The following is a 46062-nucleotide window of genomic DNA, read 5'->3' on the forward strand; positions in this document are numbered from 1 at the left end:
GTAGTCAGACGCTCTATCCAGTTGAGCTACGGGCGCAAATAAAAGCAAAACTCCGCCTTGGCGGCATAGTTTCCGCCGCGAAGAGGCCGGACATTACTCGAAGCCCCGGGCCCTTGCAAGCGCTTCGCCACGCCCCGTAAGGTCATGGATTCCGGCCCGGAATCGGGATTCCGGCACCAATCTGGCCAAGGAAATGGCTCTTGTACCCCCAGAATCCATACTCTACTATCTCGCGATCTTCCTAGGGGGGCTGGGATAGCAAGAATATGTAAAGACTTAGATGGTTAATCTGCAAGTCGTTACCTGGTTGTGCTGTCCCGTAAATCTGTACGGAAATCTCTATGTCGAATAGACACTCCTTGCCCTTTCGCCGCACTGCGGTGGTCATCGGCGCGCTTCTCCTCGTCACCGGCTGTGCCATGCCGCAAAAGGAGTCGAGCACTGCGAGCAGCAGCGCCGAAGCCCCGCCGGCTGAGACCGCCACAACCACCCAGAGTGCTGCGGTAGAGACCGCACCGGCACCGCCGCCGGCTGCCCCGTCGACACCGGTGCCCCAGATTCTGGGTACCACCGATTTCAAGCCGCCCACCGTCAGCAACATGCGGCCGACGGGAACCGTCGTCGGGCAAAAGATCGAAGGCCTGAGAAGCGATCTCCTGCGGCTTCAGGGCGAATTGTCGAGCGAAAACAATTCGCTTCAGGGTCTGCGGGTTTCAGCACGCCAGTTTGCCGGCAACTATCATTCCCTGAAGGCGGCGATGAATGCCCGCCTGCAGGTCGGCACCACGCCCGGCAACCCGGAGCTGGTGGCCCAGTGGAATCAGGCCCAGTCGGAGCTTCAGCAGGTCGGCGCATCGATCGCCGCGTTGAACACCCTGGCCAGCCAGGTGTCCGGCACCGCATCCCTGTCAGCCTTCCTGCTGGAATCCACCAGCACGACCTTTGAACTGCGCGGCGCGGTCGAAGAGGACCACCGCCAGTTGGCCGTGCTGGAAGACGAGGTCAACAAGACCGTGGTGATCATCGACCGGCTGCTCAACGAGCTGACCGACGACATCGCCCGTACCCAGAACTACTTTGCCAACGAGCGGCTCAATCTGACCGCCATGCAGGTGGCCATCGACAACGGTGAGTACATCGGCGGCAGCCTGGCCAATCGGTCTTATGGCGTGCCGGCGCCGGCACCGGCAGGCGGGGCCGCCAGTCAGGTGGGCCAGCGCCAGCCCCTGGCGGTGATCCGTTTCGACCGGCCCGATGTGCAGTACGAGCAGGCACTCTTCACCGTCGTCGGCTCGGCCCTCGAAAGGCGCCCCAACGCGGCCTTCGACATCGTCGCCGTATCGCCCAGCCAGGGCGATGCCGCCCAGGTCGCCCTGGACACCACACGCTCACGCCGCAATGCAGAAGGCGTGCTGCGGACCCTGACCTCCATGGGCCTGCCGGCGGACCGTATGACGCTGTCGGCAACCAGCAGCGCGCAGGCGCAGGTCACCGAGGTTCACGTCTACGTCCGATAGACAACCCGTGCCGCGAAAGCGGCAGCGGTACCATCTGCGGCTTCCAAGGGCCGTTCGATCAGCTGCTGATGTTTGCGGCTGACTGAACGGCCCTCAGTCTTTCCGGTACGCAGTTTTTGGAGACTGGGGCTTTTCGGGACCCCAGCTTTTCGGGACCGGGGGGCTGGTCCCAAGCCCGCTCTGATCTATTTGCTTAGAAAAGACAGGAGGGGGTTCTATGCTTTTTGCGTTCATTTCACGGTTTCACGCCAATCTGGGCTTCATCTTTACCGTTGTATTCATCAGCCTCGCGCTGGGTGGCGGCGCACCGCCCGTCTGGGCCCAGGCTTCCTCCCCCCAGGAGAGCGGCCAGCCGGTGCCGGCCGACCGCCAGGCGATCCTGCGCACCATTCAGTCCCAGCTCGATGCCTTTCAGGCCGATGACGGGGCGCGGGCCTTTTCCTTCGCCACACCGCGCTTGCGCGAAATGTTCGGCACGCCGGACAATTTCATGGCCATGGTACGCGGCGGCTATATGTCGGTTTATCGGCCACAGTCGGTCGAGTTTCTCGATGCGCGGGTGGTCTCCGGACGTACCGGTCAGGCCGTGCGCTTCGTCGGCCCGGACGGCAACGCCGTGATCGCGATCTACACCATGGAAATGCAGCCCGACGGCTCCTGGCGGATTGCCGCGGTTCAGTTGGTCCCAACCGGCGAAATTTCCAGCTAGACGCTTTTCGGTTTAGACGGCACCGGCCCGCTCCCCCTCCCGGCCACCCAACGCCAGTATCCTATGGGTGGCCGGGTGGGGGAGCGGGCCGGAACCGCTTCGACGTCAGTCGAAAAAGCTCTAGGGCATTTTCCAGATTTGACAGCCTGCCCCCGGCAGCGAATAAAGGCCTCTGCGAGCCTGCGTTTCGGCAGGTATCAACAGCCTTCCGCTGCTGCCCCGCGGTCATCCACCCGGCGCGGCCCGGAACAAGGGGGAAACAGACGTAAAATGGCGCAGGCAGAACAGAGAAGCTTTCCCGTATCCTGGGACCAACTTCACCGCGATTCACGCGCGCTGGCCTGGCGCCTGGTCGAAAAAGGGCCCTTCAAAGGCATCGCTGCGGTTACCCGCGGCGGCCTGGTGCCGGCAGCGGTGATCGCCCGTGAGCTGGACCTGCGCATGATCGATACCCTCTGCATCGTCAGCTATCGCGACGACAATACCCAGGGCGAGTTGGAGGTCCTGAAGAACGTCGACCACGACAGCGAGGGTTGGTTGATCATCGATGACCTGGTGGACACGGGAAAGACCGCCTCGGTGGTCCGTGAGTTGATGCCCAAGGCCCATTTCGCCACGGTCTATGCCAAGCCCGCAGGGCGGCCGCTGGTGGACTCCTTTGTGACCGAAGTCAGCCAGGACACCTGGATTCTGTTCCCCTGGGATGCCGAACTGCAGTCGGTACCGCCGATCATCCACAATTCACGCAAGGGCTGAGCCCGGCCGGACAGACAGTGGCAGGAAAATCGGCAGGCCGCTAGAAACCGCCGGCGATCTCTTCCAGATCTTCGCGCCCTGACAGCTCCACCTTGCTGTCGGGCAGCAGGCGAATCAGGTTGCTCTTCTTCAACTGGGTGAAGGTACGGCTCACGGTTTCGGTCGTGAGGCCCAGGAAATCGCCAATGTCCGTGCGGCTCATCGGCACGAAAACCGGGTTGTCATTCACGCCGCGCTGACGCGCGCGCCTGGCCAGCAGTATCAGGAAAGAAGCGATCTTCTCGCGCGCTGTCTTGCGCCCCAGCAGCAGCATCTGATCCTGTGCCGCCGCCAGCTCGTTGCTGGCGATGTTCAGCAGCCGCTGCTCGACCCTGGGAAAGCGCTCCATCAGGTTTTCCAGCTTACGCCGGGGAAAACGGCAGAGATTGCAGAGCGTCACCGCCTCGGCGCTGTAGGCATAGGTTTCCTGGTTGGCCAGCCCAAGAAAATCACCGGCGAAGAGAAAACCGGTTACCTGGCGCCGCCCATCCGGCAAAAGTTTGTAAACTTTCACGGTGCCGGCTGTGACGTTAAAGACATGATCAGCCGGCTCACCCTCATCGAACAAGGGGTTGCCGGACTGCAGTTCGACGGTGCTGACAATGGCTGCCATCTGCGTCTGCTCGATGTCGTTGAGCGGCGCGCAGATCGTGAGGCTGCGGATTTCGCAGGCGCTGCAGGGCGACGGCCCCGCGCCCTCCCGCGGAACCGCAGGGGAAAGACTGCCCACGTGCTTGACGTCAAATACAGCCATTTAGACTAGATCCTCCCACCTGACCTTCCCAAGCTCTCCGTCCCTGCATGACATGCAGGTAGGTAATAATTCCACGATTGACGCAGATCAAGGACGCGGCCTCGGCTTCACGCCCACCCTTTGCCTGTCTCTCTATCATTAGGATGCCCTTGATTTTGCGAAAACTCAACGTCAGTCTTTTATCCAACGAAGAGGTGGATCGCGCCTATCCCCTGGTGCAGACCGTTCTGCCGGACGCCTCGATCGAGGCTTGGCGGCGCTTTGCGGAGGCCCGCCTTGCGCGGGAGGCACGGGACAGAGCGGGCATCCTTTCGGTACGCAACGAACAAAGTTGTATCGTCGGCCTGGGGGCCTACCTCCTGGCTGAAGACCTGCTGCACGGCCCGATCCTCTTCGCCGATCATTTCTGCGCCCTGGATATCATGGACCCCACGAGCGTCGCCCGGGCGCTGGTGCGCGCGATCGAACGCGTGGCAGAACAACAGGGTTGCTCTGCCATCCATACCACATTGATGCAGACGGAGGCGCGGGGGGCGGACAGCTGGATATCCAATGTCCTGCATGAACGCGGCCACTGCGTAAAAGGCCTGCAGATGTGCAAGCTCATCGCCTCCGCGACCCGTCCGGTTTGCTGACAACACGCCCGGTCCCGCTGCCCCGATCTTCCCACTGTGCGCGTCTTCCCGCGCGCTGCAGTGTTGCCTCTTATTCTTCCCCTGGTAATGGCCGCCGGTCTGTCCGATGCTAGCGGATGGTCGTTTCTGGTTGAACAATCGAGACTGTGAATCAAGCCCCGGGACCGTCCCGCCCCGGGATTCCCACTGCGCCGCTGAAAGAGGACTGCGTCATGTTTCATATCTCCTGCCTCGCGCCAACACCGCTGCGCCGGGCCATCACCAGCCTCGCAGCAGCAACAGTGCTCATCGCCGGCTGCACGGCACCCGGCGAAACAACCACCACTGAAGGAGAATCGCCGCAGCACATGGTGGCCGCCGCCAATCCCCTGGCCGCCGAAGCGGGCATGCGCATGCTGCGCCAGGGCGGCTCGGCCGTCGACGCTGCCATCGCCACAGCCCTGGTGCTGGGTCTGGTGGAACCACAGTCTTCCGGCATCGGCGGTGGCGCCTTCCTGATGCACCATCAGGCCGACAACCGCAGCGTCACCGCCTATGATGGCCGCGAAAGCGCGCCCAGCGAGGCCGGTGAGGACCTGTTTTTGAAAGCCGACGGCGAGCCCATGGCTTTTTGGGATGCTGTGGTCGGCGGACGTTCGGTGGGCACACCGGGCCTTCTGCGGATGCTGGAATTGGCCCACCAGGACCATGGCCGCCTGCCCTGGGCCGACCTCTTCGCCCCGGCGATCGAACTGGCCGAACAAGGCTTCGCGGTCTCACCCAGGCTCCACGGCCTGATCGCCGGGGACAAGTATCTGAAGCGCTATGACGAGACCGCCGCCTACTTCCACGACGCCGCCGGGGAGGCGCTGGCGGTCGGAACCCTGCGCAAGAACCAGGCCTATGCCGACACCCTGCGCGCCGTCGCCGAGAACGGCGCCGATGCCTTCTATACGGGACAGATCGCGGTCAATATCGTGAACCAGGTGCGCGCCGCTTCCGGCAACCCCGGGCTGCTGAGCTACAGCGACATGACGGGTTATCAGGCCAAGCGGCGCAAGCCGGTCTGCGCGCCCTATCGTCAATGGCAGGTCTGCGGCATGCCGCCGCCGACCTCCGGCGGGGTGGCGGTGCTTCAGATCCTCAGCCTGCTGGAGCCCTTCGACCTGCCGGCGATGGGCGCCGCCTCGCCGGAAGCGATCCATCTGGTTGCCGAGGCCGGCCGCCTTGCCTTTGCCGACCGCAACCGCTTTCTGGCGGACAGCGATTTCGTCGAGGTTCCGGTGGAGGCGCTGCTCGACCCGCAGTACCTGGGCGAACGCGCAAAACAGATCTCCCCCGCCGGCAGCCTGGGCAAGGCCGAACCGGGTCTGCGGATGCAGCAGGCCCACAGCCCGCAGCAGCTCAACCCGCCCTCGACCTCGCACCTTTCAGTGGTCGACAAGGATGGCAACGCGGTTTCCATGACCGCCTCGATCGAGAGCGCTTTCGGGTCGCGGGTCATGGCGGAAGGCTTTCTGCTGAACAACGAGCTGACCGACTTCTCCTTCCGGCCTTCCGTCGACGGGCTGCCGGTCGCCAACCGCGTCCAGGCCGGCAAGCGGCCGCGCAGTTCCATGTCGCCGACGCTGGTGCTGGACCGCCAGGGCCGCTTCGTCATGGCCATCGGTTCGCCCGGCGGCAGCCGCATCATCGGCTACACCACCAAGGCGATCGTCGGCGCCCTGGACTGGAATCTCTCCATGCAGGACGCCATCGACCTGCCGAACTTCGTCAACCGCAACGGGGCGACCGACCTGGAGGAGGGCCGCGGCCTCGAAGCCGCCAAGACGGCGCTGGAAGCCCTGGGCCACGAGGTCAATCTGCGCGACCTGACCTCCGGCCTGCACGGCATCCGCCTGACCGGGGACGGGCTCGACGGCGGTGCCGACCCGCGCCGCGAGGGGGTGGTGCTCACCCAGTAACGGCGGAACAAGTGGGAACCTTGAAGCCGAGGCACGACAGCAGGCCTGAAACCGGGCCAGGCAGGGTTGCGCAAGGCGCGGATCGCGGCGCACAGCGGCGCAAACAGAAAACACGCGCCTGGGAAAATCAGCACGCGATAACGCACTATGCTTGCGGCGGCGTCGGCGGTGGCTAGACTGCGGGTAGATGACCAACCCCATACCTCCGCAAAGCGCCCCACCGCCTGCGCCGCAGGCCGACCCCGCGACTATGCCGTCTTCGCCCGCAAGCAGCGCAAGACTGCCGAGCATCACCCTGAAGCCCCAGGGCGTGAAGCGGCTGCGCCGCGGTCACCCCTGGGTTTACTCCAACGAAGTCGAAATGAACGCCGCCGCCAAGGCCGTGCCCCCGGGCGCCCTCGTCGCCCTGCGCGATCCGGACGGCAGCTATCAGGGAACCGCTTTTTTCAACCGGCATCCGCTGATCGCCGCCCGCCTTCTCTCGGAAAAGCGCGGCGCCACCATCGACCGCGACTTCATCGCGATGCGGCTCGGCCGGGCGCTGGAGATCCGCGAAAGGCTGATCAGCACGCCCTACTATCGCCTGATCCACGCCGAAGCCGACGGTTTGCCGGGCCTCATCGTCGACCGCTTCGGCGATGCCCTGGCGATCCAGGTCAATACCGCCGGGATGGAGCGCCTGACCGAAACGCTGATCGATGCCCTGGACCAGGTGATTGCTCCGGCCACCATCGTGCTGCGCAACGACGGCACTGTGCGCGCCTTGGAGCATCTGCCCGAAACCGTAGAGATCGTGAAAGGCCGGATCGACGGCCCCCTGGCGCTGGAAGAAAACGGTACCCGCTTCTTTGCCGACCTTCAGGGCGGCCAGAAGACCGGATGGTTCTATGACCAGCGGGACAACCGTGTCTGGGCCGCCGGGCTGTCGAAGAACGCCCGGGTGCTCGATTGCTACAGCTTTTCCGGCGGTTTTGCCGTGCTCTGCGCCCTGGCCGGGGCCAAGACCGTCACCGCCGTCGACCGCTCCCAGGGGGCACTCGACCTCGCTGCCATGGCGGCCGAAGCCAACGGCGTGAGCGAGCGCTGCCGTTTCGTCAAGGCAGAGGTCTTTCAGGAACTGCAGCGCCTGGCGGCCGCCGGCGAACGCTACGAGCTGGTCATCGTCGACCCCCCCGCCTTCGTCAAATCGAAAAAGGACCTGGCCCAGGGCCTGAAGGGGTATCGCAAGCTGGCACGCCTGGCGGCGACCCTGGTCGCCAAGGGCGGCTATCTTGTAACGGCTTCCTGCTCGCACCATGCCGATGTCGACAGCTTTGCCGGCCAGGTGCGCCGCGGCCTGCAGGACGCCGGGCGCAGCGGGCGCATCCTGCGTACTTCCGGGGCCGCCCCCGATCATCCGGTCCACCCGGCCCTGCCGGAGAGCGCCTATCTGAAGGCCCAGTTCCTGGCCCTCGACTGAGGCCGGGACATGCGCCTGACCGGCCTGGGTGGCGAACCTTTCGAGCGCCCCAGGACCGCACGGCCGCTTCGTGACCGACACCGAAACGGGAAGTCGTTTCGGTGTCCCGTCCGCCAACGGACAGAACGAGGTATCCCCTTCAAGTCCCGGCAACGTCCGATCTGGAATTGGAAGTCGGACTTCCCCGCGAAGCGCAGCCTAGAGCAGATTCCGGTCGGATGGAATCGCCGGAGGCGATCCATCGACCGGGTGAATCTGCTCTAACTGTTTGATGGCGATCGGATTCACATGTTTTGGCGCAACCACGAAGTGGTTCCGTCAAATCATGATCCGATCTAGCACCAATGCTATTCCGAAACCGTCATATCCACTGATTTGTTACTTCAACACTCGGCGTTAGTCTTGCTACATCGGTGACTACGTCCTGCGATAGGAAAGCAACGATAGATGGCCGAGCTTTTTTCTCCATTTACACTGCGTGATATCACATTCAAAAACCGCATCGCCGTTTCACCCATGAGCCAGTACCGGGCAAGGGACGGCCATGCCAATGGATGGCACGTGGTGCACCTTGGCCGCTTTGCCATGGGCGGTGCGGGATTGGTGTACGCTGAGGCTACAGCCGTCGAACCAAATGGACGAAGAACACACGGCGATCTTGGGCTCTGGCAGGACGCGCAGATAGACGATCTGATACCCATCACCGAGTTTATACGCCAAGAGGGTTCAATCCCTGGCATCCAGCTTGGCCATGCCGGCCGGAAGGCATCCGAGCGCCGGCCTTGGCACGGGGAAACGCCCGTTGACGATGAAGATGTCTCTCAACGAAATGAGGCGCCATGGAAGGCAATTGCACCTTCGCCAATTCCCTATGCGGACGGTTGGCCGGCACCTGCGGAGATGTCGGAGGTAGATATTGAGCAGGTAATCGCTTCATTTGGTGAGGCTGCAAAACGCTCACAAGAAGCAGGGTTTAAGATCATTGAGGTCTATGCGGCCCACGGGTTTCTGGTTCATCAATTCTTATCCCCCATTGCCAATCAGCGCATGGATAGGTGGGGTGGAAGTAACGAAAACCGCAGGCGGTTTGCCGTGGAAGTGGCAAAGTCCATTCGGGCGAACTGGCCGGAAGCATACCCACTCGCGTTCCGCCTTTCGGCAACCGATTGGCTTGAAGACGGGATAGAGGTGGAAGACGCGGTGGAGACTGCAAAAGCGCTCAAGGCGGCGGGTGTCGACATGATTGATTGCTCAACCGGCGGCATTGGCGGAAAGGAACGGCCGCGTCGGATGATCATTGAGCAGGGCTTTCAAGTACCTTTTGCCGAACGGATCCGAGAAGACACTGATGTTGCGACCATGGCGGTCGGCTTCCTGTGGGATGCGAAGGTTTGCGAAGACCTCCTCCACACCGGCAAGGCCGACATGATCGCTTTGGCCAGAGAATTTCTTGACGATCCGAACTGGCCACTGCATGCGGCAAAGGAACTCGGCTCAAATGAAAACTATGCAATGTGGCCGATTGAATCAGGCTGGTGGCTGATGAAGCGAGAACGTCTCTTGAACAAACTTGGTATCCGATGAACTCAAGCAGTTATTGTTTCCGCCCGATCTGTCTCAAAGTCGATTTTGTTGAAAAACTCGTTCGGATGCTGAGCGATTTGAGGATCTGCTGATTCGGTAAGCCGGGTTGCCGGTCAGGTTGCTGCGGCGAGCTGAGGCATTGGAATCAGCTTTGCCAGCTCCCTGAGTTTCCGGCCGGTCGCTGCAAGGAGGAACTCATCGTGAGCCCCTTAGGGTCCTCGTAATCGCAGACGACCGAGATGCAGGACGCGCTGGCCTGTCAGCCAAACGCCTTCTAGCTCGCCTTCTTGGCCGCCGGCTGGGCGCTGCTTTGCGCCACCGGCAGGACGAGGCGGAACAGCGTGCCCTCGCCGTTGGACTGTTCCATGCGCACGTCGCCGCCGTGGGCGCGCATGATGTCATGGGCGATCGACAGGCCCAGGCCGCTGCCCCCCTCGCGGGTCGACCCGGTGAAGGGCTTGAAGAGATGCGGCTTGGCCTCTTCGGGCATGCCGGGGCCGTTGTCCTCGACATCGATGACCAGATAGTCACGCACCGGGCGCGCGGCGATGCGGACTTCGGTGGCGCCGGCCTCCAGCGCATTGCGTCCGAGATTGGAGAACACGCGGTAGAGCTGCTCGCGGTCGGCCTCGATGGAAAAGCCGCGCTCGACCTCGTTCAGCCAGCCGGCGCGGCCGACGCCGACGCCGGCCAGACCTTCGCGCACCTCGGTCATCAGGTCGCGCAGATCAAAGCGGTTGAGATCCAGATGCGCCGGCCCCTCACGGGTGAACTGCAGGGTCTGGGCGCAGAGATGCAGGGCCCGGTCGATGGCACCCACCAGGGTGGGCGCCATGGAACGCACCGCCGGGTCGCCGCTGCGCGCCAGGCGGTCGGAAATCAGGCTGGCGGTCGCCAGAATGTTGCGCAGATCGTGATTGACCTTGGTGACCGCGGCGCCGAGGGCGGCCAGACGGGTCTTCTGCAGCAGCGCGGCGCGCAGCCCCTCCTGCATGGTCACCAGCTCGCGCTGTGCGATGCCGATCTCATCGCTGCGCTCCGTGGAGGTGAGGCCGCCGGCCGCCACCTCCGGGTTCTCCCGAAAGGCCGCCATGCTGGCGGTGATGCGCCGCATCGGCCGGACCATCAGAAGATGCAGGCTGAGATACACCAGGGCCGCGGTGAAAATCGAGATGACCAGCGAGAGGTTGAGGATGCGGTATGAGAAATCCAGCATGTCGCGGCGCATCGGCGCCTCGTCCAACACGACCTCGACCTCCACCGCGGGGTCCTTCGGCGATGGCCCGATGATCCGCAGCAGGCGGTTTTCCTGTGCCGCCAGGGCAACGACCGCATCGCGGATCAGGCCAAAGAAGCTTGCCTGACTGAGATCATAGGTCGCGTCGATAGCCTCCGGCCCCTCGACCATCAGCATCAGCTTGCCTTGATCGGGTTTTTTCAGGGCGACCATATAGGCGCCGACATGCTGCAGCAGCTCGGCCTCCAGGTCTTTGCTGACCATGTTGTCCGGTGTTGCTTCCAGGGCCAGGATCGACAGATGGGCGGCCGCCAGCCGCTCCTGCAGATAGACCAGCCGCATGCGGCCAATGGAGGGCGCATAGATCAGCACTTCGGCAATCATCACGAAGACGATCGTCAACAGCAGCAGCTTGGCCGAGAGGCTCTTGATGAGGGGGGGCAGGCGAAGGCTGTTCCCCGGTGCTTTATGGCCCAACATAACCAAGGCTTATAGCACGCTTGCGGGACGGGCGGGACTCCGGCCCGATGGCAAAAGGACCAAGTCAAACAGGTCCGGAAACGGTGTGGGGCGCGGGGCCAACACAGGGTCAGCAATGGGAACGGCGATCAGGAAAGGCGCGGGTGCGCCCGCCCCCGGGCCGGAAGGCCGGGCCATGGGAAGACGGGCGCACCTGCGGATAGGCGCTGTCAATGCAGCCTTAGTTGCTCTTGGCGGCGCAAGGATTGCAGGGATTCTTGGGCGCACAAGGATTGCAGGGGTTCGCCGCTGCACAGGGATTGCAGGGGTTGCAGGGATTGCAGGCTGCCTTCTTCTTCACCGCACAGGGGCTGCAGGCGTTCGCCGCGCAAGGGTTACAGGCGGCAATCTGCACCGAGGTGTCGGCGGCGTTGGCCGCGGCAAGCGGCAGAGCCACCGCACCGGCGGAAACAGTGGCAACGCTCAGCGCAACAAGGGTTTTCTTCAGCATCGTGATTAAGCCTCCAAGCTTGATCGATCTGTTACGGCGCCCGCCAGTGGGCGCCCTCCGATCCGGCGGGCCGCCGATTGGGGCCGTGATCTGCCGGTGAAGAGAGAATGGTAAGATGCGCGATCAAACACGAATCACGCTCCGGCGATCTGCTTCAACTTTCTGTGAAAAATGGCCCCATCCGGGTCACAACCGGGCCTAAAGACCAGCAAAACCCTCAGTTCTTCTTGCGGTCCTTCATCTTCTTGTAGATCACCGGGATGATCGCCAGAACCGCCAGGCCCAGGATCGGGGCCAGGAACTGCGGTTGGAAGATGGTGCCCAGGTCCGGAACCTCGCCACGGTCGAAGATGGCCCCCAGGCCGTTACCCACCAGGGCATAGACGAAACTGCCCGGAATGATGCCGAAGAAGGTGGCGATGAAATAGGTGCGCAGCGTGACCCCCAGGAAGGCCGGTACCAGATTGACGACGAAGAAGGGGAACAGCGGCACCAGGCGAAGCAGCAGCAGATAGTTGAAGGCGTTCTCGCGAAAGCCCGCCTCCATCTTCTGGATCGCCGGCCCGGCCTTGGCCCGCAGAAGGTCGGCAAAGGCGTAGCGCGCCGCCAGAAACAGGGCGCAGGCCCCCAGACTGGCGCCGATCACCACATAAACCGTGCCGAAGAGGGGGCCGAAGAGGAAACCCGCGGTAATGGTCAGGATCGCCCCGCCGGGGATGGAAAAAGCCGCCACCAGCGCATAGAGCCCGATAAACCCGAACCCGGCGACAATGCCGTAGCGGGCGACAAGGTCGAGCAGATAGGCCCTGTTTTCCCTTAATACGTCGAAACTGACGTACTTGTGCCAGCCAAGCAGGAAAAAGGCCCCGAGCCCCGCGATCAGGATGAGGAGCGGCACCAGGCGCCCGAAGGAAATCCCCTTCTTGGCGCTGTCTTGGCTGGGTTCGGTCATAGGAGTCCTCTGAAAATTCCGCCCGGCATGCGGATCATGGTTAACACACAGCTGGTCCAACCCCCTTCGCGGCCTGCAATGCGGGGCCCGCAACCTGTGGCCTGCGGCGTGGCGAAAGGGACCGCTGGAGAACGGCGCAAAACCGAACATGTCAGCGGTTTTAGCGCCTGTACGCCCCCCCGACCAGTCACCAAGGTGTGAGGCCGCGGGGGCCGGCCGGGCCGGAACCTTGAAAAGAAAGCTCGGGCATGATGCTTGCGGTCGTTGACAGGACCGAGGCCCGCCCCTATACAGCCCCGTCAAATCAAGAGTCAGCCTGATATTGGAGAGTTACCGTGAAGCGCACCTATCAGCCTAGTGTGCTGGTCCGCAAGCGCCGCCACGGGTTCCGCGCACGCAAGGGAACCGTTGGCGGGCGTCGCGTACTTGCTCGTCGGCGCGCCAAAGGCCGCAAACGCCTTTCCGCCTAGGGTGTCATGATGCCGACCGTCGGGCGGCTCAAGACACGGCCTCAATTTCTAAAGGTCGCGGCGGCCAAGCATAAATGGGCCGCCCCGGGGCTTGTCCTGCAAGCAGCAAGGCGTCAGTGCGGCGAAAGCCGGGCGGCGCCTGATCTGCCTGAAAAACTGTCTGAAGCGCCGGATGAGCCGGCGGTGAGGATTGGCTTCACAGTCACCCGCAGGGTCGGCAACGCCGTGGTCCGCAACCGTGCCAAACGCCGCCTGCGGGCAGCCGCGGCGGAGGTATTTCCGCAGTTCGGCCTCAGCGGGACGGATTACGTGGTGATCGGGCGCCTCGGCACCCTGAAGCGGCCTTACGGGGCGCTGCTCAAGGATCTGGAGCAGGCGATCGTCAAGCTGAACCGCAGGACCGCCGGCAAGGGTGCCGCACAAGAGTCCAAGGGAGGCATCACATGAAGGCCGTCAGCCTTTTGTTGCTGGTCCTGATCCGGGGCTACCAGCTGCTGGTTTCCCCCTTTTTCCCGCCCGCCTGCCGCTATCTGCCGACCTGCTCCGACTATGCCCGTCAGGCCGTCTCCACCCACGGGCCGCTGCGCGGTTCCTGGCTGGCCGGGCGGCGCCTGCTGCGCTGCCACCCTTGGGCCGGTTGGGGCTACGATCCGGTGCCGGAGAAGAAATCGGCCCGCAAATCGACGGGAAAATCCACCGCCGGGCTTGGCCTTTGCCCGGATTGTCGCCATCTAGACCACCAATCGGGCCGTTGAGGGCCCATCCCTGGGAGCCAATCAAGTCTTATGGAACAGCGTAATCTCCTCCTGGCGATCGTTCTCTCGGTGGTCATTCTCTTTGGCTTCAACTACCTGTTCCCGCAGCAGTCCCCGCCGCCGCAGACCGAAACCGGCGTTTCCGGCGAAAGCAGCATCCCTTCGGGAGACAGCGGCAGCATCCCGTCGATTCCCGGCGCGCCGAGCGACGCCGCCGCCTCGGCCGGCGAAACCCGCGCCGATGCGATCGGGATCAGCCCCCGGGTGTCGATCGAGAGCCCGCGGCTGCGCGGCTCCGTCGCCCTGCGTGGCGGCCTCATCGACGACCTGATCCTGACCCAGTTCCGCGAGACGCTGGCAGACGACAGCCCGGAGATTACCCTGCTGTCGCCGCGCGGCTCGGCCAATCCCTACTTCTCACGCTTCGGCTGGTCCTCGCCCGGCAATGCGGTGGCGGTGCCCGACGAAAACAGCCTCTGGGAGACCACCGGCGGTCCGCTGGCGGTCGACAGGCCGGTTACCCTGCGCTGGAACAACGGCGCCGGCGTGACCTTTGAGCAGGTCCTTGCCGTCGACGAGGAATACCTCTTCACCGTGACCCAGCGGGTGACGAACGACAGCGGCGCGGCGGTGGAGCTGCTGCCCTACGGCCTGATCGCGCGCACCGGCATCCCCGACATCGAAGGCTTCTACATCCTGCACGAAGGCCCGCTGGGCGTGTTCAACGAGACCCTCAGCGAGCATTCCTACGAAGGCGACCTGAAGGACGAATACGAGGGCCAGCCGGTCGAGATCAAGAACGACACCACCGGTGGCTGGCTCGGCATCACCGACAAGTACTGGCTGACCGCCCTGGTGCCGGATCAGCAGCTGCCGGTGAAGACCCGCATCCGCTACAATCAGAGCAGCGGGGGCGACGAATTCCAGACCGACTTCCTCTACGCCTCGGCCACGGTTCAGTCCGGCGCCAGCAACGAGATCACCAGCCGCCTTTTCGCCGGCGCCAAGGAAGTGCCGATCCTGCAGGCCTACGAGGAAGAGTTCGGCATCGTGAATTTCGACCTCGCGGTCGACTTCGGCTACTTCTGGTTCCTGACCAAGCCGCTGTTCCAGGCGCTGCACTGGCTGAACGCCCAGGTCGGCAACTTCGGCATCGCCATTCTGCTGCTGACCGTCGGCGTCAAGTTGGTGTTCTTCCCGCTGGCCAACAAGTCCTACAAATCGATGGCCAAGATGCGCAAGCTGCAGCCGGAGATGCTGGAACTGCGCGAGCGCTTCAGCGAGGACAAGCAGCGCCTCAATCAGGAAATGATGGCGCTCTACAAGCGCGAGGGCGCCAACCCGCTGTCGGGCTGCCTGCCGATCCTGATTCAGATCCCGGTGTTCTTCGCGCTCTACAAGGTGATGTTCGTCACCATCGAGATGCGCCATGCCCCCTTCTTCGGCTGGATCCACGACCTCTCGGCATCGGACCCGACCACCATCCTGAACGGCTTCGGCCTGTTGCCCTGGGGTGCGCCGGAGCTGGGCCTGCTCAACCTTCTGAACATCGGCATCTGGCCGCTGCTGATGGGGATTTCCATGTTCCTGCAGCAGAAGCTGAACCCCCAGCCCCCCGATCCGGTGCAGGCCAAGATCTTCCTGATGATGCCGATCATGTTCACCTTCCTGCTGGCGACCTTCCCGGCCGGCCTGGTGGTCTACTGGACCTGGAACAACATTCTCTCCATGGCCCAGCAGGCGTTCATCATGAAGCGTGCCGGCGTGCCGCTGGGCAGCGGCAAAGCGAAAACGCCGAGCAACCCGAGCACCTGAAGAGGCCAGGCCAGCCGGCCGAAATGCGATGACAGAGAAATCCAGCCCCGCAGCGGATGCAGCAGAGGCCGCCGCCCTGGAGGCGGGGCGCCTGCTGTTTTCGCGTGAGTGTCTCTTCCTGGTCTCGGCGGCCGATGAAAAGCAACTGCCCAGCTTCGCCCTGAGCGAGGTGGCTTTCGCCGGCCGCTCCAACGTCGGCAAGTCGAGCCTGGTGAACGCGCTGACCGGGCGCAAGACCCTGGCCCGCACCTCCAACACCCCGGGCCGCACCCGCCTGCTGAACTTCTTCGAACTGGGGGAGCGGCTGATCCTGGTGGATCTGCCGGGCTATGGTTACGCCCGGGCTTCCAAAACCGATATTGCACAGTGGAGCAAACTCACCCGCGGCTACCTGAAGGGCCGCGCCCAACTGCGCCGGGTCTGCCTGCTGATCGATTCGCGCCATGGCCTGAAGGCCAGCGACAAGCAGGTGATGGACGAGCTGGATCTGGCGGCGGTTTCCTATCAGGTGATCCTGACCAAGGCCGACAAGATGAAGGCGGGGGCCTTGGCCCGCATGGTCGAGGAAACCGGCAAGGCGCTGGCCAAGCGCCCCGCAGCCCATCCGGACTGTCTGGTGACCTCGGCCGAAAAAGGCACCGGCATCGACAGCCTGCGCGCCGCCCTGGCGGCCCTGGCCGAACCGCCCGCCGCAGAGTAAACTGACGTTGGCCCCTGTGGATTCGGGGCGGGGGTTTAAGGCATGACTCAGAAGAACTTCAGCGACACCAAGCACTGGCTGCGCACGGCCCGGACGATTTCCGAGGCCCTGCCCTTCATGCGCCGCTATGCCGGCAAGACCTTCGTCGTCAAATACGGCGGCCATGCCATGGTGGACGAGGAACTGGCGGCAATCTTCGCCAGCGACATCGTGCTGATGAAACAGGTCGGCGTGAACCCCATCGTGGTCCATGGCGGTGGCCCGCAGATCGGCCGCATGCTGGAGCGCCTGTCGGTGAAGAGCGAGTTCGTCGACGGCCTCAGGATCACCGACAGCAAGACCGTCGAAGTAGTGGAGATGGTCCTCTCCGGCACCATCAACAAGTCCATTGTCTCTGCGATCAACGCGGCGGGTGGCCGCGCCGTCGGCCTGTCGGGCAAGGACGGCCACCTGATCCAGGCGCAAAAGCTGCGGCGCACCACCAAGGACCCGGAATCGAATATCGAAAAGGTGCTCGACCTGGGCTTTGTCGGCGAACCCAGCCTGATCGACCCCAGTATCCTGACCTCGCTTCAGGACTCCGGCCTGATTCCGGTGATCGCCCCGATCGGCATCGGCCCCAACGGCGAGACCTACAACATCAACGCGGACACCGTGGCCGGGGCCATCGCCTCGGCCGCCGGGGCGTCGCGCCTGCTGATGCTGACCGACGTGATCGGCGTGCTCGACAAGGCAGGTGAGCTTCTGCCTGACCTGAACATCAGCCAGGTCGAGGCCCTGCAGGCGGACGGCACCATCTCCGGCGGGATGATCCCCAAACTGGAGACCTGCGTGAAGGCAGTGGAGAACGGCGTCGAAGCATCGGTCATTCTGGATGGCCGGCTGCCCCACTCGATGCTGCTGGAAATCTTCACCGGCGGCGGCATCGGCACCCTGATCCACCGCTAAAGCAGATTCTGTTGCCGCCAACAGGGCCTTTCCGGAAAACACGATTCGTCTGAACCGGACTTGAGCTTCATCAAGGACCGCAGCCTTGAGCCCCGCGTAAGCTGACAGGGTCGACTGGCAAAGGTGAAGCTCATGAACGCGTTCAAGGACGGCGAGCTGCCGAACCTGATAAAGACTCTTTTACGCCCGGCACCGAGGTTGCCCCTCGCTGTCTTGCTGACCCGGGCGGTACGGCGCATCGCAAGCAGGCGCGGCGATCTGATCGAACGGCTCGGCCCGACCGCCCGGGTGCCGGTTGCGATCATGCCAAGCGACCTGCCGTTTTCGTTCCGCGTGAACCTGGACGGTGCAAGCGCACGCGTCGAAGTTGTGACAGTCGAGGAAGCGGAAACGGCGGCGGCCAGAATTCGGGCGCCCTTGCTGATCCTGCTTGGGCTCCTGGACGGGACCTATGACGGCGACGCCCTGTTCTTTTCCCGTGATCTCGTCATCGAAGGCGATACGGAACACGTCCTCGCGCTTCGCAACACCCTTGAACAGGCGGACCTCACCCCGGCGGAATTCGCCGGCCTCCACGGTCCTGCGGCGGATCTCGTCAACCGGGCCACGGCGGAGCTTCTGTCAGGCGCACGCCGGCTTGTGCATGCGCCGGCCCCGCAAAAACTGCCTTCCTAGCCCCCAACCTGGTGCCGCCAACCGATACTGCGATGGAATCCATGCCTGTCAGAAGAAAGCGCCTCGAGCTCGTTTGCCCTGCGGGAACGCCCGCCGCCCTGCGCACCGCGGTCGATGCGGGGGCCGACACGGTTTACTGCGGCCTCAACAACGAAACCAACGCCCGAAATTTTCCGGGCCTGAATTTCTCCGAAGACGAGTTGGCAACGGCCGTGCGCCATGCTCACGGCAAGGGGGCGAAGGTGCTGCTCGCCGTCAACACCTTCGCCCGTGCCGGCGCCATCGCGGTCTGGACGCGGGCGGTCGATGCGGCGCAGGCCTGCGGCGCCGATGCCGTCATCGCCGCCGACCTGGCGGTTCTCGACTATGCGGCCAACCGCTATCCGGATCTGCGCCTGCATCTTTCGGTACAGGCGGCGGCCAATACGCCCGAGGCGATCGGCTACTATCAGAAAACCTTTGGGGTCCGCCGGGTGGTGCTGCCGCGCGTCCTGTCGGTCGAGGAGATCGCCAGGCTCAATCAGGCGGTGGAGGTTGAAACGGAGGCCTTCGTCTTTGGCGGCCTCTGCGTGATGACCGAGGGACGCTGCGCCCTGTCTTCCTATGCAACGGGAAAATCGCCGAACCTGACCGGCGTGTGCTCGCCACCCGATCACGTCGTCTACGAAAAGACTTCGGAAAACAGGCTGCTTGCGCGGCTCGGCGGCTTCACCATCGATCGTTTCGATGAAGGAGAAGCAGCCGGTTATCCAACACTTTGCAAAGGTCAATTCTGCGCCAATGGAAAGGCCGGTTATCTGTTCGAGGATCCGGTCAGCCTCAACGCCGCAGCCCTTCTGCCCCGGTTGCAGGAAGCCGGGGTCACCGCCGTGAAGATCGAAGGGCGGCAGCGGGGCAAAGCCTACATCGGCAGCGTGGTCAGGGCCTTTCGCAGGGCGATCGAGGACCTGGCCGGCGATGGGAAGGCGAACAACCTGGCCGACGAACTGACCGCACTGACCGAAGGCGGCCGGCAAACCACCGGCGCCTATCGTAAAACCTGGCGTTAGAGACCCAGCGTTAGAGGAAATTACCGATGGCCGCGATCGAACTGGCGCTTGGACCCTGTTTTTTCAATTGGTCCGCTGAGAGCTTCACCGACTTCTATGCGCGCATTGCCGACGAAGCAGCCGTTGAGCGCGTCTATCTTGGCGAAGTGGTCTGCGGCAAGCGCATGGCGTTTTTCAACAAGGTCTGGCCTGAGGCCATAGAGCGGCTCACCAAAGCCGGCAAGACTGTGGTCCTGTCGACCCTGGCCCTGCCTGCGAAGGGGCCGGAAAGGCGCGTCGTCGGGGAACTTGCCGAACAAGGCGCGCTGATTGAGATCAACGATCTGTCTGCATTGCTCGCGCGCGCCGGCCGGCCTTTCGTGGCCGGACCCTTCCTGAACATCTACAACGAGTCGAGCCTTGCGCATCTCGCGGCGCGCGGTGCAATGGACTGGTGCCCACCCGTCGAACTGCCGCTCTCCTCGATCGAGACAGCCGCGGCCGCCAATTCCGGCGTAACGGTCGAACTGTTCGCCTTCGGGCGCTTGCCTCTCGCGGTTTCGGGCCGTTGCTACCATGCGCGCGCGCATGGCCTCAGCAAGGACTCCTGCCAGTTCGTCTGCGATCAGGATCCCGATGGCATGGAAGTGGAAACGCTGGAGGGAGACCGCTTCCTGGCCGTCAACGGCATCCAGACCCTGTCGAGCGGCTGCCAGTTGGTGACCTTGGCTGCCGCCGACCTTTCGCAATCGGGAATCGGGCGGCTGCGCCTCTCTCCCCACACCCTCGATATGGTCGAGGTCGCCGGTCACTATCGCGCTATGCTGGACGGTGTGCATTCCGCTGAGGAAACCACGGCCCGCCTGCGCGAGATGCCGCTTCCGGGCACGGCCTGCAACGGCTATCTGGCAGGGGAAGCAGGGTGGCGGGAAGTAGCGCTCTGACCTGCCCAGGCAACGTCAGTCGGTGAGGCTGGCGAAGAAGTCCAACTGCCATTCCATTTCTTCGGGTGACAGCGGATAATCGGTGCCGTCGCGGGCCCGCAGGGCCTTGTTCGGCGAAATTCCGCCCATGTTGGTCTGCAGTTGCAGGGCCAGGCGCATGCCCAGTTCGCCCCGCCAGGCCAGGGCGACAATGCCTTTGGCCGAATGTCCGTTCAGCACCCGGTCGATGTAATCGACGCCGACCTTTGCGCGCAGCGCCAAGCCGTGACGGACGAAATCGCGCTTGCCGGCCAAAATCGCATCGCCGAGCACTTCATTGGTCAGGCCGTCGGCCTTGAACAGCCGGGCAACCTCCTCTTCGGCGGAAAGCGACGGTTCTTCTTCGTCCCCGGCGCCTTCGGCGACCCGGCGCTGAACCTCCTGAGCCACCGCTTCGGCGGTTTCCTTGTCGATGTCCTTGCGCTTCTTCAACTTCTCAAGCAGGGAGTCCGCAACCAGCGACGCGAGCTTACGCACCGCCCGGGCCGGCAGGGTCGGCCGCTCCACCAGCGGCGGCTGCCAGGCGGTCTCGGCCACGGAACCGTCGATCAGGGAGTCCAGGGTCTCTTCGCGGATTTGCGCCGAAGGGTTTGCCAGCAGCTCTGTGATGGCCTTGCGGTCCTCGCGCGCCACGATGGCGTCGGAAACCACCTCGCCAATGCTGTCGCGACGCGAAATCGCGCAGAGCCGTGCGCCCAGGCCGCAACCGGCAATGATATCGAGCAGATCCTCATCGCTGAGCAGTGGCGAGAATTCAAGCACCGGACAGGCCACGACATCTTCAGCGTCGCGTGCCAGGCTTTGGATGATCCCCGGCGGCGCATCGGCCACCGACTTCAGGGTTTCCGCCAGAATCTGACGGACCCGGGTCGCCTGGTCCTTGGCCAGAACCTCCAGCGTTTCCACCACGAAGCGCTGGGCTTTCTCCTGCGTGCCCTTGTCTTCCTGCTTGGTCAGTTCGGCGACCTTGGCGGCCAGTTCGGTGCGCACCTTCTCGTCCTTGTCGCGCGCAAGCACCAGGTCGGCCTGGCGCGGCGTCCGCTCGTTGGCGGCAATGCGCCGGCGCACTTCGGAGGACGGATCCTGGGAGAGGTAATAGAGCAGTTCGGGACGCAGGTCGTCGCGCGAGGCAAGATCGGCGCGGTCCCGGTCGGAGCCGGTCTCAGCCATCTCTTTGCTTTCAACATAGGAAAGCGGCGCGGGTGCCTTTTTTCGCAGGAGACCGAAAACCATTACGGCGCTGCCTTGCGGCGATCGAAGGCCGGCGCGAAGTTGAGACTGTTTTTGCCCGCCCGCTTGGCGCCGTACATTGCCTCGTCGGCGCGCAGCATCAGCGAGTCCAGGCTTTCGCCCTTTTGCGGTTCGTAAAGAGCGATGCCCAGTGAGAGACCGAGCGGATGCTCGGCACTGCCGGAGTAAACGCGCAGCCGCTCCGACAACTCCAGCAGCAGATTGGCTTTCCGTTCTGCGGCAGCCTGGTCCATGTCGGCGAGGAACAGGGCGAACTCATCGCCGCCAAGACGCGCCGCCAGATCGCCGGCTCGGGTCTGCTCGCGCAGCAGCGCGGCGACATCCAGCAGGGCCTCGTCGCCCGCCTGATGGCCGCGGGTGTCATTCACCTGTTTGAAGTTGTCCAGGTCGACATAGAAAAGGGCGCCGCCGCCGCCATCAGCCGCGAAACGTTTCTCCAGCAGTGCGGTGAAGCTGCGGCGATTGTTCAGTCCGGTCAGCGGATCGGTCGTGGAGAGAACCTCCATCTCCGTCTGCCGCGCCAGCTGCTTGATCGCCAGGCCGACCTGGCCGGAGATGTTGTTCAGCAGGCTGCGGTCTTCGGCCGACCAGTCGGGGCAACCGGCAGCCCGCCAGACGCAGAGCATGCCGTTTGCCTCTTCGCGGAAACTGGTCGCCCGCACCAGCACCGCACCGCTGTTTCTCTGTAGCTCTGCATCGGGCTTTTCCGGAGACAGCAGCTCGGCGAGGGCGGCAAGGTCGTCGGCGTCCGCCGCTCGGCCCGACTGCGCCAGCACCTGACCAAGTTTATCCCCGACGAAGCCGTGGATCGAAACACCGGTGAGCGCCAGGGCCGGCATCAAGGCCTCCGCCGTCGCCCCCAGCATGCGTGTCGGCTCCAGTTCACGGCGCACCATGTTCACGATGTAGGAGAACAGCCGCTCACGGTTCTGCGCTTCGGCCAGATCCGCCTCTTGGCCGCGCAGCTGGGTAATGTCGCGACAGACACCACGCGCGCCGATCCAGGCACCCCTCTCGGAGGTCAGCGGCAGGACGGTCGACAGCAGGCAGAGGTTTTCACCATCGGCACTGCGTACCCACATTTCCGCCGCGTCGATGGTTTCCCTTGCGCTGAACGGGCTTCGGTCGCCGGCACCGTCATCGAGCAGAAGGTCGGCTGCGAGGGCGCCGACCAGTTCGGTCGCCTGATAGCCCAGGGCACCGCGCGGCGAGACAAAAACGAAACGCCCCTCGCCGTCGGTTTCCCAGGCAAAGTCGTTGGAGATTTCAACCAGGTCCTTGTAGCGCTGACGCGACTCGACCAGGGCGGAACGCAGGCTGCGTTCCAGGGTGACGTCGCGGCCGAGCAACAGGGCCGCGGCGCCTTCGCTCCAGGGCAGCACAGTCACGTCGAAAGCCCGCTCCACCGACCGGTCCGCATCCTCTGCGGTGACCACCAGGGGATTCACCTGGGCCGCCGTGCCCAGTATGGCCGAGCGGACGGCCTCGCGAAGCTCCTCGTGGCCTGCCGACTTCAACAGCGCCGCGATGGGCTCGGCCTGTTCATTGGCGTGCAGCACGATGCCGTTGTGGCCGGCCAGAAGGACCGCGCCAGGGTACTGCTCCAGGGCGCCACCGCCAGACAGCAGCGAATGCGGGGCCGCCTCGTCGAGGACCCCCTCATTGTCGCTGTTCTGCTCGGTTTCGCTTGCCGGGCCGCTCGTTGCGGGCGACCTTGCCATGGCGCGCCCTCCTGGGATTTTTGGTAATTTCACAGGGTCCAAAATGCGCTTGCGCCGTTAAAATGCGCTTAAATGAGGGAGGCTTCGACCGTGTCATTTTACGGCCATCGGCGGGCCTTTAACCCCCTACTAACCAAGCCCGGCAAGCAGGGCCGGGCGATCCGCAGTATTTGACAGGGCGGCAAGCCTCGCGCATCTTCCGCAGCGCGCAATTATACCACTTCCAGCCCGAAACAAGCTGCAGGACTCCATGCAAACTGACGATTTGAAAGGCATCATCGAAGATGCCTGGGAAGCCCGTGACACCGTCAATACCGGCACTGCCGGCGAGATCCGCGATGCTGTGAAAGAGGCGCTCGACGGCCTCGACTCAGGAACCTACCGGGTCGCCGAAAAGACCGCCGAGGGCTGGCAGGTCAACCAGTGGCTGAAAAAAGCCGTCCTGCTTTCCTTCCGGCTGAACGACATGGCGATGATCCCCGGCGGCGCCGGTCAGTCGACCCACTGGTGGGACAAGGTGCCCTCGAAGTTCGAAGGCTGGGGCGAGAACCGCTTTCGCGATGCCGGATTCCGCGCTGTGCCAAACTGCACCGTGCGCCACTCGGCCTATATTGCGCCCGGCGTCGTATTGATGCCGAGCTTCGTGAACCTCGGCGCCTATGTCGACAGCGGGACTATGGTCGATACCTGGGCGACCGTCGGGTCCTGCGCCCAGATCGGCAAGAACGTGCATCTCTCCGGCGGTGCCGGGATCGGCGGTGTGCTGGAGCCGCTGCAGGCCGGACCGGTGATCATCGAAGACGACTGCTTCATCGGCGCCCGCTCCGAGGTGGTCGAGGGCGTGGTGGTCGAACAGGGCGCGGTGCTGTCCATGGGCGTCTACATCGGCGCCTCGACCAAGATCGTCGACCGCAACAGCGGCGAGGTCTATATGGGCCGGGTGCCGGCCTATTCCGTGGTCGTGCCGGGCAGCCTGCCGGGTAAGCCGCTGCCCGACGGCAGCCCGGGACCCAGCCTCTATTGCGCAGTGATCATCAAGCAGGTCGACGAGCGCACCCGCGCCAAGACCTCGATCAACGATCTGCTGCGCGACTGACCGCTGCAGATGAAGGTGACAAAGCTCGATACGCTGGAACTGGCCCAGGCGCTGATCCGCTGCCCCAGCGTGACACCGCTGGAGGCGGGCAGCCTGGACCTTCTGCAGGGGGTCCTGAGCGACCTCGGCTTTGTCTGCCACCGTCTGCCCTTTGCCGAGGACAACAGCCCGAGGGTCGATAACCTCTATGCCCGGCTGGGGACCGGCGGCCCCAATCTCTGCTTTGCCGGACACACCGACGTGGTGCCGGTGGGCGACCCGGCGGACTGGAGCGTCGATCCTTTTGCGGCGGAAGTTCGCGACGGCCGGCTCTACGGCCGCGGCGCCGTGGACATGAAAGGATCGATCGCCGCCTTCGTGGCAGCGGTCAGCAGCTTCCTCGCCGAGGGTGGTAAGCCAAGAGGATCGCTCTCTCTGCTGATCACCGGCGACGAGGAGGGCGTGGCGGTCAACGGCACCCGCAAGGTGCTGGGCTGGATGCGCGAAAACGGCGAAACCCTGGACGCCTGCCTGGTAGGCGAGCCGACCAGCAACGACCGCCTGGGCGATATGGTGAAAATCGGCCGGCGGGGCAGCCTGAATGCCCGGCTGACCGTCACCGGGACCCAGGGTCACACCGCCTACCCGCAACTGGCCGACAATCCCATGCACCACATGGCACGGATGCTGGAGACCCTGGTTGCCGATGCCCTGGACGACGGTAATGCGCATTTTCCGCCGTCGAGCCTGCAGATCACCTCGGTCGATGTCGGCAACGAGACGACCAACGTGATCCCGGCCAAGGCCGAGGCGCGCTTCAACGTGCGCTTCAACGATCTGCACAGCAGCGCCTCGGTGGAGGCTTGGCTGCGCCAGCGTCTCGACGCTGCCATCGACAGGGCCCGCGGCGCTTCCTACGACATGGCGATCCGCGTTTCCGGCGAATCCTTCCTCTGCCCGCCCGGGCCCTGGAGCGATCTGGTTTCCGCCGCGGTCACTGACGTGACCGGCCAGGCGCCGGAGCTGGGCACCAGCGGCGGCACCTCGGACGCGCGCTTCATCAAGGATCACTGCGCCATTGCCGAACTGGGACTGTTGAACGACACCGCCCACAAGGTGGATGAGCATGTCAGCCTGGAAGACCTGACCGCCCTGACCGCGATCTATCGCGCAATGCTGGACCGCCACGCCGCAGCATAGCGGCTCAGCTCTCAGTCTCCACAAAAGCTTCCTCGGGATAACCGACTTCGGTCAGGTAGAGCCCGGCGGCCGGCGCGGTCGGGCCGGCGGCGGCACGGTCGCGGGCCTCCAGGGCCTTGCGCAGATCCCGCGCTGTCCATTTACCCTCCCCCACCAGTTTCAGGCTGCCGGCAAAATTGCGGATCTGGTGATACAGGAAGGAACGGGCCCGGGCGCGGATCTCAATGACGCTGCCGGAGGGTCCCCGATCGACCTGGGTGACAGTGAGGCGGTCCAGGGTCTTCACCGGCGACTTGGCCTGGCACTCGCTGGCGCGGAACGAGGTGAAGTCGTGCTGCCCGACCAGACCCTGCGCCGCTTCGTGCATGGCAGCGGCGTCCAGCGGCTGCGGCACGAACCAGGCGTGACCGTGCTCCAGCGCCAGGGGTGCCCGCCGGTTGACGATACGATAGAGGTAGGCGCGGCGGATGGCGGAAAAGCGGGCGTGGAAGCTGTTCGGCACCTGCCGCGCCGCAACCACCGCCACGGCGGCCGGCTTGAGATGAAAGTTCACCGCCGCCATCACGGTGTCCGCCGAGGTTTCCTTCGCCAGATCCAGATGCGCCGACTGGGCGAGGGCATGAACCCCGGCATCGGTGCGTCCGGCCCCTTCGACCAGCACGGCCTCCCCACAGAATCCGGCCACCGCCTGCTCCAGCGCCGCCTGAACCGAGGGGCCGTTGGCCTGGCGCTGCCAGCCGACAAAGTCGCTGCCGTCGTATTCCACGATGATCTGAAAGCGGTTCATGGCCCGATCACGACGGCGCGCGGCCTGAGGGCAGGCGGCTGCCGGTCGCCAGGGCAAAGCCGCGCAGGAATTCCTCCGCCGTCATCGCCGCGCGGCCGGCGCGTTGCAGACGCTGCAGGCGCAGCGAACCGGCCCCACAGGCAACGGTCGGCGCCTGATCCAGGATCTCGCCCGGCATCCCGCCCTGCGGCAGGGGCTCTGCCGCCAGAACCTTGATCCTTTCGCTCTTGTCGCCTTGCGCCACCTCAAAGAAAGCGCCCGGCCAGGGCGTGAAGGCGCGCACGCGCCGATCAAGCTCCGCCGCGGATTCCGCCCAGTCCAAACGTCCTTCGCCCTTTTCCAGCTTGGCGGCGTAGGTCACCCCCAGTTCCGGCTGCGGCTGCGGCAGCAGACGGCCGCTGTTGCTGCCCTCCAGGCCCTCGACAATCAGCCGCCCGCCCAGATCGGCCAGGGCGTCGTGGAGCTGCTGGGCATTGGTGTCGGGCTCGATCGGCAGGCTTTCCTGCAACAGGACGGCGCCGGTATCGAGCCCCTCGTCCATCTGCATGATGGTAATGCCGCTGCTGCGGTCGCCGGCCAGAATGGCCCGCTGGATCGGCGCAGCCCCCCGCCAGCGCGGCAACAGGGAGGCATGGACGTTCAGACAGCCGAGACGCGGTGCCGCCAGGATCGCCGCCGGCAGGATCAGGCCGTAGGCGGCCACCACCGCGGCGTCCAGCGCCAGCCCGGCGAAGGCCTGGCGTTCCTCGGCGGTTTTCAGGGACTTGGGTGTCCTGACCGGCCAGCCCGCCCGCTCCGCCAGGGCCTGAACCGGCGAAGGGCGCGCTTTCTGGCCGCGGCCGGCAGGCCTTGGCGGCTGGGTATAGACCGCGACGATCTCATGCCCGGCATCGGCCAGGGCCTGCAGGGCGGGAACGGCAAAGTCCGGCGTTCCCATAAAGGCCAGGCGCAGGGGATAGGCGGAATCGCCGGTGGTGGGGGCGCCGGTGGAGGAGGCCATGGGCGCCGGGCTCACGCTGTCGCGTAGCTTGCCAGCGGCTTGTCTGCTTTCTTTGCCTTCAGCAGTTTGCGCAGGATCATGTTGCGCTTCAGGGCGGTCATGTGATCGACGAAGAGGATCCCCTCCAGGTGATCCATTTCGTGCTGGATACAGGTCGCGAGCAGACCATCGGCTTCCATCTCGCGGATCTCGTTCTCGCGGTCCAGATAGCGCAGCTTGATGCCCGCCGGCCGCACCACATCGCCGTAGTGCTCAGGCAGGGAAAGGCAGCCCTCCTCATAGGTCGCATCTTCGTCGGAAACCCAGGTCAACTCCGGATTGGCCATGTAGAGCGGCGCCCGGGGCTGATCATCAGGCGAAATGTCAACCACGATCACCCGTTTCAGAACGCCGACCTGAGGCGCCGCCAGACCGATCCCCGGGGCGTTGTACATCGTCTTCAGCATGTCATCCATGAGCTGGCGGAGGGCGTCGTCCACCCTGTCCACGGGTTCGCAGACCTTCTTAAGCACCGGGTCGGGGGCGGTAATGATCGGAAGTAGAGCCATAGCGGGCCGTTTCGGGGTTCCTGACTGTTCCCGCCCCCTTTCAGAGAGCGGTTATGGTGACTTCTGAGTACTCGATCCGCCGCAGCAGACCTTTCAGGCGATATTTCGCCTCCGGCAGGGCTAAATCTAACGGCGGAAGCTGAGCAATACCCTAATAAGCTCTAGGTATTGCCTGGACCCGTCAGCGTCAAGTCGCGAGCCGACAGCCGGCCCTCTTTGCCGGCCCCTTTATAGGTCGGGCCTGTCATCTGTGCTAGATTGCGATTCGCGTTCTGTTCTTTCCCGGAGTCGCACTATGGATTCCCTGATTATTGCCGCTGCGGTCGTAGGCTGTGCCCTGTCGATCGTTCTGGGCTTGTTCCTTTTTGCGAGTCGGCGATCGCAGGACGGCGACCAGGTCGCGGCCCTGACCGGCCGGCTGGCCCAGATGGCAGACAGCCAGGCCGCCGCACAGGCCCGCGTCGCCGAACATCTGCAAGCCCAGGAACGGCTGCTGGCCAAGGCCATGGACGAACGCCTGGAAGGATTTTCCAAACGGGTCGGAGAGCACCTGACAGAGACCTCGACCAAAAGCCACACCGCGCTGACCGACCTGCGCGAGCGCTTGGCCGTGATCGACAAGGCGCAGCAGAACCTGGCCGAGCTTTCGGGCCAGATGGTCGGCCTGCAGGACATCCTGGCGAACAAACAGGCGCGCGGCGCCTTTGGCGAGGTGCAGCTGCGCGATCTGGTCGAGGCGGCACTGCCGCCCTCGGCCTATGCCTTCCAGGCAACCCTGAAGAACGGGCGCCGGCCGGACTGCCTGCTGCAGCTGCCCAACCCGCCGGGGTCGATCGCCATCGACGCCAAGTTCCCGCTGGAAAGCTATGAGGCGCTGCGGGCCGCCGGCAACGACGAAGCCCTGCTGGCCCCGGCGCGGCGCAGCTTCGCCACGGACCTGCGCCGCCACGTCCAGGACATCGCCGCACGCTACATCCTGCCCGGTGAGACGGCGGAATCGGCGCTGCTGTTCCTGCCCAGCGAAGCGGTTTATGCCGAGCTGCACGCCAATTTCCGCGGAGTCGTCGAAGAGTCCTACAAGGCGCGGGTCTGGATCGTCTCCCCCACCACCCTGATGGCCACCCTGAACACCGTCCGGGCGGTGCTGAAGGATGTGCGCATGCGCGAGCAGGCCGGCATCATCCAGGGCGAGGTCGGCAAGATGATGGAAGACGTGGGACGGCTCGACAAGCGGGTGAACAACCTGGAAGCCCACTTCGAACACGCCCGCCGCGACATCCAGGAAATCCGCACTTCTTCCGGCAAGATCCTGCGGCGCGGCGAGAAAATCGGCGAGCTGGAGCTGGAGGAAGCCGAGGCCGAAGCCGCCCTCGAACCCGCCTCCCCCGCACCGGCGCAGATCACCACACACTGAATTAAGCTAAATCGAGTTAACTTACCGAATACAGTCTGAATTAACTCGATATACGTTCAATTCGATACCCTGATGCGATATGTGAGCTCGGTCTGCCCACCGGGAGGCACCTGCAGCCGCCAGACCAGCCGGTTTGCCGTCTCCTGCTCATGGGATTCCGATTCTTCCAGCATGGACCAGCCCCGGGGCAGATTACCGACCAGCAGCACCTCGACCGCCTCCGTCTTGGCGTTCATCACAGTGACGGACTGTGCGGTCTCGTAGCTGCGGTTCGACAGGCGCTCAAAGGCCGTGCGCTTCGCCCTGGCGGTCACGTCGAAGGCGCTGCCCAGCCGCAACCGGGCCGTCTCCCCCTCCGGCGTATGGGCGATGCGGCCCTCGCCAAGGAACAGCGGCTGATCGCCGGATCCCTGGCCTCCATCGGTGGAACCGGGTCCGTAGATCCGCACGACACCGGCGGGCAACGGTGCGCCAAGGCCGAGGTCTTTGGTATTGGTGAGCTCCAGGACGATCGCCGCAGAGACCGGGCCGCTTTCCTCAACGCCGGGATTGGCGCTGACCAAACTGTCGAAGCGATACTCGCGGAGCACCGCAACACCCTCGGCGCCCATCAGGGGAATCTGTTTGGTCTCGCCGCGTGCCAGGGTCACCGTTCGGGCCAAGGAGTAGACATAGCGGTCCGAGACCGAGACCGGCGGACCGGCGAAGCCCTCATCCATCGGTGCTTTGGACATCATCTGCAGCTCCTGGCGCGGCATCACCGGCGACGCGGCCTGATTGACGTCCCCCGCCACAAGACGCAGGGCCGCGTCCGTAAAGTCGCTGCGGGTGTGGTTGCTGAGGGTCACCAGCGCCGAAAGATCCAGGCTATCTTCCGATTCGTTCAGCCGCGCCACATAGTCGGCGCGCCAGGAGAGGCCCGAGGTCAGGTAATTCAGCCGCAGGCGCTGTTCGCCGGCTTCGTCAACGGCGAGCCGCGCCAGCAGGGCCGGTTCGCTGCGCAGCCCCGCCGGGATTTCGGTGTAGGCAATCCGGCCCGGACCATCGGTTTCGATCCGCCCATCGATCCGCAGCACCAGGCCGCCGCCCAGCGCGAGCACCTCAGCATCGACGAGCCGGTCCTCACCTGTCTGCGGATGGGTCCGGATCACCTTCACGGTCTTGCCGAGGGAGGCTTCCAGCAGCCTTTGGGGGGTCAGCAGATCGGTGACGAAGCTCTGCTCCAGCAGACGAACGCCCGCACCGCTGAGCAGCACCGTTTCGGCGCGCAACTGGTCGCTGACGTCTTCGATCGCCAGCAGCGCCTCGCCCGCCGGCAGGGTCACCCGGCGCTCTTCGCTGACCAGGGCCAGGTTCTGGTTGTAAACCGTCAGCGCCAGGGCCGAACGGTTCTCGGCCGTCAGCTTCGTTTCCGCTGCCGTCGCCGCGTTCAGACCGGCCAGGCCGATTGAAAGGGCCACAAGCGGCGCAAAAGCCGCGCTCAGGAAAGGGGTTCTTGCCCGGCGCCCATGGCGCGAAAGCCCTTGGACAGAAGCCATCGTCGGTCTACCTCGCTGTATGTTCTCAATTGGCGTTTCAAATGCTGGTCGAATGCCGGCGGCACCGGCGAACCTGCCGAATGAATACGGCAAGACTATGGTACGGCGGACGGCACCCGGAACATCCCCAAGCCGGTGGGCACACCTCTAGGCCGGCCGGCGCGCCTTCATGGCCGCGGTCAGGGTACCGTCGTCCAGATAGTCCAATTCCCCGCCCACCGGCACGCCGTGGGCCAGGCGGGAGAGCCTGATCCCGGTTTCGGCCATTCGCTCGGCGATGTAGTGGGCGGTGGTCTGCCCGTCGACCGTCGCGGAGAGCGCCAGGATAACCTCTTCGACCTTTACAGCCGGGGCGTCGGACGTTCCTGAGCCGACTGCAGCGTCACCGTGCTCCGCGCGGTCGATCAGGCGCGCCATGTTCAACTGCTCCGGGCCCCGTCCGTCGATGGCCGAGAGGGTGCCACCAAGCACGTGATAGCCCCCCTTGAAAGCCCCGCTGCGCTCCAGCGCCCAGAGATCGGCGACATCTTCCACCACGCAGAGCAGCTTGCGGTCGCGCCGGCTGTCCCGGCAGATACTGCAGGGATCGTGGGTGTCGAGATTGCCGCAGTTGGTACAGATGGCAATGGTTTCAGCCGCCTGGGCCATGGCAGCGGCCAGCGGCAGCATCAGGGCCTCGCGCTTTTTCATCAAATGCAGCACCGCGCGGCGCGCCGAACGCGGGCCGAGGCCCGGCAGGCGTGCCAGAAGCTGGATCAGGCGTTCGATGTCGCTGGCAATCATCGGGGGGCAATCATCTGGAAAGAACCTTGGACGGAGGCGCCGCGCGCTCAGGTCAGAAAGGCAGTTTCATACCCGGCGGCAGGGACAGCCCGCCGGTCACCTTCTGCATCTCCTCGGCAACGGTTGCTTCGACCTTCACCTTGGCGTCGTTCACCGCAGCAATGACAAGGTCTTCGAGAACCTCAACGTCGTTGGGATCGACCAGCGCCGGATCGATCTTCAGGCCCCGCAGTTCCGATTTTCCGTTCAAAGTGGCTTTCACCATGCCGCCCCCGGCTTGGCCGGAGACCTCAAGGTCCGCCAGTTTGTCCTGCATCTCAGCCATCTTGGTCTGCATGGCCTGCGCCTGCTTCATCATCTGGCCCAGGTTTTTCATGCTTCCTGCTCTCCTTGTTCATCCCCGCCGGTCGTTTCATCCGGCAGAGCCTTGTCGCGGCGCGCCACCAGTTCGGCCTCCGGAAAAACCTCCAGCGCCGACTTGACCAGAGGGTCTTCCAGCACCGCGGCGCGCTTACCGGCCTCTTCCTCGCGTTCCTGCTCGCGCAGGGTTGTCTCACCGGGTTCCTGGGAGATCGAGATGATCCAGCGGCTGTCGCAGGCCTTCTCCAGGGCCGCGGCGAAGCGGCTGGCCAGGTTCGGCGGCGCCGCGTCGTGCACGCAGATCTCGATACGCCCCGGTTCAAAGCGCACCAGATGGACGTCCTCCATCAGGTGGTTGGCCAGAATGGTCTCGCGCTGCGCCCGCACCAGGGCGACCGCGGCGGCAAAGCTTTCCGGCTGGTCCTTCGCGGGACTCGGCGGCGCGGCGTCCTCGGTCTGACTCTGGGGCTGAATCTGGGGATCGAAGGCCTCGACCAGCGGCTGGGCCAGGGCGGCCTGCGGCGCAGCGTCGGAAACCGGCAGGCTGCGTTCAACCGCTGCTGCGACCGGCGGCGGCGCGCTTGGCGTCGCTGACGCGTCCGGCCCGGCGGCAGAACCGGCAGCTTGACTGGCGCCTGTCCCTGCGGGCGAAGCAGCGGGCGATCCCGCTGCAGCACCCTCTCCGGTCAGGCGCTGCACCAGTTCCGCCGGGCTCGGCAGGTCGCTGGCATAGGCCAGGCGGATCAGGGCCATCTCCGCCGCCTGCAGCGGGATCGGCGCCGTCTGCACCTCGCCCAGGCCCTTCAGCAGCATCTGCCAGATCCGCGCCAGACTGGCGAGGCTCAGGCTTTCCGACAGCTCACGACCGCGCAGGCGCTCGGTCTCCGGCAGTCCCGGCGCTTCCAGGGTCGCCGGCACCAGCTTGGCGCGGGTCAGGAAATGGGCCAGTTCCAGCAGGTCCTGCATGACCACCGCCGGGTCGGCCCCGGCGGCGTAGAGATCGCCCAGAATGTCCAGGCTGTCCGGCACCTTGCCACGGACCACGGCAGCGAAGAGATCGAAAATGCGGGCCCGGTCGGCAAGCCCCAGCATCGCCTGCACCTGCTCGGCCCGAACCTCTTTGCCGCCGCCCAGCGCAATCGCCTGATCGAGCAGGGAGAGGCCGTCGCGGGCCGAGCCGTCGGCGGCCCGGCCGATCATCGCCAGGGCCTCGTCCTCGACGGTCACATTTTCCTTGGCGGCAATACCGCTGAACAGCCCCTGCAGGTCGTCCTGGGTGAGACGGCGCAGGTCGAAGCGCTGGCAGCGCGACAGCACGGTAACCGGCACCTTGCGGATTTCCGTGGTCGCGAAGATGAAAACCACGTGCTCCGGCGGTTCCTCCAGCGTCTTCAGCAGCGCGTTGAAGGCGCTGTTGGACAGCATGTGCACTTCGTCGATGATGTAGATCTTGTAGCGCGCCTGCACCGGGCGGTAGCGCACCCCCTCGATCAACTCGCGGATATCGGCAACGCCGGTGCGGCTGGCGGCGTCCATCTCGATCACGTCGACATGGCGGTCCTGGGCGATGGCAACGCACTGGTCGCAAAGGCCGCAGGGCGACGGGGTCGGCTCGCCCTTGCCGTCGGGCCCAATGCAGTTGAGCGCCCGGGCGATGATCCGCGCCGTCGTCGTCTTGCCCACCCCACGCACGCCGGTGAGGATAAAGGCATGGGCCAGACGGCCCGTGTCGATGGCATTGGTCAGGGTGCGCACCAGCGCTTCCTGGCCGACCAGGTCGTCGAAGGTCTTGGGGCGGTACTTGCGCGCGAGCACCCGATAGAGGCTGTTTTCGTCCCTGTCGCTGCTGGCGTCGCTCATAAGGCTTCCGGGTGGAGAGGGCTGTCGGGGTGATCTGTCCCGATGGTTTATCCGGGCCGCCGAAGGGCCGCGCGGACCGGCCCGATAGAGGCTTTGCGGGTGGGAGGCTGGACAAACGACCCGCATCGGAAACTCGTTACGGCTGCTTCCTTCCGGATCTGACCGGGTTGGCGAGCGATACGTCCGCAGCCAACCTCCCAGTCATAATATCGGGTATCCCAGGCCCCAGGGCAAGAGGGTCGCAAGGAGGTCACGAGTCCGCGCAGTGCTTGGGATTGCGGGGCATTATTGTCGCTCCAGGGTGATCAGAGAGCCGTCACGGGCCGGAAAGGTGACCTTGGCGATGTCGCAGTCGGCGCCATACCAGACATCGCGCTCGATCTCTCCGGTCAGGCGGAAATGGCGGGTCTGCCGGGCCTGTCCGGCGACGCTCAGGGTTTCCTCGCCCAGGTTCTCGGCCTTCACCACCTTGGTGCGCCCGTCGATGGTGCCGAAAAGCACCTGGGTTTTCGGCGTGTCGCGGTGCCACAGGCTGGCCGGGACGACGAAACCGGAAACATCAAAGGCGACGTCGTTCACCGTGCCGCGCAGGACGCCGCCGCTGCGTTCCGACTTTACCCGCCACAGCGTACCGTCGTCGTCAGTGGCCGTGATCAGGGACTGCAGCCAGCCGTCGCGCCAGACCTCCTCGGCCCGATGGGTAAAGCGGAAAAGGGTGATGCCCAGCAGATCGACGGCAATGTCGATCGCCACCTCCACGACGAAGTCGCCGTTCCGGCGCGAAAAATCGAAACGGTGCTCGCCGATGACGTTACCGTGGCGCAGAACCAGGAACCGCCAGGCACCCTCCGGCGGCACCAGATCGATGCCGGCCGCGGGACTGGGCCTGGAAATCATTCCCACGGCAGCCCCTGTCATCACCGTCAGGGCACGCCGCCGCCCGAAATCGACTCGCTTTTTCATAGCAGGACAAACCTGGAGCAAGGCTGCGAGCGGCGCAAGACGCCCGGCGGTCACGGATCGGTGACGTGAGAGGGCGATTGCAAGCCGCCCAAAGCCGGTGCAACCTTTCGGCCATGCCCCCAAGGAAACATCCCGCGCCGAATTTTTACGCCGGCGTCCCGCTTGATCGGGCCGACCAGCGCCGCGCCGATACCGACTACATCGACCGCCTGGTAAACGATCCGGCCTGCGTGATCGTGCCGGTCTGGCGCACCAAGCACCTGATTACCGCAGAAGCCGAGGCGGTCTGGCTGCGCCGCTCCGAAGCCGGACATCTGTTGGAAACCGCCCGGGTCAGTCTTTTTCTGGGTCTGCGCGAGGAAACCGCCTATCTCGCCGTCGATCTGTCGCATCTGGAGGAACCGGAGCAGGATCCGGTTCTCGGCAACCGCGGCAGCTTCCAGGACCTGCGCGCCGTGGGCCCGATCATGGACCGGCGCGACTCGGCGATCCTGGCCTATGCCCGGGGCCTCGCCCACTGGCACGCCCGCCACGGTTTCTGCGGGGTCTGCGGCAGCGCAACCCTGAGCGAAAAGGCCGGACATCAGCGCCGCTGCAGCGATCCGGACTGCGCCGCCGTGCATTTTCCGCGCACCGACCCGGCCGTGATCATGCTGGTGCACGACGGCGGCGACCGCTGCGTCTTGGGCCGTCAGCCGATCTGGCCGCCGGGCATGCATTCCACCCTGGCCGGCTTCGTCGAGCCGGGCGAAAGCCTGGAAGAGGCCGTCGCCCGGGAGATCCAGGAAGAGGTCGGCCTGAAGGTCGCGGTGGAGGACGTCGCCTATCACTCCTCCCAGCCCTGGCCTTTTCCCTCGTCGATCATGCTGGGCTTCCATGCCCGCGCCGACTTCGGCGCTCTGAATACGGCAGACGACGAACTGGAAAGCGCCGCCTGGTTCACCCGTGCGGCCCTGCGCGCCTCACCGGAGAACGAGCGTTTCAAACTGCCGCGGCGCGATTCCATCGCCTGGCGCCTGATCGAGGACTGGCTGGCGGAGGGTTAGGAGTTGTCTCGGCTTGCGCCGATGCGGTTCCGGGCCGATGCCGAACATAAAACCAGCAACTAGCCGGCAACCGGCTTACTGCGGAAATCGGCGCCGGGATAGACGCCCAGGATCTTCACCTCGCGGGAGAAGAAGCTCAGCTCCTCCAGCGCCAGGCGCACCAGGCGTTCGTCGGGGTGGCCTTCGATGTCGGCAAAGAACTGGGCCACAGTGAAGCTGCCATCGATGATGTAGCTCTCCAGCTTGGTGATGTTCACGCCGTTGGTGGCAAAGCCGCCCAGTGACTTGTAGAGCGCCGCCGGGACTGAGCGGACCCGGAACACGAAGGTGGTGATCACCAGGCCGTTGTCCCGCGGTGGGTCGATCGGCTCCTGCGCCATGACTATGAACCGGGTGGTGTTGTGCGGGATGTCCTGGATGTTGGGGTCCAGCACCTGCAGGCCGTAGATCTCCCCCGCCAGGGCCGAGGCGACGGCAGCGCGGGTCGGATCGCCGAGCTCGGCGACTTCCTTGGCCGCCCCTGCGGTGTCGGCATGGGTCACCGGCGTCAGCCCTTCGCGGCGGGTGTAGTGGCGGCACTGCGACAGAGCCTGCACATGACTGTGCACCGTCTTCACCTGGTCGCGGCTTGCCCCCTTCACCGCCAGCAGTTGATGCTCGACCTTCTGGAAATGCTCGCCGACGATGTGCAGGCCGGACTCCGGCAGCAGGTGGTGGATGTCGGCGACCCGGCCGGCGCTGGAGTTCTCGATCGGGATCATGGCGTAGTGCGCCTTGCCGTCGCGCACCGCGGCAAAGGTATCCTCAAAGGAGACGCAGGAAAGGGTGGTCATCTCCGGAAAGGCGGCCCGGCAGGCCATATCGGAATAGGCCCCGGGGACGCCCTGAAAGGCGATAATATTCTCCGGCGCCGCCGCTGCGGGGGCCTCTGCCATGACCTTACCTTCTTATCTGCTGATCCGGGCGCCAGCGGCGACCGGTGGAATGAAACAGTCGTTGGATCTAAGCCCTGTCAGGCGCCAAAAGCGCCCGGGCCCGCTCCAAATCGGCGGGAGTATCGACGCCGAGCGGCAGGGTGTCAACGCGCGCCACATCCAGGCGCAGCCCCGCTTCCAGGGCGCGCAGCTGCTCCAGGCGCTCACGCTGCTCCAGCGGCGAGGGCGGCAGCGAAACGAAGGTTTCCAGCGCCGCGCGGCGGTAACTGTAAATGCCGATGTGATGGTAGAGCGGCTGGGCCACGCCGGACCCCTCCCCCGGAACAGCATCCCAGGGATCGTAGGGCACCGGGGCACGGCTGAAATAGAGCGCCCGCGCGGTTTCCGCCCCCTCGGGAAAGCTGACCGCGGCCTTTACCACATTGGGGTTGCGGCGTTCCTGGGGATCGCTGATTTCCACCACCAGGCTGGCGATATCCACCGCCGGGTCGGCCAGCGGCCGCAGGACGGCACGCACCGCCTCCGCCTCCAGGGTCGGCAGATCGCCCTGCAGGTTGACCACGGCATCGTGGCGCCCCCCGGGATCGATAGCCTGCAGAGCTTCGAAAATACGGTCCGATCCGCTGGGATGATCGGCCCGGGTCAGTACCGCCTCGCCCCCCGCATCCCGAATGGCATCGGCGATGGCCTGTTCGGCACAGGCAACCACCACCGGGCCGACATCGGCCTCAACCGCGCGCCGCCAGACATGGACGATCATGGCCTCGCCATTGATGTCGGCCAGCGGTTTATCCGGCAGGCGAACGGAGGCCAGCCGCGCCGGGATCAGAACGATCGGGCTTGCAGGGGCAGCAGGGTCGGATGACAGGAAGGAGGCCATAGTATGTAACGAAACTCTGGAGGGATGTCCCTGAAACGAATCGGGGCTGCAGAGCCCCGGAGAATTAACGAAGCGTAAAGGAATTACGACGAAAACCGGACCCTAGAGTGCCGCACGGCGATGAAAAGGTCTTTTTTCCTCGCCCAACCGGTGCAATTCCGTCCGGGCCCTATTGAATGCCTGGATTTGCGCGGTTATTGTCCCGCGCAGAACACAAGGAAAGCAAGGGTTTGTCCATGGCTTCGTCGTTGGAATCAAACAAGATCGCTGCTGCCGTCCTGACCGCCGGCGTCATCGCCATGATGTCCGGTTTCGCCGCCGAGCTTCTCTATAGTCCGGAAATGCTGGAAGAGAATGTCTACACAGTGGCCGTCGCCGACGGCGGCGACGCGGGCGCGACTGAAGTCGCCGAGGCGCCGGCGCTGGAGCCGATTGGCCCGCTGCTGGCATCGGCCGATGTGGCGAACGGTGAGAAAGTGACCAGAGCCTGCACCGCCTGCCACAGCTTCGACGAGGGCGGTCCGACCAAGATCGGCCCCAATCTCTACGACATCGTCAATCGCTCGATCACCGCCTACGAGGGCTTTGCCTTCTCCGATGCCTTGCTGGAAAAGGCCGACCAGGTCTGGGACTACGAGAACCTGAACGGTTTCCTGGTCCGGCCGCGGGACTGGGCGCCGGGCACCAAGATGACCTATGCCGGCATGAGGAAGACCAGCGACCGCGCCGACCTGATCGCCTATCTGCGCAGCCTGAGCGGCAGCCCGGCGCCGTTGCCGGAGTAAGTCGGACCTGTTTCACGTAAGCGGCCCACGAGGAAAATTTCCCGTGGGCCGTTTTCTTTCATGCGCCGTAAGATGACGGAAAATATGAGCGTCACCGAGGAAACCTGTTCCCAGGAATTCATCGATCTGGCCGGCGCGCTGGCCACGACCGCCCGCGGTATCGCCCGGCAGTACTTCCGCCAGGGCCTCGCCATCGAAGACAAGGCCGACGAAAGCCCGGTCACCCGCGCCGACCGCGAAGCCGAAGCGGCCATGCGCAAGCTGATCGGCGCGGCCTATCCGGACCACGGCATCTTCGGCGAAGAATACGGCGCCGAGAACCCGGACGCCGATTTCGTCTGGGTACTCGACCCGATCGACGGCACCAGGCGCTTCATCACCGGCAACCCGCTGTTCGGCAGCCTGATCGCTCTGTTGCATCACAACAAACCGATCCTGGGCGTGATCGATATGCCCATCCTGGAGGAACGCTGGCTGGGCATTGCCGGGCGCCCGAGCCTCTTTACCGACCGGCAGGGCAGCCGCGAAGCCCGCGTCAGGCCCTGCCCGCAACTGGCCGGGGCAACCATCCTGTCGACCGCGCCGGAGATGTTCCAGGGTGCCAACGGCCCGGCCTTTCAGCGCCTGCGCGACAGCGCCAAGCTGACCCTCTACGGCGGCGACTGTTTCAACTATGGCCTGCTGGCCAGCGGCTTTGCCGATATCGTCGTGGAGGCCGACCTGGCGCCCTATGACTACCTGGCCCACGCCCCCATCGTCGCCGGCGCCGGCGGCGTGATGAGCGACTGGCAGGGCGCGCCGCTGACCCTGCAGTCCGACGGCCGGGTGCTCTGCGCCGGCGACCCGGCCTGCCACGATCAGGCCGTCGCCCTGCTCCGTACTGCCTGAAACCCCCACATTTTCTTGCTGCAGGCGGATTAATTAGCCGTAACAATAGGGCGAGCAGGCTTGTTTAAGAGGATTCGTCGCCCAAATCGGTTTAGAATCCCAACGTGAACAGGGACCAAAGCTTGAACCATATGCAGCCGACGCGATGCTGTCAGGTGAAGCGGAAAGGGACTCGAGAATGATTGAAACACCCCGCCTGCCACGGCGCAGCGCCGTTGCATTGGCCGTTCTTTGCGTCACGGCGCTCGTCCCTCTTTCAGCGACCGCCGAACAAAAAATCACCAAGGCCTGGGCCATTGCCGAGTTTGGCGAACCGCTCTACGACGAAAGTCTCGAGCATTTTCCCTATGCCGACCCGGATGCCCCGAAAGGCGGCAACATCACCCTGGGGGCTTTCGGTTCCTTCGACACCCTCAATCCCTATATCCTCAAAGGCGACTTTCCCTCCTCCATCGGGCTTACCTACGACAGCCTTATGGAGGCTTCGGGCGACGAACTGGTCAGCGCCTATGGCGTGATCGCCGAAAGCGTCGAGTTTCCGGAGGACAAAAGCTGGGCGATCTTCAACATCCGCCCGGAAGCGCGCTATCACGACGGCGTGCCGATTACCGCCGGCGATTTCAAGTTCACCTTCGAGACGATTCGCGAACATGGCCGTCCCTTCCTGAAATCCTTCTATGACGATGTCGAAAGTGCGGAAGTGCTCTCCGACAGCCGGATCAAATACAACTTCCGCACCCGCGACACGATGAAACCCCTGATGATCGTCGCCAGCGCAACGCCCCAGCCGCGCCACTATTGGGAGACGCGCGACATATCAAAGACGACCCTGGAGCCGCCGCTCACCTCCGGCCCCTACAGGATCAAGAGCCTGGAGCCCGGCCGCAACATCGTCTACGAGCGGGTGGAGGACTACTGGGCCGCGGACCTTCCCATCAACAGGGGCCGCTACAACTTCGACATCATCCGCTACGACTTTTACCGCGACCAGACCGTTCAGTTCGAGGCCTTCAAGGCCGGCAAGATCGACTATCGCGGCGAAGGAGAGGTGAAGCGCTGGTTCACCGGCTACGATATTCCGCAGGTGGCAAACGGACAGATTCAGAAAATCGAAAAACCCAACAACAATCCGCGCGGCATCGGCGCCTTTTTCATCAACAACCGGCGTGAGAAATTCAAGGACAGGCGGGTCCGCGAAGCGATCCTGAATCTGTATGACTTCGAAGCGATCCAGCGCACTCTGCTTTTCGGCCAATACAAGCGCATCAAGAGCTACTTCCCCAACTCCGACTTCGGCGTCTCGGGACCGCCGACCCCCGAAGAGATCGCGGTGCTGGAGCCCTTCCGTGACCAACTTCCGCCGGAAGTGCTCACAGAAACCTTCGAGCCGCCGAAGACCGACGGCAGCGGGCGCAACCGCCAGAATCTGCGCAAGGCGGTGGCTCTGTTCAAGGAAGCAGGTTGGGAGCTGCGCGACAAGAAACTGGTCAATGCTGAGACCGGCGAGCAGTTCCAACTGCAGATCATCACCGCATCGCCGCCGACCGTGCGCATGGCCGAACCCTTCGTTCAATCCATGCAGCGCGCCGGTATCGACGCTTCGATCCGCTTGGTCGACCCATCCCAATGGCAGGTCATCGGCGATGACTTCGACTTCGATATCATGACGGGACGGCTGAACTTCTTCCCGCCGCCGGGAACCGAGCTTCGGTCCTACTACGGCTCCGCCGCCGCTGGCTTGCGCGGCTCCGCGAACTCCATGGGCATTCAGAACCCTGTCGTCGATCAGCTGATCGAGAAGATCATTTCGGCTGAAGATCTGGAGACCCTGAAGGCGACGACCCGCGCCCTGGACAGAGTATTGCTCTGGAATCACTATCTGGTGCCGATCTACTATCCGGACGAAGTCTGGTTCGCCTACTGGGACAAGTTCGGCATGCCGGAGAAAACCGCGCGCTACGGCGCCGGCTTCTCCACCACCTGGTGGTACGATGAAGCCCGTGCCGCCAAGCTCACGAACTGATAGACGGCACCCCGTGCAGCCGTCTGCCCAGAGCTTGATGCGCCGATGCTAGCTTACATCGTCAGGCGCCTGTTTCTGATCATCCCGACCCTGCTTGGGATCATGATCATCAACTTCGCCATCGTGCAGCTGGCGCCCGGTGGCCCGGTCGAGCAATTGATCGCGGAGCTGAGCGGCGAAGCAGTGGGTGCGACGGAACGTTTCTCCGGCGGCGGATCGGATCTTGGCCAACAGACTGATCCAGGCGCCGGCGACAAAGGGTCCAATACCACCTACCGCGGCGCCCGCGGCCTTGACCCGGAAGTGATCAAGGAGATCGAGCGCATGTTCGGCTTCGACAAGCCGCTGCATGAGCGTTTCCTGCTGATGATGGGCAACTATCTGCGATTCGATTTCGGCGAAAGCTATTTCCGGGACCGTCGCGTTGTCGATCTTGTTATCGAAAAAATGCCGGTCTCCATCTCCCTGGGGCTCTGGACGACCCTGCTGGTCTACCTGATCTCCATTCCGCTCGGCATCGCCAAGGCGACCCGGGACGGCAGCCGCTTCGATGTCTGGACCAGCGGCGTGGTGATCGTCGGCTACGCCATCCCCTCTTTCATCTTTGCCGTGCTGTTGATCGTCGTCTTCTCCGGCGGGCGCTACCTCGACTGGTTTCCCCTGCGCGGCCTGGTGTCCGACGACTTCGACAATCTGGGTCCGCTGCAGCAGGTTCTCGACTATCTCTGGCACATCGCCCTGCCCGTCCTGGCGCTGGTGATCGGCGGGTTCGCCACCCTGACGATGCTGACCAAGAATTCTTTTCTCGACCAGATCGGCCAGCAGTATGTGCTGACCGCCCGGGCCAAGGGCCTGACCGAGGGACAGGTGCTGTACGGTCACGTCTTCCGCAACGCCATGCTCATCGTGATCGCCGGCTTCCCCGGTGCCTTCGTCTCGATCCTGTTCACCGGCGCCTTGCTGATCGAGGTGATCTTCTCTCTCGACGGACTGGGGCTTTTGGGGTTTGAAGCGGCCCTCAACCGCGACTACCCGATCATGTTTGCGACACTCTTTTTCTTTACCCTGCTTGGCCTTCTCATGCAGTTGGTCGGCGACATCACCTACACCATCGTCGACCCCCGCATCGACTTCGAAAGCCGGGAGACCTGAGGTGACGGTTTCAGCGGCGCCAAAAAACGAACACGACAGACGGTTCTTCGGTCTTCGTATCTCGCCGATCAATCAGCGCCGCATCGGGAATTTCCGCGCCAACAGGCGCGGCTATTGGGCAACCCTCATTCTGGTGCCGATCTTCGTGCTTTCCCTCTTCGCCGAGTTGATCGCCAACGACCGGCCGCTGTTCATCTGGTTCGACGGCGAGCCCTATACACCGGTTTTCTTCACCTATGCCGAAACGGTCTTTGGCGGAGAGTTTGAGCTGGAAGCGGACTATAAGGATCCTTTCGTCGTCGAGCTGATCGAGGAAAAGGGATGGATCCTGAATCCGCCGATCCCCTTTGCCTACAACACCATCGACTTCGATCTCGCCAGTCCGGCGCCCACAGCCCCGGACAGCCGGCACTGGCTGGGCACCGACGACCAGGCCCGTGACGTCGCCGCCCGGGTTATCTATGGGTTCCGCATCTCGATCCTCTTCGGTCTCGCCCTAACGATTATCTCCTCGGTTATCGGCGTCATCGCCGGGGCGGTGCAGGGCTACTTCGGCGGCTGGACCGATCTGCTGTTTCAGCGCTTCATCGAAATCTGGTCCGGCCTGCCGGTCCTCTACCTGCTCATCATCATGGCCAGCGTCATCACGCCCGGGTTCTTCCCGCTGCTTATCCTGATGTTGCTGTTCTCCTGGATGGGCTTGGTCGGTGTGGTGCGCGCGGAGTTCCTGCGCGCCCGCAATTTCGACTACGTCCGCGCCGCCAGGGCGCTGGGCGCCTCCAATGCGGCGATCATGTATCGCCACGTACTGCCCAATGCGATGGTGGCCACCATCACCTTCATGCCCTTCATCCTCTCCGGATCCGTGACCACCCTGACAGCGCTCGATTTCCTTGGCTTCGGACTGCCGCCGGGCTCTCCCTCCCTCGGTGAACTGCTGGCCCAGGGCAAGGCGAACCTGCAAGCGCCCTGGCTGGCGCTGACCGGGTTCATGGTCATCGCCATCATGCTGAGCCTGCTGGTCTTCATCGGCGAAGCGGTGCGCGACGCCTTCGATCCGCGCAAGCTCTTTGCCGGGGCGACGCCGCCGGAAGAAACCGCCACAGAGGTGCCGCCGGCATCCGCCGCCGCCCGGGGGAACGACTGATGGACCCACTTCTGCAGATCCGCGACCTCGGCGTGCGCTTTCAAATGCCCGGCGCCGCCACCGACGCGGTGAAGGGCGTCACCCTGGACCTCGCCAAGGGCGAGACGGTTGCGCTGGTGGGCGAAAGCGGCTCCGGCAAGTCGGTGACCGCGCTTTCGGTGCTGCAGCTACTGCCCTATCCCCTGGCCAAGCACCCCAGCGGCAGTTCCATCCGCTTCAAAGGGCAGGAACTGATCGGCGCCGATGAAAAGACTTTGCGCAAGGTGCGCGGCGATCAGATTTCGATGATCTTCCAGGAACCGATGACCTCGCTCAATCCGTTGCACACGGTGGAAAAGCAGATCAACGAAATCCTGTTCCTGCACAAGGGCATGAACAAGGACCAGGCGCGCCAACGCACCCTGGAGCTGCTGAAGCTGGTCGGCATTCCCGATGCGATCAAACGCCTCAACGCCTATCCCCACGAGCTCTCCGGCGGCCAGCGCCAGCGGGTGATGATCGCCATGGCCCTGGCCAACGAACCCGACCTGCTGATCGCCGACGAGCCGACCACCGCTCTGGACGTCACCATCCAGGCGCAGATCCTGAAGCTGCTGAAGGAGCTGCAGCAGGAACTGGGCATGGCCATGCTGATGATCACCCACGACCTGGGGATCGTGCGCAAGATGGCCGACCGGGTCTGCGTCATGACCCAGGGCGAGATCGTCGAGCAGGGCAATGAGGAGGAGATCTTCGAGCGCCCGCAACACCCCTATACCCAGCGCCTGCTGGCGGCCGAACCCAAAGGCCAACCCTTGAAGGCGGCACCCGAGGCGCCTGTTGTCATGCAGGGCGACGAGGTGAAGGTCTACTTCCCGATCAAGAAGGGCGTGCTGAAGCGCACCGTGGACTATGTGCGCGCCGTCGACGGCATCTCGGTTTCCGTGCGCGCCGGTCACACCGTCGGCGTGGTGGGGGAAAGCGGCTCCGGCAAAACGACCCTGGGCCTGGCGCTGCTGCGGCTGCTTTCTTCCGAAGGGGCGATCCAGTTCGACGGCCAGACGATCCAGGGGCTCGGCTCCAAGGAGCTGCGGCCGCTGCGCCGGTCCATGCAGATCGTCTTTCAGGACCCCTTCGGCTCGCTCAGCCCGCGCCTTTCCATCGGCCAGATCGTCGCCGAGGGCCTGAAGATCCACGGGATGGGCGGCAACGAAGACGAACGCGAGGCCATGATCATCGCGGCCTTGCAGGAAGTCGGCCTGGATCCGGAAAGCCGTCACCGCTATCCCCACGAATTCTCCGGCGGCCAGCGCCAGCGCATCGCCATCGCCCGCGCCATGGTGCTGAAGCCGCGCTTCGTGGTGCTGGACGAACCGACATCGGCCCTGGACATGTCGGTACAGGCGCAGATCGTCGACCTGCTGCGCGACCTGCAGCAGCGCCATAACCTGGCCTACCTGTTCATCAGCCACGACCTGAAGGTGGTGCGCGCCCTGGCCGACGAGGTGATCGTCATGCGCGGCGGCAAGGTGGTGGAGCAGGGCAGCGCCGGGCAGATCTTCGATGCACCGCAGGCCGCCTATACCCAGGCGCTGATGAAAGCGGCTTTTGAACTGGAAGCGGTCGAAGGGGTTGTGGCAACTTAGAGCCTGTTCCGGCTATCCCTAGCCTTGCTCCTCCCTTTCCCTGATCCAGGATCATCGTGGCCCTTCTCATCAAGACCGACATCGATCGCGGCAACGCCTGGGCCGAGGCCCTGGCCTCTGCCTACCCCGGGCTGAAAACCCATACCTGGCCCTTTAAGGGCGATCCGGCGGAGATCGACTATGCTCTGGTCTGGAAACCGCCGGAAGGCGAGCTGAAGGGTTATCCCAACCTGAAGGCGATCTTTTCCATCGGCGCCGGCATCGACCATCTGGCCAGCGATCCGGACCTGCCCGCAGGCGTACCGGTGGTGCGCATGGTGGAGCCGGGGCTGACCGCCGGTATGTCGGAATACGTCACCCTGGCGGTGCTCGGCCACCATCGCTTCGCCCAGGACTATGCCCTGCAACGCCAAGCCAGGATTTGGGAGGAAATCCCCCAGGTCGCCGCCGCGGCACGTCAGATCGGCGTCATGGGCCTCGGCGTGCTGGGGCGTGACGCACTGGCGAAGCTGGCCCTCTTCGGCTTCAAGCTGGCGGGCTGGAGCCGCACGCCCAAGAGCCTGCCGGGCATCAACTGCTATCATGGCGAAGAGGGTCTGCGCGACTTGCTGGCCGAGACCGATATCCTGGTCTGCCTGCTACCGCTGACACCGGAGACCGAAGGCATTCTCTGCCGCGCGGTCTTCGACCAGTTGCCGAAGGGCGCCGCCGTGGTCAACGTCGGGCGCGGCGGGCACCTGGTCGAACAGGATCTCCTGGACGCACTGGAGAGCGGGCGGCTGAGCGGGGCGACCCTGGATGTCTTCCGCGAGGAGCCCTTGCCGGAAGACCATCCTTTCTGGGAGCACCCGAAGGTTTTCATGACGCCCCATGTGGCCAGCATGACCTTGCCGGAAAGTGCCTGTCAGGCAGTCGTCGCCAACATCCACCGCCAGGAGGCCGGCGAACCGCTGCGCCACGTGGTGGACATGGCGCGGGGGTATTAGCGACCGGGTCCTATACAACACTGTCATGCTCGGGCTTGTCCCACTGGTGTCCGGTTAAGACTAGGCCCACTGGAGGACCATCTGATCGGGGTTGATCGGAGGCTCTGGATCGGACTGGATCAGGCGGTCGATGCGCTTTCGGTGCATGAGATTGGCGCGGACGAGG

General features: G+C 64.4%; 43 protein-coding genes, 1 tRNA gene and 1 other RNA gene (1 of these 45 cut by a window edge). 27 read left to right on the forward strand and 18 right to left on the reverse strand.

Annotated elements, in window-relative coordinates; translation table 11 throughout:
* A tRNA-Arg gene (locus HBA54_RS21950) sits at positions 1-36 on the reverse strand (it extends 41 nt beyond the left edge of the window).
* A 305-nt stretch (positions 37-341) separates the two neighbouring features.
* On the opposite strand from HBA54_RS21950, the gene HBA54_RS21955 reads away from it, so the two are divergent.
* From HBA54_RS21955 to gpt, 3 genes are all read left to right on the forward strand, one after another.
* Positions 342-1517 (forward strand): hypothetical protein, encoded by a 1176-nt coding sequence (locus tag HBA54_RS21955; protein WP_167228722.1) that lies wholly within the window; start codon positions 342-344, stop codon positions 1515-1517.
* 217 nt (positions 1518-1734) lie between these two features.
* Positions 1735-2226 carry a DUF4864 domain-containing protein gene (locus HBA54_RS21960; protein ID WP_167228724.1) on the forward strand — a complete coding sequence of 164 codons (492 nt, stop codon included), beginning with the start codon at positions 1735-1737 and terminating at the stop codon, positions 2224-2226.
* Positions 2227-2496: 270 nt separating this feature from the next.
* Positions 2497-2982: a xanthine phosphoribosyltransferase gene (gpt, locus tag HBA54_RS21965; RefSeq protein WP_167228726.1), complete on the forward strand. Its 486-nt coding sequence runs from the start codon at positions 2497-2499 to the stop codon at positions 2980-2982.
* 40 nt (positions 2983-3022) lie between these two features.
* Here gpt and HBA54_RS21970 read toward each other — a convergent pair whose 3' ends face one another.
* On the reverse strand, positions 3023-3775 hold the full coding sequence (locus HBA54_RS21970; RefSeq protein ID WP_167228728.1) for a cyclic nucleotide-binding domain-containing protein: 753 nt from the start codon (positions 3773-3775) through the stop codon (positions 3023-3025).
* 155 nt (positions 3776-3930) lie between these two features.
* Here HBA54_RS21970 and HBA54_RS21975 point away from each other — a divergent pair, with 155 nt between their 5' ends.
* The 4 genes from HBA54_RS21975 to HBA54_RS21990 all read left to right on the forward strand — a co-directional run bounded on the left by HBA54_RS21975 (position 3931) and on the right by HBA54_RS21990 (position 9396).
* Entirely contained in the window at positions 3931-4410 is a 480-nt protein-coding gene (locus tag HBA54_RS21975) for a hypothetical protein (RefSeq protein WP_167228730.1), read from the forward strand.
* 212 nt (positions 4411-4622) lie between these two features.
* Positions 4623-6353 carry a gamma-glutamyltransferase gene (gene ggt / locus HBA54_RS21980; RefSeq protein WP_167228732.1) on the forward strand — a complete coding sequence of 577 codons (1731 nt, stop codon included), beginning with the start codon at positions 4623-4625 and terminating at the stop codon, positions 6351-6353.
* Between the two features lie 250 nt (positions 6354-6603).
* Entirely contained in the window at positions 6604-7812 is a 1209-nt protein-coding gene (locus HBA54_RS21985) for a class I SAM-dependent rRNA methyltransferase (protein WP_167228734.1), read from the forward strand.
* A gap of 447 nt (positions 7813-8259) precedes the next feature.
* The gene (locus HBA54_RS21990) at positions 8260-9396 is read left to right on the forward strand and encodes an NADH:flavin oxidoreductase/NADH oxidase (RefSeq protein WP_167228736.1); all 1137 of its coding nucleotides are present in this window, start codon (positions 8260-8262) and stop codon (positions 9394-9396) included.
* Positions 9397-9670: 274 nt separating this feature from the next.
* Here HBA54_RS21990 and HBA54_RS29740 read toward each other — a convergent pair whose 3' ends face one another.
* From HBA54_RS29740 to HBA54_RS22005, 3 genes are all read right to left on the reverse strand, one after another.
* Positions 9671-11113 carry a sensor histidine kinase gene (locus HBA54_RS29740; protein ID WP_167228738.1) on the reverse strand — a complete coding sequence of 481 codons (1443 nt, stop codon included), beginning with the start codon at positions 11111-11113 and terminating at the stop codon, positions 9671-9673.
* Positions 11114-11333: 220 nt separating this feature from the next.
* Positions 11334-11603 carry a hypothetical protein gene (locus HBA54_RS22000; RefSeq protein WP_167228740.1) on the reverse strand — a complete coding sequence of 90 codons (270 nt, stop codon included), beginning with the start codon at positions 11601-11603 and terminating at the stop codon, positions 11334-11336.
* A gap of 217 nt (positions 11604-11820) precedes the next feature.
* The gene (locus tag HBA54_RS22005; protein ID WP_167228742.1) at positions 11821-12555 is read right to left on the reverse strand and encodes a TVP38/TMEM64 family protein; all 735 of its coding nucleotides are present in this window, start codon (positions 12553-12555) and stop codon (positions 11821-11823) included.
* A 335-nt stretch (positions 12556-12890) separates the two neighbouring features.
* Between HBA54_RS22005 and rpmH the strand changes: the two genes are divergently transcribed.
* The 9 genes from rpmH (at position 12891) to ubiV (ending at position 19890) form a co-directional block, all read left to right on the forward strand.
* On the forward strand, positions 12891-13025 hold the full coding sequence (gene rpmH / locus HBA54_RS22010; protein WP_167228744.1) for a 50S ribosomal protein L34: 135 nt from the start codon (positions 12891-12893) through the stop codon (positions 13023-13025).
* 6 nt (positions 13026-13031) lie between these two features.
* Positions 13032-13472 carry a ribonuclease P protein component gene (rnpA, locus tag HBA54_RS22015; protein WP_167228746.1) on the forward strand — a complete coding sequence of 147 codons (441 nt, stop codon included), beginning with the start codon at positions 13032-13034 and terminating at the stop codon, positions 13470-13472.
* Complete coding sequence (yidD, locus tag HBA54_RS22020) at positions 13469-13780, forward strand: membrane protein insertion efficiency factor YidD (RefSeq protein WP_167228748.1); 312 nt, start codon at positions 13469-13471, stop codon at positions 13778-13780. Before rnpA ends, yidD begins: the two co-directional genes overlap by 4 nt.
* Positions 13781-13810: 30 nt before the next feature.
* Positions 13811-15595 (forward strand): membrane protein insertase YidC, encoded by a 1785-nt coding sequence (gene yidC / locus HBA54_RS22025; RefSeq protein ID WP_167228750.1) that lies wholly within the window; start codon positions 13811-13813, stop codon positions 15593-15595.
* Positions 15596-15623: 28 nt separating this feature from the next.
* Positions 15624-16295, forward strand: coding sequence for a ribosome biogenesis GTP-binding protein YihA/YsxC (gene yihA / locus HBA54_RS22030; RefSeq protein ID WP_167228752.1), 672 nt, complete (start codon positions 15624-15626; stop codon positions 16293-16295).
* Between the two features lie 42 nt (positions 16296-16337).
* On the forward strand, positions 16338-17243 hold the full coding sequence (gene argB, locus HBA54_RS22035; RefSeq protein WP_167228754.1) for an acetylglutamate kinase: 906 nt from the start codon (positions 16338-16340) through the stop codon (positions 17241-17243).
* 132 nt (positions 17244-17375) lie between these two features.
* The gene (gene ubiT / locus HBA54_RS22040) at positions 17376-17918 is read left to right on the forward strand and encodes a ubiquinone anaerobic biosynthesis accessory factor UbiT (RefSeq protein WP_167228755.1); all 543 of its coding nucleotides are present in this window, start codon (positions 17376-17378) and stop codon (positions 17916-17918) included.
* A gap of 41 nt (positions 17919-17959) precedes the next feature.
* Positions 17960-18967 carry a ubiquinone anaerobic biosynthesis protein UbiU gene (gene ubiU / locus HBA54_RS22045; protein WP_205944828.1) on the forward strand — a complete coding sequence of 336 codons (1008 nt, stop codon included), beginning with the start codon at positions 17960-17962 and terminating at the stop codon, positions 18965-18967.
* Between the two features lie 26 nt (positions 18968-18993).
* Positions 18994-19890, forward strand: coding sequence for a ubiquinone anaerobic biosynthesis protein UbiV (ubiV, locus tag HBA54_RS22050; RefSeq protein ID WP_167228758.1), 897 nt, complete (start codon positions 18994-18996; stop codon positions 19888-19890).
* A gap of 15 nt (positions 19891-19905) precedes the next feature.
* Here the strand turns inward: ubiV and HBA54_RS22055 are convergent, their stop codons facing one another.
* Together HBA54_RS22055 and HBA54_RS22060 are read right to left on the reverse strand one after the other, a co-directional pair.
* Entirely contained in the window at positions 19906-21099 is a 1194-nt protein-coding gene (locus HBA54_RS22055) for a DUF2336 domain-containing protein (RefSeq protein ID WP_167228760.1), read from the reverse strand.
* Positions 21100-21161: 62 nt separating this feature from the next.
* Positions 21162-22901 carry a bifunctional diguanylate cyclase/phosphodiesterase gene (locus HBA54_RS22060; protein ID WP_167228762.1) on the reverse strand — a complete coding sequence of 580 codons (1740 nt, stop codon included), beginning with the start codon at positions 22899-22901 and terminating at the stop codon, positions 21162-21164.
* Between the two features lie 250 nt (positions 22902-23151).
* On the opposite strand from HBA54_RS22060, the gene dapD reads away from it, so the two are divergent.
* Positions 23152-23997: a 2,3,4,5-tetrahydropyridine-2,6-dicarboxylate N-succinyltransferase gene (gene dapD, locus HBA54_RS22065; RefSeq protein ID WP_167228764.1), complete on the forward strand. Its 846-nt coding sequence runs from the start codon at positions 23152-23154 to the stop codon at positions 23995-23997.
* 9 nt (positions 23998-24006) lie between these two features.
* Positions 24007-25176, forward strand: a complete 1170-nt coding sequence (gene dapE, locus HBA54_RS22070; RefSeq protein WP_167228766.1) for a succinyl-diaminopimelate desuccinylase — start codon at positions 24007-24009, stop codon at positions 25174-25176.
* A gap of 4 nt (positions 25177-25180) precedes the next feature.
* On the opposite strand, the gene truA is transcribed toward dapE, so the two are convergent.
* Genes truA through def form a run of 3 tightly spaced genes read right to left on the reverse strand, consistent with a single transcriptional unit; the run spans position 25181 to position 27511 of the window.
* Positions 25181-25963 carry a tRNA pseudouridine(38-40) synthase TruA gene (truA, locus tag HBA54_RS22075; RefSeq protein ID WP_167228768.1) on the reverse strand — a complete coding sequence of 261 codons (783 nt, stop codon included), beginning with the start codon at positions 25961-25963 and terminating at the stop codon, positions 25181-25183.
* Positions 25964-25970: 7 nt separating this feature from the next.
* Positions 25971-26963, reverse strand: coding sequence for a methionyl-tRNA formyltransferase (fmt, locus tag HBA54_RS22080; RefSeq protein ID WP_167228807.1), 993 nt, complete (start codon positions 26961-26963; stop codon positions 25971-25973).
* An 11-nt stretch (positions 26964-26974) separates the two neighbouring features.
* The gene (def, locus tag HBA54_RS22085) at positions 26975-27511 is read right to left on the reverse strand and encodes a peptide deformylase (protein WP_167228770.1); all 537 of its coding nucleotides are present in this window, start codon (positions 27509-27511) and stop codon (positions 26975-26977) included.
* A 295-nt stretch (positions 27512-27806) separates the two neighbouring features.
* On the opposite strand from def, the gene HBA54_RS22090 reads away from it, so the two are divergent.
* Positions 27807-28925, forward strand: coding sequence for a DNA recombination protein RmuC (locus tag HBA54_RS22090; protein ID WP_167228772.1), 1119 nt, complete (start codon positions 27807-27809; stop codon positions 28923-28925).
* A 56-nt stretch (positions 28926-28981) separates the two neighbouring features.
* Here HBA54_RS22090 and HBA54_RS22095 read toward each other — a convergent pair whose 3' ends face one another.
* From HBA54_RS22095 to HBA54_RS22120, 6 genes are all read right to left on the reverse strand, one after another.
* Complete coding sequence (locus tag HBA54_RS22095) at positions 28982-30463, reverse strand: DUF4139 domain-containing protein (RefSeq protein ID WP_167228774.1); 1482 nt, start codon at positions 30461-30463, stop codon at positions 28982-28984.
* A 147-nt stretch (positions 30464-30610) separates the two neighbouring features.
* Positions 30611-31246 carry a recombination mediator RecR gene (gene recR, locus HBA54_RS22100; RefSeq protein WP_167228776.1) on the reverse strand — a complete coding sequence of 212 codons (636 nt, stop codon included), beginning with the start codon at positions 31244-31246 and terminating at the stop codon, positions 30611-30613.
* A gap of 52 nt (positions 31247-31298) precedes the next feature.
* A complete protein-coding gene (locus tag HBA54_RS22105; RefSeq protein WP_167228778.1) occupies positions 31299-31622 on the reverse strand; it encodes a YbaB/EbfC family nucleoid-associated protein in 324 nt (107 codons plus the stop codon).
* Complete coding sequence (locus tag HBA54_RS22110) at positions 31619-33466, reverse strand: DNA polymerase III subunit gamma/tau (protein ID WP_167228780.1); 1848 nt, start codon at positions 33464-33466, stop codon at positions 31619-31621. Before HBA54_RS22110 ends, HBA54_RS22105 begins: the two co-directional genes overlap by 4 nt.
* Positions 33467-33565: 99 nt before the next feature.
* An RNA gene (gene ffs / locus HBA54_RS22115) (signal recognition particle sRNA small type) lies at positions 33566-33660 on the reverse strand.
* Positions 33661-33751: 91 nt separating this feature from the next.
* Entirely contained in the window at positions 33752-34429 is a 678-nt protein-coding gene (locus HBA54_RS22120) for a DUF6134 family protein (RefSeq protein WP_167228783.1), read from the reverse strand.
* A 113-nt stretch (positions 34430-34542) separates the two neighbouring features.
* Here HBA54_RS22120 and nudC point away from each other — a divergent pair, with 113 nt between their 5' ends.
* The gene (gene nudC / locus HBA54_RS22125; RefSeq protein WP_167228785.1) at positions 34543-35475 is read left to right on the forward strand and encodes an NAD(+) diphosphatase; all 933 of its coding nucleotides are present in this window, start codon (positions 34543-34545) and stop codon (positions 35473-35475) included.
* A gap of 59 nt (positions 35476-35534) precedes the next feature.
* Here nudC and HBA54_RS22130 read toward each other — a convergent pair whose 3' ends face one another.
* Together HBA54_RS22130 and HBA54_RS22135 are read right to left on the reverse strand one after the other, a co-directional pair.
* Positions 35535-36410 (reverse strand): prephenate dehydratase, encoded by an 876-nt coding sequence (locus tag HBA54_RS22130; RefSeq protein ID WP_167228787.1) that lies wholly within the window; start codon positions 36408-36410, stop codon positions 35535-35537.
* A 67-nt stretch (positions 36411-36477) separates the two neighbouring features.
* Positions 36478-37290, reverse strand: a complete 813-nt coding sequence (locus HBA54_RS22135; RefSeq protein ID WP_167228789.1) for a 3-deoxy-manno-octulosonate cytidylyltransferase — start codon at positions 37288-37290, stop codon at positions 36478-36480.
* Positions 37291-37526: 236 nt separating this feature from the next.
* Here HBA54_RS22135 and HBA54_RS22140 point away from each other — a divergent pair, with 236 nt between their 5' ends.
* The 7 genes from HBA54_RS22140 (at position 37527) to HBA54_RS22170 (ending at position 45896) form a co-directional block, all read left to right on the forward strand.
* Positions 37527-38075, forward strand: a complete 549-nt coding sequence (locus tag HBA54_RS22140; RefSeq protein WP_167228791.1) for a c-type cytochrome — start codon at positions 37527-37529, stop codon at positions 38073-38075.
* An 84-nt stretch (positions 38076-38159) separates the two neighbouring features.
* A complete protein-coding gene (gene hisN / locus HBA54_RS22145; RefSeq protein ID WP_167228793.1) occupies positions 38160-38963 on the forward strand; it encodes a histidinol-phosphatase in 804 nt (267 codons plus the stop codon).
* 178 nt (positions 38964-39141) lie between these two features.
* A complete protein-coding gene (locus tag HBA54_RS22150) occupies positions 39142-40986 on the forward strand; it encodes an extracellular solute-binding protein (RefSeq protein WP_167228795.1) in 1845 nt (614 codons plus the stop codon).
* A 45-nt stretch (positions 40987-41031) separates the two neighbouring features.
* Positions 41032-42138, forward strand: coding sequence for a microcin C ABC transporter permease YejB (locus tag HBA54_RS22155; protein WP_167228797.1), 1107 nt, complete (start codon positions 41032-41034; stop codon positions 42136-42138).
* 1 nt (position 42139) lies between these two features.
* Positions 42140-43285: an ABC transporter permease gene (locus HBA54_RS22160; RefSeq protein WP_322096088.1), complete on the forward strand. Its 1146-nt coding sequence runs from the start codon at positions 42140-42142 to the stop codon at positions 43283-43285.
* Positions 43285-44910 (forward strand): ABC transporter ATP-binding protein, encoded by a 1626-nt coding sequence (locus HBA54_RS22165; RefSeq protein ID WP_205944830.1) that lies wholly within the window; start codon positions 43285-43287, stop codon positions 44908-44910. Before HBA54_RS22160 ends, HBA54_RS22165 begins: the two co-directional genes overlap by 1 nt.
* A 56-nt stretch (positions 44911-44966) precedes the next feature.
* The gene (locus HBA54_RS22170) at positions 44967-45896 is read left to right on the forward strand and encodes a 2-hydroxyacid dehydrogenase (RefSeq protein ID WP_167228799.1); all 930 of its coding nucleotides are present in this window, start codon (positions 44967-44969) and stop codon (positions 45894-45896) included.
* Positions 45897-46062 lie beyond the last annotated feature (166 nt).

The sequence above is a fragment of the Pelagibius litoralis genome, from assembly GCF_011683915.1.
GTDB classification, from domain to species: Bacteria; Pseudomonadota; Alphaproteobacteria; order Kiloniellales; family Kiloniellaceae; genus Pelagibius; species Pelagibius litoralis.

Excerpts from the sequence above, each read along its gene's own strand:
- HBA54_RS21970 (WP_167228728.1), bottom strand. The coding sequence starts at position 3,775 with ATGGCTGTATTTGACGTCAAGCACGTGGGCAGTCTTTCCCCTGCGGTT.
- ubiT (WP_167228755.1), top strand. The coding sequence starts at position 17,376 with ATGAACGCGTTCAAGGACGGCGAGCTGCCGAACCTGATAAAGACTCTT.
- HBA54_RS22155 (WP_167228797.1), top strand. The coding sequence starts at position 41,032 with ATGCTAGCTTACATCGTCAGGCGCCTGTTTCTGATCATCCCGACCCTG.
- HBA54_RS22165 (WP_205944830.1), top strand. The coding sequence starts at position 43,285 with ATGGACCCACTTCTGCAGATCCGCGACCTCGGCGTGCGCTTTCAAATG.
- nudC (WP_167228785.1), top strand. The coding sequence starts at position 34,543 with ATGCCCCCAAGGAAACATCCCGCGCCGAATTTTTACGCCGGCGTCCCG.
- recR (WP_167228776.1), bottom strand. The coding sequence starts at position 31,246 with ATGATTGCCAGCGACATCGAACGCCTGATCCAGCTTCTGGCACGCCTG.
- dapD (WP_167228764.1), top strand. The coding sequence starts at position 23,152 with ATGCAAACTGACGATTTGAAAGGCATCATCGAAGATGCCTGGGAAGCC.
- yidD (WP_167228748.1), top strand. The coding sequence starts at position 13,469 with ATGAAGGCCGTCAGCCTTTTGTTGCTGGTCCTGATCCGGGGCTACCAG.
- HBA54_RS22005 (WP_167228742.1), bottom strand. The coding sequence starts at position 12,555 with ATGACCGAACCCAGCCAAGACAGCGCCAAGAAGGGGATTTCCTTCGGG.
- HBA54_RS21955 (WP_167228722.1), top strand. The coding sequence starts at position 342 with ATGTCGAATAGACACTCCTTGCCCTTTCGCCGCACTGCGGTGGTCATC.
- ubiV (WP_167228758.1), top strand. The coding sequence starts at position 18,994 with ATGGCCGCGATCGAACTGGCGCTTGGACCCTGTTTTTTCAATTGGTCC.
- ggt (WP_167228732.1), top strand. The coding sequence starts at position 4,623 with ATGTTTCATATCTCCTGCCTCGCGCCAACACCGCTGCGCCGGGCCATC.
- HBA54_RS22120 (WP_167228783.1), bottom strand. The coding sequence starts at position 34,429 with ATGAAAAAGCGAGTCGATTTCGGGCGGCGGCGTGCCCTGACGGTGATG.
- HBA54_RS22130 (WP_167228787.1), bottom strand. The coding sequence starts at position 36,410 with ATGGCAGAGGCCCCCGCAGCGGCGGCGCCGGAGAATATTATCGCCTTT.
- gpt (WP_167228726.1), top strand. The coding sequence starts at position 2,497 with ATGGCGCAGGCAGAACAGAGAAGCTTTCCCGTATCCTGGGACCAACTT.
- HBA54_RS22095 (WP_167228774.1), bottom strand. The coding sequence starts at position 30,463 with ATGGCTTCTGTCCAAGGGCTTTCGCGCCATGGGCGCCGGGCAAGAACC.
- HBA54_RS22055 (WP_167228760.1), bottom strand. The coding sequence starts at position 21,099 with ATGGCTGAGACCGGCTCCGACCGGGACCGCGCCGATCTTGCCTCGCGC.
- fmt (WP_167228807.1), bottom strand. The coding sequence starts at position 26,963 with ATGGCCTCCTCCACCGGCGCCCCCACCACCGGCGATTCCGCCTATCCC.
- def (WP_167228770.1), bottom strand. The coding sequence starts at position 27,511 with ATGGCTCTACTTCCGATCATTACCGCCCCCGACCCGGTGCTTAAGAAG.
- ubiU (WP_205944828.1), top strand. The coding sequence starts at position 17,960 with ATGCCTGTCAGAAGAAAGCGCCTCGAGCTCGTTTGCCCTGCGGGAACG.
- HBA54_RS22105 (WP_167228778.1), bottom strand. The coding sequence starts at position 31,622 with ATGAAAAACCTGGGCCAGATGATGAAGCAGGCGCAGGCCATGCAGACC.
- HBA54_RS22060 (WP_167228762.1), bottom strand. The coding sequence starts at position 22,901 with ATGGCAAGGTCGCCCGCAACGAGCGGCCCGGCAAGCGAAACCGAGCAG.
- yidC (WP_167228750.1), top strand. The coding sequence starts at position 13,811 with ATGGAACAGCGTAATCTCCTCCTGGCGATCGTTCTCTCGGTGGTCATT.
- yihA (WP_167228752.1), top strand. The coding sequence starts at position 15,624 with ATGACAGAGAAATCCAGCCCCGCAGCGGATGCAGCAGAGGCCGCCGCC.
- HBA54_RS29740 (WP_167228738.1), bottom strand. The coding sequence starts at position 11,113 with ATGTTGGGCCATAAAGCACCGGGGAACAGCCTTCGCCTGCCCCCCCTC.
- HBA54_RS21990 (WP_167228736.1), top strand. The coding sequence starts at position 8,260 with ATGGCCGAGCTTTTTTCTCCATTTACACTGCGTGATATCACATTCAAA.
- truA (WP_167228768.1), bottom strand. The coding sequence starts at position 25,963 with ATGAACCGCTTTCAGATCATCGTGGAATACGACGGCAGCGACTTTGTC.
- HBA54_RS21960 (WP_167228724.1), top strand. The coding sequence starts at position 1,735 with ATGCTTTTTGCGTTCATTTCACGGTTTCACGCCAATCTGGGCTTCATC.
- HBA54_RS22135 (WP_167228789.1), bottom strand. The coding sequence starts at position 37,290 with ATGGCCTCCTTCCTGTCATCCGACCCTGCTGCCCCTGCAAGCCCGATC.
- HBA54_RS21985 (WP_167228734.1), top strand. The coding sequence starts at position 6,604 with ATGCCGTCTTCGCCCGCAAGCAGCGCAAGACTGCCGAGCATCACCCTG.
- rnpA (WP_167228746.1), top strand. The coding sequence starts at position 13,032 with ATGATGCCGACCGTCGGGCGGCTCAAGACACGGCCTCAATTTCTAAAG.
- HBA54_RS22150 (WP_167228795.1), top strand. The coding sequence starts at position 39,142 with ATGATTGAAACACCCCGCCTGCCACGGCGCAGCGCCGTTGCATTGGCC.
- HBA54_RS22000 (WP_167228740.1), bottom strand. The coding sequence starts at position 11,603 with ATGCTGAAGAAAACCCTTGTTGCGCTGAGCGTTGCCACTGTTTCCGCC.
- HBA54_RS22090 (WP_167228772.1), top strand. The coding sequence starts at position 27,807 with ATGGATTCCCTGATTATTGCCGCTGCGGTCGTAGGCTGTGCCCTGTCG.
- dapE (WP_167228766.1), top strand. The coding sequence starts at position 24,007 with ATGAAGGTGACAAAGCTCGATACGCTGGAACTGGCCCAGGCGCTGATC.
- hisN (WP_167228793.1), top strand. The coding sequence starts at position 38,160 with ATGAGCGTCACCGAGGAAACCTGTTCCCAGGAATTCATCGATCTGGCC.
- argB (WP_167228754.1), top strand. The coding sequence starts at position 16,338 with ATGACTCAGAAGAACTTCAGCGACACCAAGCACTGGCTGCGCACGGCC.
- HBA54_RS22140 (WP_167228791.1), top strand. The coding sequence starts at position 37,527 with ATGGCTTCGTCGTTGGAATCAAACAAGATCGCTGCTGCCGTCCTGACC.
- HBA54_RS22110 (WP_167228780.1), bottom strand. The coding sequence starts at position 33,466 with ATGAGCGACGCCAGCAGCGACAGGGACGAAAACAGCCTCTATCGGGTG.